Origin of the sequence: Candidatus Nitrotoga sp. 1052 (assembly GCF_927312905.1) — a bacterium.
Classification (GTDB): Bacteria; Pseudomonadota; Gammaproteobacteria; order Burkholderiales; family Gallionellaceae; genus Nitrotoga.
The window spans coordinates 1-57,671 of the sequence record NZ_CAKMHQ010000006.1; the positions used below are offsets into that span (position 1 = coordinate 1).

52 protein-coding genes and 2 pseudogenes (1 of these 54 running past the window's edge) are annotated in these 57,671 nt (G+C 52.1%); 46 read left to right on the forward strand and 8 right to left on the reverse strand.

What is annotated here, in order from left to right:
* The 4 genes from MJ768_RS00575 to fur all read left to right on the forward strand — a co-directional run.
* Nucleotides 1–314: energy transducer TonB (locus MJ768_RS00575; RefSeq protein ID WP_239287282.1), on the forward strand; the 314-nt coding region annotated here is incomplete at its 5' end.
* Between the two features lie 13 nt (nucleotides 315–327).
* A complete protein-coding gene (locus MJ768_RS00580) occupies nucleotides 328–1,056 on the forward strand; it encodes a MotA/TolQ/ExbB proton channel family protein (RefSeq protein WP_239287284.1) in 729 nt (242 codons plus the stop codon).
* The gene (locus tag MJ768_RS00585) at nucleotides 1,056–1,472 is read left to right on the forward strand and encodes an ExbD/TolR family protein (RefSeq protein ID WP_239287286.1); all 417 of its coding nucleotides are present in this window, start codon (nucleotides 1,056–1,058) and stop codon (nucleotides 1,470–1,472) included. The genes MJ768_RS00580 and MJ768_RS00585 overlap by 1 nt, the downstream gene beginning before the upstream one ends.
* Before the next feature lie 302 nt (nucleotides 1,473–1,774).
* Entirely contained in the window at nucleotides 1,775–2,200 is a 426-nt protein-coding gene (gene fur, locus MJ768_RS00590; RefSeq protein ID WP_239287288.1) for a ferric iron uptake transcriptional regulator, read from the forward strand.
* Nucleotides 2,201–2,278: 78 nt separating this feature from the next.
* Here the strand turns inward: fur and MJ768_RS00595 are convergent, their stop codons facing one another.
* From MJ768_RS00595 to MJ768_RS00610, 4 genes are all read right to left on the reverse strand, one after another.
* Nucleotides 2,279–3,361, reverse strand: a complete 1,083-nt coding sequence (locus MJ768_RS00595) for an ABC transporter ATP-binding protein (protein ID WP_239287290.1) — start codon at nucleotides 3,359–3,361, stop codon at nucleotides 2,279–2,281.
* Between the two features lie 161 nt (nucleotides 3,362–3,522).
* A complete protein-coding gene (locus tag MJ768_RS00600) occupies nucleotides 3,523–5,169 on the reverse strand; it encodes an ABC transporter permease (protein ID WP_445082948.1) in 1,647 nt (548 codons plus the stop codon).
* A gap of 8 nt (nucleotides 5,170–5,177) precedes the next feature.
* Nucleotides 5,178–6,206 (reverse strand): Fe(3+) ABC transporter substrate-binding protein, encoded by a 1,029-nt coding sequence (locus MJ768_RS00605; protein ID WP_445082949.1) that lies wholly within the window; start codon nucleotides 6,204–6,206, stop codon nucleotides 5,178–5,180.
* Nucleotides 6,207–6,340: 134 nt separating this feature from the next.
* Entirely contained in the window at nucleotides 6,341–6,820 is a 480-nt protein-coding gene (locus MJ768_RS00610; protein ID WP_239287292.1) for a C40 family peptidase, read from the reverse strand.
* A 231-nt stretch (nucleotides 6,821–7,051) separates the two neighbouring features.
* Here MJ768_RS00610 and MJ768_RS00615 point away from each other — a divergent pair, with 231 nt between their 5' ends.
* From MJ768_RS00615 to sucD, 8 genes are all read left to right on the forward strand, one after another.
* Nucleotides 7,052–7,819, forward strand: a complete 768-nt coding sequence (locus MJ768_RS00615; RefSeq protein ID WP_239287294.1) for a class I SAM-dependent methyltransferase — start codon at nucleotides 7,052–7,054, stop codon at nucleotides 7,817–7,819.
* A 147-nt stretch (nucleotides 7,820–7,966) separates the two neighbouring features.
* The gene (locus MJ768_RS00620) at nucleotides 7,967–8,749 is read left to right on the forward strand and encodes a class I SAM-dependent methyltransferase (protein ID WP_239287296.1); all 783 of its coding nucleotides are present in this window, start codon (nucleotides 7,967–7,969) and stop codon (nucleotides 8,747–8,749) included.
* Between the two features lie 396 nt (nucleotides 8,750–9,145).
* The gene (locus MJ768_RS00625; RefSeq protein WP_239287298.1) at nucleotides 9,146–9,832 is read left to right on the forward strand and encodes a hypothetical protein; all 687 of its coding nucleotides are present in this window, start codon (nucleotides 9,146–9,148) and stop codon (nucleotides 9,830–9,832) included.
* Between the two features lie 152 nt (nucleotides 9,833–9,984).
* The gene (locus MJ768_RS00630; protein WP_239287300.1) at nucleotides 9,985–10,689 is read left to right on the forward strand and encodes a DsbA family protein; all 705 of its coding nucleotides are present in this window, start codon (nucleotides 9,985–9,987) and stop codon (nucleotides 10,687–10,689) included.
* Nucleotides 10,690–11,222: 533 nt separating this feature from the next.
* Nucleotides 11,223–11,924 (forward strand): glycine-rich domain-containing protein, encoded by a 702-nt coding sequence (locus MJ768_RS15100; protein ID WP_256449808.1) that lies wholly within the window; start codon nucleotides 11,223–11,225, stop codon nucleotides 11,922–11,924.
* A gap of 373 nt (nucleotides 11,925–12,297) precedes the next feature.
* On the forward strand, nucleotides 12,298–13,272 hold the full coding sequence (locus MJ768_RS00640; RefSeq protein ID WP_239287302.1) for an HpcH/HpaI aldolase/citrate lyase family protein: 975 nt from the start codon (nucleotides 12,298–12,300) through the stop codon (nucleotides 13,270–13,272).
* A gap of 10 nt (nucleotides 13,273–13,282) precedes the next feature.
* Nucleotides 13,283–14,485: an ADP-forming succinate--CoA ligase subunit beta gene (sucC, locus tag MJ768_RS00645; RefSeq protein WP_239287304.1), complete on the forward strand. Its 1,203-nt coding sequence runs from the start codon at nucleotides 13,283–13,285 to the stop codon at nucleotides 14,483–14,485.
* Nucleotides 14,482–15,354 (forward strand): succinate--CoA ligase subunit alpha, encoded by an 873-nt coding sequence (gene sucD / locus MJ768_RS00650; RefSeq protein ID WP_239287306.1) that lies wholly within the window; start codon nucleotides 14,482–14,484, stop codon nucleotides 15,352–15,354. Before sucC ends, sucD begins: the two co-directional genes overlap by 4 nt.
* On the opposite strand, the gene MJ768_RS00655 is transcribed toward sucD, so the two are convergent.
* The gene (locus MJ768_RS00655) at nucleotides 15,355–15,600 is read right to left on the reverse strand and encodes a hypothetical protein (RefSeq protein ID WP_239287308.1); all 246 of its coding nucleotides are present in this window, start codon (nucleotides 15,598–15,600) and stop codon (nucleotides 15,355–15,357) included.
* A gap of 21 nt (nucleotides 15,601–15,621) precedes the next feature.
* On the opposite strand from MJ768_RS00655, the gene glyQ reads away from it, so the two are divergent.
* The 7 genes from glyQ to MJ768_RS15280 all read left to right on the forward strand — a co-directional run bounded on the left by glyQ (nucleotide 15,622) and on the right by MJ768_RS15280 (nucleotide 22,164).
* On the forward strand, nucleotides 15,622–16,518 hold the full coding sequence (gene glyQ / locus MJ768_RS00660; protein ID WP_239287310.1) for a glycine--tRNA ligase subunit alpha: 897 nt from the start codon (nucleotides 15,622–15,624) through the stop codon (nucleotides 16,516–16,518).
* Nucleotides 16,518–18,590 carry a glycine--tRNA ligase subunit beta gene (gene glyS / locus MJ768_RS00665; RefSeq protein WP_239287312.1) on the forward strand — a complete coding sequence of 691 codons (2,073 nt, stop codon included), beginning with the start codon at nucleotides 16,518–16,520 and terminating at the stop codon, nucleotides 18,588–18,590. Before glyQ ends, glyS begins: the two co-directional genes overlap by 1 nt.
* Nucleotides 18,591–18,604: 14 nt before the next feature.
* Nucleotides 18,605–19,135, forward strand: coding sequence for a D-glycero-beta-D-manno-heptose 1,7-bisphosphate 7-phosphatase (gene gmhB, locus MJ768_RS00670; protein ID WP_239287314.1), 531 nt, complete (start codon nucleotides 18,605–18,607; stop codon nucleotides 19,133–19,135).
* 74 nt (nucleotides 19,136–19,209) lie between these two features.
* Nucleotides 19,210–19,914, forward strand: a complete 705-nt coding sequence (locus MJ768_RS00675) for a lysophospholipid acyltransferase family protein (RefSeq protein WP_239287316.1) — start codon at nucleotides 19,210–19,212, stop codon at nucleotides 19,912–19,914.
* Entirely contained in the window at nucleotides 19,914–20,672 is a 759-nt protein-coding gene (locus MJ768_RS00680) for a M48 family metallopeptidase (protein WP_239287318.1), read from the forward strand. The genes MJ768_RS00675 and MJ768_RS00680 overlap by 1 nt, the downstream gene beginning before the upstream one ends.
* Before the next feature lie 395 nt (nucleotides 20,673–21,067).
* The gene (locus MJ768_RS00685) at nucleotides 21,068–21,706 is read left to right on the forward strand and encodes a PEP-CTERM sorting domain-containing protein (protein WP_239287320.1); all 639 of its coding nucleotides are present in this window, start codon (nucleotides 21,068–21,070) and stop codon (nucleotides 21,704–21,706) included.
* Nucleotides 21,707–21,828: 122 nt separating this feature from the next.
* Nucleotides 21,829–22,164, forward strand: a complete 336-nt coding sequence (locus MJ768_RS15280) for an REP-associated tyrosine transposase (RefSeq protein WP_445082950.1) — start codon at nucleotides 21,829–21,831, stop codon at nucleotides 22,162–22,164.
* Between the two features lie 79 nt (nucleotides 22,165–22,243).
* Here the strand turns inward: MJ768_RS15280 and MJ768_RS15285 are convergent, their stop codons facing one another.
* On the reverse strand, nucleotides 22,244–22,474 hold the full coding sequence (locus tag MJ768_RS15285) for a hypothetical protein (protein WP_445082951.1): 231 nt from the start codon (nucleotides 22,472–22,474) through the stop codon (nucleotides 22,244–22,246).
* A 60-nt stretch (nucleotides 22,475–22,534) separates the two neighbouring features.
* Between MJ768_RS15285 and lptM the strand changes: the two genes are divergently transcribed.
* The 4 genes from lptM (at nucleotide 22,535) to MJ768_RS00710 (ending at nucleotide 28,831) form a co-directional block, all read left to right on the forward strand.
* Nucleotides 22,535–22,651, forward strand: coding sequence for an LPS translocon maturation chaperone LptM (lptM, locus tag MJ768_RS00695; RefSeq protein ID WP_445082954.1), 117 nt, complete (start codon nucleotides 22,535–22,537; stop codon nucleotides 22,649–22,651).
* A gap of 2 nt (nucleotides 22,652–22,653) precedes the next feature.
* On the forward strand, nucleotides 22,654–23,901 hold the full coding sequence (gene lysA, locus MJ768_RS00700) for a diaminopimelate decarboxylase (protein WP_239287322.1): 1,248 nt from the start codon (nucleotides 22,654–22,656) through the stop codon (nucleotides 23,899–23,901).
* 1,001 nt (nucleotides 23,902–24,902) lie between these two features.
* Nucleotides 24,903–26,942, forward strand: coding sequence for a C1 family peptidase (locus MJ768_RS00705; protein WP_239287324.1), 2,040 nt, complete (start codon nucleotides 24,903–24,905; stop codon nucleotides 26,940–26,942).
* Between the two features lie 632 nt (nucleotides 26,943–27,574).
* Nucleotides 27,575–28,831, forward strand: a complete 1,257-nt coding sequence (locus MJ768_RS00710) for a putative Na+/H+ antiporter (RefSeq protein ID WP_239287326.1) — start codon at nucleotides 27,575–27,577, stop codon at nucleotides 28,829–28,831.
* Between the two features lie 85 nt (nucleotides 28,832–28,916).
* Here the strand turns inward: MJ768_RS00710 and MJ768_RS00715 are convergent, their stop codons facing one another.
* Nucleotides 28,917–29,261 carry a hypothetical protein gene (locus MJ768_RS00715; RefSeq protein WP_239287328.1) on the reverse strand — a complete coding sequence of 115 codons (345 nt, stop codon included), beginning with the start codon at nucleotides 29,259–29,261 and terminating at the stop codon, nucleotides 28,917–28,919.
* 246 nt (nucleotides 29,262–29,507) lie between these two features.
* On the opposite strand from MJ768_RS00715, the gene MJ768_RS00720 reads away from it, so the two are divergent.
* From MJ768_RS00720 to MJ768_RS00755, 8 genes and pseudogenes are all read left to right on the forward strand, one after another.
* Nucleotides 29,508–29,756 (forward strand): hypothetical protein, encoded by a 249-nt coding sequence (locus MJ768_RS00720; protein WP_239287330.1) that lies wholly within the window; start codon nucleotides 29,508–29,510, stop codon nucleotides 29,754–29,756.
* A gap of 257 nt (nucleotides 29,757–30,013) precedes the next feature.
* Nucleotides 30,014–30,511 carry an LEA type 2 family protein gene (locus MJ768_RS00725; protein WP_239287332.1) on the forward strand — a complete coding sequence of 166 codons (498 nt, stop codon included), beginning with the start codon at nucleotides 30,014–30,016 and terminating at the stop codon, nucleotides 30,509–30,511.
* Between the two features lie 281 nt (nucleotides 30,512–30,792).
* Nucleotides 30,793–31,797 (forward strand): sodium:calcium antiporter, encoded by a 1,005-nt coding sequence (locus tag MJ768_RS00730; RefSeq protein ID WP_239287334.1) that lies wholly within the window; start codon nucleotides 30,793–30,795, stop codon nucleotides 31,795–31,797.
* Nucleotides 31,787–34,447, forward strand: coding sequence for a cation-translocating P-type ATPase (locus MJ768_RS00735; protein ID WP_239287336.1), 2,661 nt, complete (start codon nucleotides 31,787–31,789; stop codon nucleotides 34,445–34,447). The genes MJ768_RS00730 and MJ768_RS00735 overlap by 11 nt, the downstream gene beginning before the upstream one ends.
* Before the next feature lie 89 nt (nucleotides 34,448–34,536).
* Nucleotides 34,537–34,794: pseudogene (locus tag MJ768_RS00740) on the forward strand (transposase); the annotation flags it as partial.
* A gap of 67 nt (nucleotides 34,795–34,861) precedes the next feature.
* Nucleotides 34,862–35,314: a CBS domain-containing protein gene (locus MJ768_RS00745; protein ID WP_239287338.1), complete on the forward strand. Its 453-nt coding sequence runs from the start codon at nucleotides 34,862–34,864 to the stop codon at nucleotides 35,312–35,314.
* 10 nt (nucleotides 35,315–35,324) lie between these two features.
* On the forward strand, nucleotides 35,325–37,811 hold the full coding sequence (locus tag MJ768_RS00750) for an NAD-dependent epimerase/dehydratase family protein (RefSeq protein WP_239287340.1): 2,487 nt from the start codon (nucleotides 35,325–35,327) through the stop codon (nucleotides 37,809–37,811).
* 256 nt (nucleotides 37,812–38,067) lie between these two features.
* Nucleotides 38,068–38,277, forward strand: coding sequence for a cation transporting ATPase C-terminal domain-containing protein (locus tag MJ768_RS00755; protein ID WP_239287342.1), 210 nt, complete (start codon nucleotides 38,068–38,070; stop codon nucleotides 38,275–38,277).
* A 104-nt stretch (nucleotides 38,278–38,381) separates the two neighbouring features.
* Here MJ768_RS00755 and MJ768_RS00760 read toward each other — a convergent pair.
* Nucleotides 38,382–39,269 (reverse strand): annotated as a pseudogene (locus MJ768_RS00760) (transposase).
* A gap of 157 nt (nucleotides 39,270–39,426) precedes the next feature.
* Here MJ768_RS00760 and MJ768_RS00765 point away from each other — a divergent pair.
* The 15 genes from MJ768_RS00765 to accD all read left to right on the forward strand — a co-directional run.
* Nucleotides 39,427–40,575, forward strand: coding sequence for a sodium:calcium antiporter (locus MJ768_RS00765; RefSeq protein ID WP_239287344.1), 1,149 nt, complete (start codon nucleotides 39,427–39,429; stop codon nucleotides 40,573–40,575).
* Nucleotides 40,565–43,204: a calcium-translocating P-type ATPase, PMCA-type gene (locus MJ768_RS00770; protein ID WP_239287346.1), complete on the forward strand. Its 2,640-nt coding sequence runs from the start codon at nucleotides 40,565–40,567 to the stop codon at nucleotides 43,202–43,204. Before MJ768_RS00765 ends, MJ768_RS00770 begins: the two co-directional genes overlap by 11 nt.
* Before the next feature lie 229 nt (nucleotides 43,205–43,433).
* A complete protein-coding gene (locus MJ768_RS00775) occupies nucleotides 43,434–45,212 on the forward strand; it encodes an ABCB family ABC transporter ATP-binding protein/permease (protein WP_239287458.1) in 1,779 nt (592 codons plus the stop codon).
* 308 nt (nucleotides 45,213–45,520) lie between these two features.
* Nucleotides 45,521–46,924, forward strand: coding sequence for a 3-isopropylmalate dehydratase large subunit (gene leuC, locus MJ768_RS00780; RefSeq protein ID WP_239287348.1), 1,404 nt, complete (start codon nucleotides 45,521–45,523; stop codon nucleotides 46,922–46,924).
* Nucleotides 46,925–46,947: 23 nt separating this feature from the next.
* A complete protein-coding gene (locus tag MJ768_RS00785) occupies nucleotides 46,948–47,082 on the forward strand; it encodes an entericidin A/B family lipoprotein (protein WP_239287350.1) in 135 nt (44 codons plus the stop codon).
* Nucleotides 47,083–47,084: 2 nt separating this feature from the next.
* Entirely contained in the window at nucleotides 47,085–47,723 is a 639-nt protein-coding gene (gene leuD / locus MJ768_RS00790) for a 3-isopropylmalate dehydratase small subunit (protein WP_239287352.1), read from the forward strand.
* Between the two features lie 34 nt (nucleotides 47,724–47,757).
* On the forward strand, nucleotides 47,758–48,843 hold the full coding sequence (gene leuB / locus MJ768_RS00795) for a 3-isopropylmalate dehydrogenase (RefSeq protein WP_239287354.1): 1,086 nt from the start codon (nucleotides 47,758–47,760) through the stop codon (nucleotides 48,841–48,843).
* Between the two features lie 221 nt (nucleotides 48,844–49,064).
* A complete protein-coding gene (locus MJ768_RS00800; protein ID WP_239287356.1) occupies nucleotides 49,065–50,087 on the forward strand; it encodes an aspartate-semialdehyde dehydrogenase in 1,023 nt (340 codons plus the stop codon).
* A gap of 74 nt (nucleotides 50,088–50,161) precedes the next feature.
* Nucleotides 50,162–52,828 carry a FimV/HubP family polar landmark protein gene (locus MJ768_RS00805; RefSeq protein WP_239287358.1) on the forward strand — a complete coding sequence of 889 codons (2,667 nt, stop codon included), beginning with the start codon at nucleotides 50,162–50,164 and terminating at the stop codon, nucleotides 52,826–52,828.
* A 245-nt stretch (nucleotides 52,829–53,073) separates the two neighbouring features.
* Nucleotides 53,074–53,685, forward strand: coding sequence for an energy-coupling factor transporter transmembrane protein EcfT (locus MJ768_RS00810; RefSeq protein WP_239287360.1), 612 nt, complete (start codon nucleotides 53,074–53,076; stop codon nucleotides 53,683–53,685).
* Entirely contained in the window at nucleotides 53,682–54,443 is a 762-nt protein-coding gene (gene truA, locus MJ768_RS00815) for a tRNA pseudouridine(38-40) synthase TruA (RefSeq protein WP_239287362.1), read from the forward strand. Before MJ768_RS00810 ends, truA begins: the two co-directional genes overlap by 4 nt.
* Nucleotides 54,444–54,595: 152 nt before the next feature.
* Nucleotides 54,596–55,216: a phosphoribosylanthranilate isomerase gene (locus MJ768_RS00820; protein WP_239287364.1), complete on the forward strand. Its 621-nt coding sequence runs from the start codon at nucleotides 54,596–54,598 to the stop codon at nucleotides 55,214–55,216.
* Entirely contained in the window at nucleotides 55,191–56,402 is a 1,212-nt protein-coding gene (gene trpB / locus MJ768_RS00825; protein WP_239287366.1) for a tryptophan synthase subunit beta, read from the forward strand. Before MJ768_RS00820 ends, trpB begins: the two co-directional genes overlap by 26 nt.
* 30 nt (nucleotides 56,403–56,432) lie before the next feature.
* Nucleotides 56,433–57,233, forward strand: coding sequence for a tryptophan synthase subunit alpha (gene trpA / locus MJ768_RS00830; RefSeq protein WP_239287368.1), 801 nt, complete (start codon nucleotides 56,433–56,435; stop codon nucleotides 57,231–57,233).
* 225 nt (nucleotides 57,234–57,458) lie between these two features.
* Nucleotides 57,459–57,671, forward strand: partial view of an acetyl-CoA carboxylase, carboxyltransferase subunit beta gene (gene accD / locus MJ768_RS00835; protein ID WP_239287370.1) — the beginning only. Its footprint extends 696 nt past the window's final position; the window shows 213 of its 909 coding nt (coding positions 1–213); it begins with the start codon at nucleotides 57,459–57,461; the stop codon falls past the right edge of the window.

Below are 57,671 nucleotides of genomic sequence, written 5' to 3' on the forward strand. Positions count from 1 at the left end.
CGTCTGCGCCCCTGCCCCCGCCCTCTCAACCCAAGACTGTTTCAACCGGTGTGGAGTATCTCCACGCACCTGAACCGGAATATCCACCCCTCGCCAGACGCATGGGTGAAGAAGGGCGTGTTACCCTTCGCGTATTAGTGAATGAAAATGGCCACCCGACCCGGGTCGATGTACAAAAAACATCGGGCTCGCCTCGACTTGACGAAGCAGCACGGCAAGCAGTCCTGCGTGCAATGTTCAAGCCGCATATCGAAGATGGCAGAGCAACCACCGTTTATGCCATCGTGCCTATTACTTTTCATTTGGACAATTAAAGAAGGAATCACCATGCAAGCAACTCCTTATGGACTAGATAGTTTATGGATTCAAGGCGATTTAATCACCAAAGGCGTCACTGTGCTACTTGTCGTTATGTCGATCGCATCCTGGTACGTGATTGTCACTAAAGCGCTGCAACTATTGAGCTATCGTCGTGCGTCACATGCTGCCGGTCACGCATTCTGGGATACCACTAACTTGGCTGAAGGTGTTGCCACGCTTGGCACCAACAATCCATTTTCCGATATCGCACAGGCAGGTGTGATTGCAATGCGCCATCATGCTGCGCACAAAGGTCATTTGCACGATCAGCTATTAGTCAGCGATTGGGTTACGCTGTCATTGCGGCAAGCGATAGATGATACTTCCGGCAAGCTGCAAACCGGTATGGCTGTATTGGCGTCGGTCGGTTCGACCGCGCCATTTGTCGGCCTGCTCGGCACGGTGTGGGGTATTTATCATGCTCTGGTGTCGATCGGCACTTCGGGACAAGCTAGTATCGACAAGGTCGCTGGACCAGTAGGCGAAGCATTGATCATGACAGCGCTAGGCTTAGCGGTAGCGATTCCGGCCACATTTGGCTATAACGCTTTAGTCAGAAGCAATAAATCAATTATTGCAAAACTGAATAAATTCGGGTTCGATTTACACGCGCTGTTCATCACCGGCGCCCGTTCCAGCAGTACCGAAATTGTCGGCGATAATGGCGCCAAAATTGCCGCCGTCAGGAGTGCATAATGGCAATGGGCTCCCTGTCCGAAACGGACGACGACTTTAACCCTGAAATTAATACCACGCCGTTAGTCGATGTAATGCTGGTACTGTTAATCATCTTTATAATCACAATTCCGGTGATAAACCATAGCGTAAAAATTGATTTGCCGCGCGCAACCAATCAGCGCGATGAAATAAAACCGGAGAACATTAACCTGTCGATTGATGCGCAAGGCCTTATGTATTGGAATAACGAAATAATCGATGCGGCGCAAATGAATACCCGTATCGCTGAGGCTTCGAAAAAGACACCGCAGCCTGAACTGCATATACGCGCCGAACGTACTACTCAATACGAAAAAATTGTAGAGATAATGGCTGCCGCACAGTCTGGCGGTTTAAGTAAAATCGGATTCATAACTGATCCGAAAAACAAGTAACCGGGCGATAATAATCCATGTGGGAGCGCACGTACCGAGCTAATAGCAGTCTCGCATCGTTTTAACCTCATCAAGGCTGAGCATGGAGTTCAGTACAAATCCCTAAAAATGATATTGAGCGCCAAACAGGTACTCTTTGTGCGAGAAAAGCTCGATACCGCTGGGGAGGCATGGGTCAATGGTCGCGTGAAGCCAGGGTAGGCAGCCATTTCTGGCATGATGCGGCTATTAATGGCAAAATATTTATACAATGGCGGTTTTAAAGAACGAAGCTCAATCAAAAAAATTTAAAGGATAACCTAATGATTACGCCAAACCACCTCAAGACTGTCGGCCTCAAGACTACGCTGCCGCGCCTAAAAATCCTCAACCTTTTCGAAAATGCCGAGGTACGGCACTTAAGCGCCGAAGATGTTTATAAAATGCTTATCGGAGAGGGGCTCGATGTCGGCCTGGCAACGGTATATCGTGTACTTACACAATTCGAGCAAGCAGGACTACTTGTCCGTCATCACTTTGAAACTGGCAAAGCGGTGTTCGAGCTTAATAAAGGTGGGCACCATGACCATTTAATATGTCTGCAATGTGGTCGGGTTGAAGAATTCCACGACTCCGCAATCGAAAAACGCCAAATAAAAATTGCCGATGAACTTGGTTTCACGATCCGTGACCATGCGCTTTACCTTTACGCTGACTGTACTAAAGTCAATTGTCCATACAAGACATAAACACAACTCGAGGGCGAAAAGTATATTTTTGGCTGATAAAAGCCGGTGCCCACCTAAATACAAGAACAAGCCTGTGCTTCATGACGCGGCATTTTTAATTTTTGGAAAAGCCACCACATGATCCACCTCCAAACGAATCCCGATCCACTCACCGATGGCATGGTTATGGTGGCTCGGCACCAAGGAAAGCACGCGGTTGCCGCCAGGCAGGCGTAAGGTATAAAGAATATCCGCACCGCGAAACGCCTTGTGCTCAACTTGGGCGAGCAGGGGACTCGCGTCGTCATGGATAATATCATCCGGACGTAGCAACACCTCCACCTCGCTCCCCTTATTGCTGCCCTCATTACAGCCTACCGGAGAGCAAGCACCAGGAGTTTTGCTATATAGCGTACCCAGCTCGATTTCAACCTGGTTAGCGTCAAGTACCTTCCCCGGCAGCAAAACGCCTTGACCAACAAAATCCGCAACGAAGCGGTTCTTGGGCAGATGGTACAAATTGTAGGCTTTGTCCCACTGCTGAATCTCGCCATCATGCATTACCCCTATCATGTCGCCCATGGCGAATGCTTCATGCTGATCGTGAGTGACGATAATAGCGGTAGCGCCCTGCTGCTTGAGTATATCGCGCACCTCTAGCGAAAGCCGTTCGCGCAGCTCAACATCCAGATTGGAAAACGGCTCGTCCATCAACAATAGGTTCGGGCAAGGCGCTAGCGCGCGAGCCAGTGCCACGCGCTGCTGCTGGCCACCAGAAAGTTCATGCGGATAAGCTTGGCCACTCCCTCCCAGGCCTACTGTTTGCAACAACTCTTCCACACGCTTATTGCGTTCGGTGCGGGATTGCCCATGCAAGCCAAAGCCCACGTTGGCGGCTACATTCAGATGCGGAAACAGAGCATAGTCTTGAAATACCATGCCGATTCGACGTTTCTCTGCAGGAACAATAAAACCGGGTGCGCTCACTCGCTCACCGTTAAGCACAATTTCACCACCAGTAATGGGCTCGAATCCGGCGATAGCGCGGAGCACGGTGGTCTTGCCGCACCCTGAGGGGCCAAGCAGGCAGCCGATGTCGCCAGTATTAAGCACAAAGGAGAGGTCGCGCAGCACTCTGCGTGCAGCGTATGACTGGCTGACGTGTTTAAGTTCAAGTAGCATGATTAGCAGGCTTCAGTTTTCTCTTATTATTTATTCAACCACATAGCCGTAAATTCAGAATCCTCTCCAACGGATCCCGAATGTTAAAACTTCCTCTAACTTTTTTTATGAGAAACAAGGTTGTCCTGCCTTGGTTCAAACCAGAACCCGGCACACCGGAGCTATTTTGAGCGATATCTGGTCAGCACAACCACTGGTGCCAGCCCAGCCAGTACCAGCGCCACAGCGGGTAATGCAGCGCGGTTCCACTCGCCTCCCGAAGTCATCTCGAACACCCTCACTGCCAGAGTATCCCATCCAAACGGTCGAGTCATCAAAGTAATCGGCATTTCCTTCATCACGTCCACAAATACCAGCGCCGCCGCCGTTAAAAGGCCGCCACGCAACATCGGCAAATGCACCCGGGCGATTAAGCTGACACCAGACACGCCTAGGCTACGCGCAGCCTCATCCACGCTACGGGTAATGCGATGCATTTGACTTTCTATCGGACTGTGGGCCACCGCCAGAAAGCGGACTAGATATGCCAGAAGCATTACCATCAAAGAACCTTGCAACAGCGGCGACTGTACCCAGCCCGCAGCCACGAATTGATTATCCAGCCACGCCACCGGAATAAAAACCCCCACCGCCAGCACCGCCCCCGGTAGCGCGTAACCAATTGTGGCGATGCGTGCCGTCATGCGTAACAGCAAACCGGGATGCTGGCGCGCGCTATAGCTCAATAATAAGGCAACTGCTCCTGCCAATAGCGCAGCAAAAGAGGCCAACGCCAACGAATGCCAGAAAAAATCCAGGTAGCGTGCATCTAAATCTTGCTCCACTACTTCTGACGCCCACAGCAGTAACTGAGTGACAGGTATGATAAATCCAAGTGCCAGCACTGCCAGGCAAAAACCGGCAGCCAGCCAAGCCCGAGCGCCCGTAAGCAGGATGCGAGCCTGAACGCTGTGTTTGCCAGTCTGAGTATAGTGCATGCGTGTGCGGGTCTGCTGCTCTGCCAACAACACCACCAACACGAACACAATCAGCAGTGAAGCTAGTTGCGAAGCAGCTTGAAGCGAAAACAGCGAGAACCACGCTTTATAGATAGCAGTGGTGAACGTATCGTAATTGAATACCGCCACGGTACCAAAATCCGCCAAAGTTTCCATCAGGGCCAACATCACACCGCCCACGATCCAAGGCCGCGCCATCGGCAGGGCCACCCGAAAAAACCCGACGGTGGGCGACAATCCAAGGGACTGCGCTACCTCCAGCGCGTGCTTACCTTGAGTGAGGAAGGCATTTCTAGCAATCAGATAAACATAGGGATAGAGCGCCAATGTCATCACCGCGATGACGCCGCCGCTCGATCGAATCGGCGGGAACTCAATTGGCCCCCACCATTCTCGCGCCAAGGTTTGTACCGGCCCGGTAAAATCAAGCAACCCGATAGCGACAAATGCCGTCACATAGGCGGGAATCGCCAGCGGCAATAATAGTGCCCAAGAAAACTGCCTGCGTCCTGGAAACTCACATACAGCCGTGAGCCACGCTAGGGAAACCCCAATTATCGCCACACCCAATCCCACCCCCAATACCAGCCAGAAAGTATTGGTTAGCAATTGCGGCAGTTGGTATTCAACCAGATGCGTCCAGATTTCCCGTTCGGGCGTTATCAATGAACTAAGCACCACAGCAACTGGAACCAAGGTGAGCATAGCAATCAGCAGTGCCGCTAGAACCCAACCGCTGGGTAAGCGGAACTTAAAAATAAAAGCGCCCGCTGTGGGCGCTTTTGAAATAGCTGTAGGTAATCGCTGCATTTAGCTACTTATTTATAATTAGCACGATCCATTAATTTTACTGCAGCGGCTTGCAATTCGCCTGCTTTAACCACGTTAATGGGGTTTTGCTTGAATTCGCCCCAGGCCGCAACCGTGGCGTCAGGCTTCACCTTGGGATTGACCGGATATTCCATGTTTACATCAGCAAACAGATTCTGCGCTTTTTCTGAGGACAGCCACTCAAGGAACTTGACCGCCTCCGCTTGATGTTTAGCATGGCGAGTGATGCCTGCGCCGGAAATATTCACATGCACCCCACTACCTTTCATATCCTGATTAGGCCAGAAAATCGCAAGGGGGAGGTTAGGTTTTTTCTTCATCAGGCCGCCGAAATAATAAGTGTTGACCACCGTTACATCGCACTGCCCGGCAGCCACTGCGTCCATCGCCCGGGTATCGTCGGATATAGGAGGGGTGGCGAGGTTAGCCACCCAGGATTTCATGATCTGTTCAGTTTTAGGCTCACCATATTCCTGAATCATCATCGCCACCAACGATTGGTTATACACCGTCTTCGAAGTGCGCAAACATAAGCGCCCTTTCCACTTTGGATTACCCAAATCTTCGTAGGTAGAAAGAGCAACTGGTTTCACTTTATCCTTGTTGTAAATGATGGTGCGGGCACGCGCCGACAAACCGAACCACTGGTTAGCCGGGTCACGCAAATGGGCGGGAACATTATCTAACAGCGTCTTGGATTGCACTGGCTGCAACAGCCCCAGATTGGTTGCTTGCCACAGATTACCGGCGTCTACCGTAATCAGCATGTCGGCGGGAGTATTGGCTCCCTCCGCTTTTAGCTTTTGTAGCAATGGCCCTGCCTTGTCAGTGAGGAACTTGATGGTGGTGCCGGTTTCCTTGGTATAGGCGTCGAATAGCGGCTTGATGAGCTGTTCGTTACGCTCCGAATAAACCACAATTTCATTGGCGGCGTAAGCAGTCATTGCCACCGTTAGCATGGAAGTGGCGGCAAGAATGCCGGAAAGGCGATGTAAAAACGACAGGCGTTTGTCCATTTTTATAAACTCCAAAGTATCAGTTAGACGAATTAAAAAAAGAAAACCGAGTAAGCGCTAGTTAACCATAAATGATAATAATTATCAAACGCGATAAAAACATACTCCTTGTTACTTGTTATTCTTGAAAAGCCTCAACTGCCATCTCGAGCTACAGACTGAAGGACGCGACGCGCGCCATTAAAGCGTTTCGCCCAATATCGCTCACCCATGTCGGAGACCATCACACTATCGGATTTGCTGCTGGATGCGTGGACAAACCGGTTGTCGCCCAGATAGATGCCGACGTGGGAAAATGTGCGCTTCATGGTGTTAAAAAAAACCAGATCGCCAAGCTGAAGTTCAGCCCGATGAATTTTCATACTAGCCCGACTAATGGCTAGTGCATTATGGGGTAGCAGTATTCCAGTAGCTATGCTGTAGACGTGGCGTACGAAGCCGCTGCAATCCATGCCGGTATCGAAAGACTGCCCGCCTAATTTATAACCCGTTCCAATCAAACTCATGGCGTAGAGCAGTAATTCAGCACGCAAGCCATCGTCAGCTGTAGCAAGGATAGGCGCATCGTTCTTGACAACGTCATCCGCCCAAGCGGTATGGCACGTGACAAGCAACAAATTAACCAATAGTATTATTATTAAGCGCATGCAAACGAAAGAGAAATATAGGTAATAATTCGAAATTGACTTAAAGCAACGCATTTTAACTTGAAACGGTTAGCCAGTGTCACCGTATAATAAATTACACTTTTACTAAGTTTGGGTTTGCATATTAAATGAAAAATTAGACGGAAAAGTTAAGTACGGTACCGTCACAACTTAACAACACTCTTGAAAGGAATTTTTATGTTAACAACAAAATACTATGTAACTGGACGATGGCTTCCGACGTTAATTGCCAGCTTTGGTTTGGCATGGGGAGTTAACGGGCATACCGCGCCTCAATGGGATAATTTGCAAGCTGTAAACGAGGTTTACCAACAGGCGGTTAGCAGCCCAATACGGACCGATGAAGACAGGCGTGCTGATGCAACGCGCAAACCACTAGAGTTCCTGCAGTTCGCCCAAGTGCGACCGGGTATGCAGGTACTGGATATTGCAGCTGGCGGGGGAAACACCTCGCAGCTACTCGCGCTGGTTGTTGGAAGCAAGGGGACCGTATGGGCGCAAGGTGACCAACAACGGCCAGCACTCGTCAAACGATTGGCTGATCATCCCCAGTCGAACATCGTTCCGGTAATAAGCTCTTTCGAAGACCCTATACCCAGTGATATACCCAAGCTGGACTTGATTACCATCATCCTGAGCTACCATGATATCGCCTATAAACCCGTTGACCGTGCCAAACTAAACAAACGACTGTTTGATGCATTGAAATCTGGTGGACATCTCGTTGTAATTGATCACTCAGCAAAGCCGGGCAGCGGGGTTTCAGCTGCAAAGTCGCTTCACCGTATTGACGAAAAGGTCGTTGGTGAAGAATTTCTGAAAGCAGGTTTCCAGCTCGAAGAAGAAAGCAGCTTCCTGCACAACTCGTCCGACCCTCGTGACCAAGCTTTCTTCAAGATGAAAATTCCGACAGACAGATTTGCCTTGCGTTTCATCAAGCCTTGATGGAGAGGCATCCATTGCCATGGACGCTTACCTAATACATTTTGGACGTTAGCACTCCTTTGTGTCTGTAGGCAAGCTCCAAATAAATGAGCTGACTGTCCTGCTAAAAAATATCCTACGCCTTGATATTTTTGAAAAGATTTTTTTGTGATTACACAATACTGCTTGGGTGGCCGATGGGTACTGATGCTGATCGCTATCTTTGGCTTTATATTCGGAGAATTGGCATGGGGGATAAACGGATACGCCGCGCCTGAATTAAACAACTCGCAAACACTATCCAACTTTTACCAACAGGCTATTAGCAGCCCCATTCGAACTAATGAAGATAAGCGTGCTGATGCTACACGCAAACCGGTTGAGTTCCTGCAGTTCGCCCAAGTACGGCCAGGTATGCGGGTTTTGGATCTCGCAACTGGCAATGGATACACGACACAACTGCTTGCGCTGATTGTTGGAAGCACCGGAACGGTATGGGCGCAAGGAGACAATCAACGGCCAGCATTCATCAAACGATTGGCCGATCACCCCCAGTCGAACATTGTGCCGGTGATACGCCCTTTCGAAGACCCCATACCCGATGCTGCGCCCAAACTAGATTTGATTACCAACATCATGAATTATCACAATAGCACCTACATGTCGGTTGCCCGTCGCGCCAGGTTGAACCAACGATTATTCAAAGCATTGAAGTCTGGCGGACACCTCATCGTGATCGACCACTCCGCCAAGACGGGCACTGATATTACAACGGCAAAGACGCTCCATCGCATGGACCAGGCTATCGTTTTGGATGAGATTCAAAAAGCCGGTTTCCGACTTGAACAAGAAAGCAACTTTCTTCGCAACCCGTCCGACCCTCGCAATCAAGCTTATTTCGATATGGAAATACCGACAGACAAATTCGCATTTCGCTTCGTCAAACCTTGATGGATAGGCAAACGTCCATTGCCTTGGATGGTGCGACAGATAGCGCGATGGTGCACCCCACAATCTCAGTAGAGTCGAGAACAGGCTCTCGCCGGATGACAGCTGCGATGTCAAGACTTGATCCCTTTATTTTTCTCGTGATACAAAATAAATCGCCGCGCCCAATCCACATACGTTTCTTCAGTGCGAATACTGTAACTCTGTAATTGCGCACCCTAATTTCGGCACGTAACCAATCGAGTTATTTGAGAGAGCCCTGAGAATCAGCTTGAGCTTCCATCCACAGAATGTCAGGCTGACCTAAAATTAATATCCAGCCAAACAAGCGGCTAATAAGGTAATGAAAGATAGTGGGGAGTTAGTGATGCTTGACAATGCTTGCCGATATGGGGAGCATTGTTTGCTTATGAAAATGTTTTCTATATTACTTTAGCGATTATTATGGTCATGTTGAGCGAAATCATGGATATGTATTTTCATGGCGAAGAGGGAAAAACAATCTTCTCGCATCCATTCAACAGGAGTTTACTTGAGGAAGACGATGCATCGAAATTGTTGAAAAAGGTTCACGATGCTGGCGATGATCGCTCTATGGTCTTGGTGTCCGCAATGGTGTGCGAGACGTATATTGATCTCCTTCTTGCGATTCTTCTTCCAAAGTACAGTCGCCTTCTCGACGGTGCAGGCAACTTTACGTTTTCGACAAAAATTAAACTTCTTGATTCGTTCGAAATTATCCCATCGCATCTAACCCGTGCGGCTGATCTAGTTCGCCAAGTTCGGAATGAATTCGCTCATAACCTTGAAGTCTCATCACTATCGGATGTTGATCCAAAGATTTTCAGGAAACTTCGTGGCTTGTATGACGAACGGAAAATTCGGACTGACATAGGCCCTGATGATCTTTCTAATCTGTTTTCGACAGTTTCATACTTGGCCACTTCGGTGCTCTATGCTTACCGTGAAAGTTTGCACCGTTTTGCTGCTGCTGTTCGTCAACCAGAGTTTGCGAATGGCCTTGCGGCTCAGCATTTATCAGAACATAAAGTCGTTATCAAGGCTCTAACCGAACATGATCGCTAACGAGTCAGGTTAGATTGTGATCGCGAAGCGAGCCACAATCGGAACCGTTTGTTGTATAAGCCCGATGAGAGCTTGCTCTCTTCACTACCTATTGAACCTGGTAAACTTATTTTTGTCAGCGCATATCAAGCCGCAAGGCTTCTACTCAAGCAATGGGTAAAATTATCCAATCAGGTAGCACCGCTTCCCACATAACCCGTCTTATTTATATTCACGACCCGATGTGTAGTTGGTGCTATGCATTTAGTCGGAGCTGGGCCGCACTTCAAGCCGAATTGCCTGGGGATATTGCGATTGTTTATTTAGCAGGTGGACTGGCGCCCGATACGACTGAACCCATGCCGCTAAGTATGCGGCATACAATTCAGCATATCTGGCAGCGGATTGAGCAGGTAGTGCCCGGCGTATCGTTTAATTATGATTTCTGGTCACATAATACGCCCATCCGCTCAACCTATCCGGCTTGCCGCGCCGTTCTGGCAGCCAGAAAGCAACATGCGGAACCGGAAATGGTGCAAGCCATTCATAGGGCCTATTATCAAAAAGCATTGAATCCATCCTTGCCGGAAACGCTGAAAGGATGTGCGCAAGAGATTGGACTGGATGTGGCAGTATTTGGCAGGGATTTGATCAGTCCGGAAATAGATGATGGTCTGCAACATGAGATTCGCCAATCCCGGCAGCTCGATGCTTATTCCTATCCATCTCTGCGGTTTGAGCACAATAATGCCATCTTTCCCATTCCCATCGACTATCTGAATCACCGGACAATGGGGGATGAAATAAACCGCATTATCCGGGAAGCAACGTTGACCAAATCTGCGCCCGGACAGGGTTTATTTAATACTTGGGCGTAATAAAACTTCAGCCCGTACAGGTCATGTTTGAGCGAGTTCCAGGATAGCAAATTGACGATATGTACGAAATAATCGGTCAACTATAGCCTGGTCAAACCATCAATCCGATAATCAAAATATTCCCAAGTTCGACGTACGCCGTGTGAATATAGTGCGATGGTTTTTGGCTACATCCCATGCAACTTAAAACGATTGAGCAGATATTGATAATTGCACGCAAAATGCGCTGGAAATTCTGATGTCATTACGATTCATCCTCATGGTAAAGTACAAAAAAAATCCTTTTCGGGGTGAGGATGAATTAAGTTATTTATGCTGGCTGCTGAGGGGCATTTCTCCGCAATAGCGGTTTCGTTCAACCCTTCCATCGAGGGGATGCCCAAAAGGCTGCACCCTTTGTGCCCCCCTCATGTCAAACGTTGACGCTGTAGAAAAACTCAAAATTTAGAAAATCGCCTTATGAAAAATCAACAAGTTACGATATCTGTTTTCGTTGAAAACAGGGTTTTTTTCAGTCTCGTTAGGCCTCGCAAATGCATCCTCTTCTGGCCGTAGCCGCATTAGTTTTAGTGGGCGTGACTGTGGCGCTTTGGGTAAGACACATCGTGTTGCGTCGCGAGGCCTTCATTCGGTACGCGGAGCTTCCCAGGGGCCTGTTCGAGAAACTGAGGGAGCGGCACCCTCATCTGAGCGTCAAGGACTGCCAACTCGTTGCGCACGGACTTAGACAGTTTTTCATCGCGCATCTTAAGAGCGGTCGAAAGTTCGTGTCCATGCCCTCACAGGTCGTGGATGACCTATGGCACGAGTTCATTCTCTACACAAAGAACTATGAGAGATTCTGTGGGAAGGCATTCGGCTGTTTTCTACATCACACGCCTGCGGTAGTGCTAAGTAACAACCGATTGAAGAACCAAGGATTGCGCCGATGCTGGTGGTTTGCCTGTCGAGAGGAGAACATTAATCCTCGCGCGCCTACCAGGCTTCCGCTTCTATTCGCGTTGGATGCAAAGCTCGGCATTGCAGGTGGCTTCTCGTACGTGCCAGATTGCACCGGGGTACGGCGCGAAAGAGTGACAAGCGATGGTTCCTCCCCATACTGCGGAGGAGACTTCTCAAGTAGTTCCTACGACGGCGGAACGGACGGCTTTGCCGATGGCGGGCACGACGGAAGCGCGGCAGACGGAGGTGGAAGTGACGGCTGCGGAGGAGGTGGGTGCGGCGGTGGAGATTAGGCGTCACCGCCCGAACGCAAGGCCTAACGAATAAGGTTAGATCATACGAGCGAAGCGAAGCCACAATCTGAACCGTTTGTTGGATGAGCCCGGCCCCTGATTGCAAGTCGGGCCTAATAGAAAATATATCTTTTTGAATTACCCTCGATTGAAGTCCTGCCAGGAGGAAGAGTGCTTGAAAGCCCGTTTAGCGTTCAATCTTCTGGCCAGATGGATTGCGTTGATATGGCAGAGGTTATCTTGACGTACATGAATGGTCAATATATGAAGATGAGCTAACATCGTGATATAGTTTGCATCCAAAAAAACCATACCGATTACATGGTGTTGCATCACCTCAATAAATAAATATACAAATCAAGGGGAAAATATAGTGGCAGTTAAAACTCGACTTCATCGTAGCGAATTGGCCGTTCCGGGCAGTAATCTACGTATGCTTGAAAAAGCGCCAACAGCAGGTGCTGATGTGGTCTTTCTGGATTTGGAAGACGCGGTTGCTCCTGATGATAAAGAACAGGCGCGCAAAAACGTCATAGCGGCATTAAATGATATGGACTGGTCTGCATGTTCTGTTTCTGTGCGAATCAACGGGCTCGATACGCATTGGTGCTACCGCGATATCGTAGATGTAATGGAAGCTGCCGGAGATAAGCTCGATACCATTCTGATCCCCAAAGTTAATAGGCCGGACGATGTCTATTTTGTCGCAACTTTGATGGAACAAATCGAGGCGGCGAAGAAGTTCAAGCCGGTCAATATCCATGTGCTTATTGAGACAGCACTCGGCATGGCGAATATCGAACAAATCGCTCAAGCATGTCCGTCCCGTATGGAGGCGATGGTATTTGGTGTGGCCGATTACGCAGCGTCTACACAGGCACGCACGACCAATATGGGCGGCGCTAATCCTAATTACGCCATGCTTACCGACCCCGATGAAGCTGGAAAGCGGACGCGTCATTGGGGCGATCAATGGCATTACGCGCTATCAAGATTGGTAGTTGCTTGTCGCGCTTATGGTCTGAGACCGATTGACGGACCATTTGGCGACTTTAACGATCCGGAAGGTTTTATGGCGGTTGCGAGCGGTGTGGCCGCACTGGGAGTTGAAGGAAAATGGGCCATCCATCCGTCACAAATTGCGTTAGCCAACGAAGTTTTCACACCCAGCGAGGCAGAAGTTAGCCGTGCCAGAAGTATTCTGGAAAACATGGAACAAGCCGCGCGCGAAGGCAAGGGGGCGGTTTCGCTTAATGGTCGCCTTATCGATGCGGCATCCATCAGACAGGCGCAGGTTTTGGTTGCCAAGGCAGATCAGATACAGGCGGCCAAGCCTGGACTTAAGTGAGTAATATGCTATGAATATTCATGAATATCAAACTAAAGATTTGCTCAAACACTATGGCGTTCCCGTACCACCGGGGCGCGTTGTTCACAACGACGCACAAGCGGCCACTGTTGCGGAAGAAATAGGCGGATCGCGTTGGGTTGTCAAGGCCCAGATTCACTCCGGGGGCCGTGGCAAAGCGGGTGGTGTCCGGATAGGCAATAGCATTGATGAAGTAAGAGTAATCGCCGATGAAATAATTGGCAGCCTTCTGGTTACACATCAAACTGGGGCTGAAGGCAGGCTTGTCCGTCGTGTACTTGTTGAACAAGCGAGCACTATTGTGCGCGAGTATTACGTTGGACTGATTATTGATCGTGCTACGCGGCGAATCACGTTGGTTGCCTCCGCTGAAGGGGGTGTGGAAATAGAGGTGGTTGCAAAGCAAACACCGGAAAGAATCATCCGGGAAATCATTGATCCAGCAGTGGGCCTGCTCGATTTTCAATGCCGTAAGGTTGCCTATAAGGTCGGCCTGAAAGGAGCATTACTGCCGCAAGCAGTAAAGGTCATGAAGGGCCTTTATCGCTGTATGCGGGACAATGATGCCATCATGGCTGAAATCAATCCGCTGGCTATTGTGGACAATGGCCAGCTGTTGGCACTGGATGCAAAAATGTCTTTTGATGACAATGCACTGTACCGCAGACCGACAATTTCCGAACTTCGGGATTTTGACGAAGAGGATCCAAAGGAGGTTGAAGCTACCGGACATGGCTTGAATTACATTGCACTGGACGGTGATGTTGGTTGCATCGTCAATGGTGCAGGCCTGGCAATGGCAACCATGGATGCGATTACTCTGCATGGCGGAAGGCCGGCTAATTTCCTGGATGTAGGGGGCGGCGCCACACCGGAAAAAGTTGCCAATGCTTTTCACATCGTGTTGCAGGACCCCGCCGTTAAAATTATCCTCATTAATATTTTTGCCGGGATCAATCGCTGTGACTGGATCGCCACCGGAATTATTCAAGCCATGCGTGACCAGAATATACAAATACCGATCATCGTGCGGCTGGCGGGTACAAATGTTGAAGAAGGACGGGCTATTCTCAGCGCTTCCAAATTCCCGTTTATTATCGCCAGCAATCTCAATGATGCTGCCGCAAAAGCGGTAACTGAAGTAAACAATATTGTAAATAAAGTGGTACCGCTAAAAAAGGAACACTCATGAGTGTGTTATTAAATAAAGATTCGTGTGTGATCTTTCAGGGGTTTACCGGGCAACACGCCACCTTTCACGCCGAAGAAGCGATGAAAATTGGTACTAGAGTGACCGGTGGCGTGACTCCAGGCAAGGGCGGAACGCAACACTTGGGTTTGCCTGTATTTGATACCGTTGAGGAAGCAGTGCGGGAAACAGGCGCAGACGTTTCCGGTATTTTCGCTCCGCCTCCCTTTGCCGCCGATGCGATCATGGAAGCGATCGATGCGGGGATCAAAACGATTGTGGTCATCGCGGATGGCATACCTGTTCAGGATATGGTGCGTGTGGAGCGCTACCGGTTGGGAACCGACTCAATTATCATCGGCCCGAATACACCCGGCATTATTACGCCAGGCGTGGGCAAGGTTGGCATCATGCCTTCACATATCTATACCCCGGGAAGAATCGGAATTGTTTCACGCTCCGGCACACTAAACTATGAAGCTGTTGCCCAGATGAGCGAGCTCGGCCTCGGCCAATCATCATCTATCGGTATCGGAGGTGACCCAGTAAATGGAACTGACTTCGCGACTGTATTAAAGGCATTTGAAGATGATCCAGATACCGATGCGGTACTCATGATCGGCGAGATCGGAGGTCCGCAGGAAGTCGATGCGGCCCGCTGGGCAAAGAAAAACATGCGCAAACCGCTAATCTGCTATGTCGCAGGCTTATCGGCCCCTCCTGGGCGCCGCATGGGGCATGCCGGCGCGATTATCAGCAGTGAGTCCGATACCGCAACCGCTAAAATTGACACGATAGAAGCGCTGGGTATGTTCGTTGTACGTAATCCAGCCGACATAGGGGCTACGGTATTACGGGCTATAAAATCGTAATCAAAGCACTTCAAAAATTGTCGTTATTCCCGCCTTTCGATGAGCTGAAGTCAGGCTTAGGTTTGGACAGGCGGGAATCCAGTGGATCGAAGCCGACTCATTTTTGAATGGCTGGATTTCGACACGGGCATCACTTAGCCAGTCGTTATTGATCTTCCTTAAACAAACAATGTTTTCCACATTGTTCGCTCGTTCCCGCCTTGTTCCACTATCGAATTGAAATTGGAATAAAATAGCGCCTTTCACAAATCACGCCGGTTTTGTCACATGCTCACATTTCAGCAAATCATCCTGACGCTACAGCAATTCTGGGACAAACAGGGTTGCGCTCTGTTGCAACCCTACGATATCGAAATGGGCGCAGGCACTTTTCACACCGCCACCTTTTTACGTGCGATCGGACCGGAGCCTTGGCGCGCCGCTTATGTGCAGCCTTCACGTCGCCCCAAAGACGGGCGCTACGGCGAAAACCCGAACCGCTTACAGCATTACTACCAGTATCAGGTCGTGCTCAAGCCTTCGCCCGACAACATCCAGGAACTCTATCTCGATAGTCTGCGCGCGCTGGGCATTAATACCGGCGAGCACGATATCCGCTTTGTGGAAGACGATTGGGAATCGCCCACGCTGGGCGCATGGGGTTTGGGCTGGGAAGTGTGGCTGGATGGCATGGAGGTGACGCAGTTCACCTATTTTCAGGAAGTTGGCTCGCTGCCCTGCCGCCCGGTACTGGGCGAAATCACTTATGGACTGGAGCGTCTGGCGATGTATTTGCAGGACGTGGAGAACGTATATGACCTGGTTTGGGCCAAAAACGGCGACAGCGTAGTGACGTACGGCGACATATACCACCAGAACGAGGTGGAACAATCCAAATACAACTTCGAGCACTCCAACGTCGAGATGCTGTTCCGGCACTTTAATGAATATGAAGCCGAAGCCAAGCGCTTGATCGCCGCCGAGCTGGTATTGCCCGGATTCGAGATGGTGATGAAGTGCTCGCATAGTTTCAATATGCTGGATGCGCGCGGTGCTATTTCGGTGACCGAACGCGCTGCTTACATAGGTCGCGTGCGAACCTTGTCCAGACTGGTGGCGCAGGCTTATTACGACTCGCGCGAGGCACTTGGCTTCCCGATGTGCAAGGCCGGGGGGACAAAATAATGAAACAGACTTTATTGATTGAGCTGCTTACCGAAGAGCTGCCGCCCAAGGCGCTGGAGCGTCTTTCCACTGTTTTCGCCAACGAAGTATTTACTGAACTGCGCGGGCAGGAACTGGCGGGCGAAGATAGCATTTGCACGCCTTTCGCTACTCCGCGTCGGCTGGCCCTGACAATTACAAATGTAGAATCACAGCAGGCTGATCGTGTGATAGAACGCAAAGGCCCCGCAGTAGCTGCCGGGGTGGATGCCGAAGGAAAACCCAGCAAAGCGCTGGAAGGTTTCATGCGCGGTGCAGGCGTGACGTTTGAACAATTGCAACGTAATAATGACGACAAGACGGAATATTTCGTCGCACGGTTAGAGAAAAAAGGTCAGCTCCTGGATGTCTATTTGGCCGACATCATAACTCAAGCTTTGAAGAAACTGCCCGTCCCCAAACTGATGCGTTGGGGCGACTCCGACCACCAGTTTGTGCGTCCCGTGCATGGTTTGATTATGCTGCATGGGGATCGCATAGTGCCCGGCGAGATATTGGGACTACAGAGTGGACGGTTAACAAGCGGACATCGCTTCCTGCACACAGGTGAAATCTCAGTCGTATGCGCAAATAGCTATGAAGAAGCATTGTTGACGCACGGCAAGGTTATCGCCTCTTTTGAAAAGCGCCGCACCAGAATTGATGAACATCTCAAAGCCAAGGCGCACGCACTCAATGCGCGCATTAATCCATCCGATGGCCTGCTGGATGAAGTCACGGCGCTGGTGGAATGGCCGGTAGTTTATGTTGGCGAGTTCGAGAAAGAATACCTTGAAGTGCCGCAGGAATGCCTGATACTCACCATGCAGCAGAACCAGAAATATTTTCCATTACTGGATAACAACGGCAAGCTGCTCAATAAATTTCTGATTGTTTCCAACATGCAGGTGGACAATCCCAAGCACATTATCGATGGCAATCAACGAGTGGTGCGCCCTCGCCTGGCCGATGCGCGCTTCTTCTTCAACCAGGATCGCAAACAGACGCTGGAATCGCGAGTCGCCCGGCTGGGCAACGTGGTCTATCACAACAAGCTGGGCACACAGTTGCAGCGCGTCGAGCGCATAACCATCCTGGCCGGCGCCATCGCGCACCAGCTTAACGCTGAAAAATCGGTGGCTGAACTGGCGGCACGTCTAGCCAAGGCAGATTTGACCACCGATATGGTCGGCGAGTTTCCGGAACTGCAAGGCATTATGGGACGCTATTATGCGCTGCATGACGGCGAGAATCAGGTAGTGGCAAATGCTATTGCGGCGCACTATCACCCGCGCTTTGCCGGTGACACATTGCCGCAGGGCGCGGTGGCGTGTGCGGTGGCTCTGGCTGATAAACTGGATACGCTGGTTGGCATATACGGCATCGGTCTGGTTCCCACTGGCGACAAGGATCCATTTGGATTACGCCGCCACGCGCTGGGAGTGTTGCGCATTCTAATCGAGACCCAGCTGGCGTTGCCGCTAGATACACTATTGCAATTGAGCAAGGATAGTTTCACCCCTGGAAAATTGAGCAACAGTGTCGTGGCTGATGTGCATGGCTTTATGCTTGAGCGACTGCGCGGTTATTTGCGCGAGCGCGACTTTTCTCCCGATGAAATTGAAGCGGTTGTGTGTCAAAACCCGACGCGTATCGATCTCGTGATACCGCGTCTGGATGCAGTATGTGCCTTTCGCAAACTGCCGGAAGCAGCGGCATTGGCGGCCGCCAACAAACGCATTCAAAATATTCTGAAGAAAACCGCCACGGTAGAAGCCGAAATTCAGGTTGGGCTATTGCAGGAAAATGCGGAGCGCAGCCTGTACGAAGTCGTGCAACGCCTTGCACCGCAGGTGGAAGCCGGAATGCAGAAACAGGATTACACCGCTGTGCTCACTTTGCTGGCCTCGGCGCGCACAGTAGTAGATGAATTTTTCGACAAGGTGATGGTGATGGCAGAAGATCCTGCTGTGCGGAATAATCGTCTGGCCTTGCTGAAGCGACTGGGTGACCTGATGAATCAGGTCGCTGACATCTCCAGACTGGCAGCCTGAAAATGGGGGCACTAATGAAGCTCATCATCCTGGACCGCGACGGCGTTATCAATTACGGCTCCCCTCAGTTCATCAAGCACCCGAATGAATGGAAGCCTCTACCCGGCAGTCTCGAAGCGATTGCTCGCCTGGTGCAGGCGGACTATCGCGTGGTGGTGGCGACCAATCAATCAGGTATCGGACGCGATCTGTTCGATATGCTCACACTGAATGCCATTCACGATAAGATGCACAAGACGGTGGCGCAGGCAGCCGGGCGCATTGATGCAATATTTTATTGTCCCCATGCGGCGGAAGCCAACTGCTCTTGCCGCAAACCTAAAACCGGCATGCTGGAAACAATCGCCATGCGCTATAACGTGAGCTTGAAGGGCGTGCCTATGGTAGGCGATGCGTTACGCGATCTGGAAGCCGCAGCCAAGATGGGCGCACAGCCGATATTGGTGCTTACCGGCAAGGGCGCGAAGACCCAGGCCAAGGGTGGTTTGCCGGAAGGCACTCTGATTTATCGTGATCTGGCAGCAGTCGTTTCCACCCTGATTTAATGGCATCTCTAAATAATCTGAATTTTCCATTCTCGCCTGCGCGGGAACGACGATATTTTTAAAATTTCTCTGATATGGTATTCATACGCTCGCTGATTTTTCTGCTGCTGCAAATCGTCATTACGCCGCTGTTTACGCTAATTGCAATACTCACCTTTCCGTTTCATCCAATTACACGCTATCGCATCATCTCTGGCTGGGCGCTTATTATGCTATGTCTGTTGCGCGTGGTATGCGGCATCCGCATGGAAGTGCGCGGTGCCGATAACATCCCGAATAAACCGTGTCTTGTGCTGTGCAAGCATCAATCTGCATGGGAAACCATCGCGCTACAAAAAGTATTTCCGCCGCAAGTATGGGTGATAAAACGTGAACTATTGTGGCTTCCTTTTTTCGGTTGGGGCCTCGCGATGACCAGCCCCGTTGCCATTAAACGTAGCGAAGGCCGCGAGGCAATCAAGCAGTTGCTGCGCCAAGGCAAAGAACGGCTGGCGCTAGGCTTCTGCGTGGTTATTTTTCCTGAAGGAACACGCATTCCTTTTGGTCAGCGCGGCAAATACAAGATCGGCGGCGCACTTCTAGGTGCATCCAGCGGCGTGCCAATAGTTCCGGTGGCGCACAATGCGGGCAAACTGTGGGGACGCAAATCCTTCCTCAAGCATCCGGGCGTTATCACCATGAGCGTAGGCACACCTATTGATCCCGCCGGTCTCAAGGCCGAGGAGATCAATCGGCGCGTGGAAGAGTGGATCGAAACCGAAGTCACGCGGCTGCCCTGATGCTTGAAAAATTTCGCCGACTAATTACCCCCCTGGCCGTCGAACAACGCACAGTGAACCTGGATGGCACCCAGGTTACCTATACCCTCAAACGTACTAGTCGACGCCGCAGCATAGGCCTGCGCATCGACAATCATGGGCTGACGGTAAACATGCCACTGCGCGCCTCGGAGAAATGGCTGCACGATGTATTGCAGGACAAAGCGCATTGGGTGGTAAAAAAACTTGAGAATTGGCAAGCGAGGAAGCCCATAGCGCCACAATGGCAGGATGGACAGTCCATCTTTTTCATGGGCGAGGCGCTTACCCTGCGTGTGGTTGTCAGCTTGTTTGCTGCACCACCGCTACTGCACGGTACGCAATTGTTTGTGCATGTCACAGATGATGCTAACGAAGCATTGATAGAGCAGGTTGTCACACAATGGTATCAACGCGAGGCGAAAAGCCTGTACAAAGAATGCGTAGCACACTATGCACCCCTGATGGACGTAGCGCCGCGCATGGTGAAGCTTTCCTCCGCGCGCACGCAATGGGGCAGTTGCACCACACGAGGCGATGTGCGCCTCAACTGGCAACTCATCAAAATGCCGCTGCACTTGATTGATTACGTCGTAGTACATGAACTCGCACACCTTGTTGAGATGAACCACTCTAAGGCATTTTGGCAGGTGGTTGAAAATGCCTGCCCCGATTATGCCAAGCGACGCCGTGAATTAAAGCAGTGGCAGATTTCACCGTCTTGGCAGGCTGAGAACTAGTGGTGCGTTCCAGCAAAACCATTACCGTTCGCGGTGAGCTTGTCGAACCGCCAGCCCGGCAGATACCGAGCTGGTAAATACTGACGGTCGTCATCTGCAAATTCGATGGTAGACCCCAATTTCCCTGTCAATTAAACATATAATCTTAAACTGCTATGTGCGTTACCGCACATACTTGGAATAAATGTAATGTTTTTATTATCTAAAATTGGTGTTTTTGTCGGTAAATTTTACAGTACCGGGGCAAAAAAAATTGACGTGTTTTAAATTCCATTGATTTAAATAATAATTTAAATGTGGCATGGTTGTTGCTTATTGAAACGATGCACTCTACTTTTCTGTGCACCATTAAATATACAACTTTCTTGTTCAACTTTAATTATTTAGGGGATAAAATGAAAAAAATTTTTTTTAAAATGGCCATCGCTCTAGTGGCTATGGTGTCAATATCAGCAAGCGCTGCTGTTATCACTACTGCAGGCTCTGGTTCCGCAGTTACCAATGTATTTCGTCAAGCCTTGTTTACTGGGATTTCCGGTTCTTTGTTGAACTATACTGAAGGCGGCCTTATCGTTTCAACTAATAACAGCCAATGCTGTTTTTCAGATACATATTATGGCGCCGGCGGTGGTAATAATTTCGTTACTATTACGACTCCAGAAAGCTTTAACTTTGCTGGGCTGGAACTTGATCTTGGTTCAGGTTTTTTTAATGTCGGTCCTCATAACGTAGTTTGGCAGACTTATAGAGACAGTGGCCTTACTGACTCCGGTGTTATTACAGGTGTGAACGCCGGGTACCCAAGTACATTCAGTGTCTTGGGTTGGTCAGATGTTAACCTGTTTGATACGCTTCTCATTGGTGCTGCACCAACTAGCACTGGCTACAATACATTTGGACAATTTCAAGCAGTTGCTTTGGACAATGTAAAGCTGGATATGAACGGTCGTCAATCAGTTCCTGAACCTGCATCAATCGCTTTGTTCGGTTTAGGCATGTTAGGTTTCGCAGCAGCACGTCGCCGCAAGCAATAATTAATTTGTTTTGCTGACATAACCCTGCTACGGCGGGGTTTGTCATTTGTGGGCACGAAAAGTCATGTAGGGTGGGCACGTTTTTGTGCCCACGCGGATTCGTCATTTTGGAGTAGACAGCTATGTCACGTTATCGCCGCGCAATGGCTGCAGGTTCAAGCTATTTCTTTACGATGGTCGCTTACCGGCGGCAGTCAATTCTATGTGACGAAGCGATTCGTAACGCATTGCGCGCCTCGATCGAAACGGTACGTGTGGCGCGTCCTTTCGTCATCGATGCATGGGTATTGTTGCCTGACCATTTACATTGCGTGTGGACATTACCTGATGGTGATGCCGATTTTTCCACCCGTTGGATGATGATCAAGCGAGCGGTTTCTTTGGCCTGCAGAGAAGATTATCGTCGTGCCGACTGGGTGACTGCATCAAAACTCAAACATCGCGAATCGACTATCTAGCAACGGCGATTCTGGGAACACCAAATTCGTGATGAAAATGATTTTGCCCGCCATGTCGATTACATTCATTTCAATCCGGTTAAACACGGGCATGTACAACGTGCGGTTGATTGGCCTTATTCGACATTTCACCGCTATGTGCGTGATGGGGTATATGCGCATGACTGGGCTGTTGCAATGGAAAGTGCGGTGCTGGGGTATGATTAACGCTGCCCGCGTGGGCACAAAAACGTGCCCACCCTACCACTGATAAAAACTGCGACATTGCGACAACTTCCTTGGCGTGTTGATGAAATTCAGTTTCAATCACTTCCGGTCTTGCCTTTATAATCTCGCCCTGTTCCATTTTAATGAGAGTACAACCATGCGTATGATCGGTATTATGGTGCTGTTAGCGCTCCTGCTTCAGAGCTGCGGGCACAAGGGGCCGCTATTTTTGCCACCGGCGCAACCCTCAATCCAGCCACTTCCTGATCAAAATAAATAGCCATGACCGATTATTTCAAATACCAGAGTAACCAGCTTTGTGCCGAACAAGTACCCCTGGCTGATATAGCAAAGCGGTTTGGTACGCCATGCTATGTGTACTCACATGGCGCGTTAACCGATAGCTATCGCCAGTTTGCTGAGGCATTCAAAGAGCGCGAGCATCTGATCTGCTACGCGGTAAAGGCCAACCCTAATATCGCCATCCTGAATCTGTTCGCCAAGTTAGGTGCCGGCTTTGATATCGTTTCCGGTGGCGAATTACAGCGTGTGCTGGCGGCCGGGGGCGCGGCGAATAAAGTGGTGTTTTCCGGTGTGGGCAAAACAGTGGCGGAAATGCAGCTGGCCTTGGAAGCCGGGATTCTGTGTTTTAACGTGGAATCGGAAGCGGAACTCACACGCCTGAATGAAGTAGCCGGACAAATCAACAGGGTGGCATCGGTAAGCTTGCGCGTGAATCCAGATGTGGATGCCAAGACTCATCCCTATATTTCCACCGGCTTGAAACAAAACAAGTTTGGCGTCGCCTATACGGAAGCACTGGCGTTATACCGCAAAGCGAGCGGGCTACCGCATCTACGCGTAGTTGGCATGGATTGCCACATCGGTTCACAGTTGACCGAACTCAGCCCCTTTATCGCAGCGACAGAAAAAATGCTGGTGCTGGTAAACGCGCTGGAAAGTGAGGGGATTCGTCTTGAGCATCTCGATCTGGGCGGTGGGCTAGGCATCCGCTATCTGGACGAAACCCCGCCTGCCATTGCCGATTATGCCGGTGCGCTACTTTGTGCCCTGCGGGGACGCAGCGAAAAGATCATTATTGAGCCGGGACGGGTTCTGGTTGGCAATGCTGGAGTGCTGCTAACCAAGGTTGAATATCTCAAACATGGCGAAGAAAAACACTTCGCCATCGTCGATGCGGCAATGAACGATCTGATGCGTCCAGCCTTGTACGATGCCTATCATCACATCCAACCAGTACTGCTAAGTGATACACCAGTGCAACAATATGAAGTGGTGGGACCGGTATGCGAAACCGGCGATTTCCTTGGGAATGCCCGTAAATTGGCTATCTCGCAGGGTGATCTGGTTGCGGTGATGTCGGCTGGCGCCTATGGCATGAGCATGAGTTCAAACTACAACACGCGCCCACGCGCAGCCGAAGTGATGGTGGCTGGTGACGTCATGCAACTTATCCGTGAACGCGAAACAGTTCAGCAGTTATTCGCAGGCGAAAAAAATTTTGGTTAACCATACAAAAACTGTTGTGCACCATCTTTTAGGGCAGTGCTACTTATTGAGACTCTCTGCAAGCAATTTTACAAAACAAAAATAAAGAAATTGCTTATTCTCTTTTCTATAACTGTCAATTTATTATGCTAACCGGTCCAATACATTTAAAGTCTATGAAATGTATATGAAATCGTACGGAGATGAGGTTAGATAATTTATTGATCACTCATATAACCGACGGATGAGATCGCTCCAACGAGCATTCCCAGTGTCCGGTGACACTTAATATTAAGCAGAAACTGCAAAGGAGATTACGATGAGACAACTTTTTTCAATACCAGTTTTTCGGGCATGCATAGTGACACTAGGTCTTACAAGCTTCACTATGTCAGCTTATGCAATGAAGGTAGTGGAGACTTTGACAGATCGATGTTCAGTTCAGGTAGTTATCAAGGTTCCATACCCAGATCCAGACGAAGCATCTGAACATCGAGAAATTAGACCCGCTGATGTCATCCTGGATCGAACCGGGGTCATGAAGCATTTAATTCAGCCGCAGGGTCCCAACAAAGGTGTAGTTGCTAATCCATCCACTGGAAAAAGCTCTTGGACGCCAATGATCTCTCCCGTTCCTAAAAATGCGGATCGCTATTTTCGCTGGATCTGTGGCACCACTGCTGAGCGCTCACGCTGTCCCTCCGGAACCAAGGGAATAACCGCTCGGCTTGGCCCAGATCGCCTATTTCAAACGAGATGCTGGAAATAATAATAGCTTCACTTTGCCAACAGAGTAATGCAGCTAATTGCTGAATCATTGTTAAGAAGATTCTCAAGCGGCTAAATTATTCCAGAGTTTTTTGTTAGATTTTGGCTAAAAGCGAAATAGGAAACCATCCCAGCTACACGCTATCACTTACGGTCAACAAACAAGCGCTGCAAGCTGATTTTATCTTCTTAACAACTTGAGGATTGGGATTACCCTTAAGTGAGAGTGTGACTCTATAAACAGGAGAATACCCATGGTAAAGAAACGTGTCGCCACCAAAACGCCCCAATCTGTAGCATCAGTGGCCAAGGAATCTGTCCCAAAAACCACGCGGCCGGAATCTGAATCTAGACGTGAAGAGCCGGATGAAAGAAGTGTAGAGCAAAAAATTAGCAGAACGCTGGATGCTTTTCCTGACAAGATTGATCTTAAAGACTGGGAATATCTGCCTACGCTGCAGGCCTTGCCCGACGAGATTGTTAACATCCCCGCTGTTCCCGCCATTCTTGATCAGGGCACGGAAGGCGCGTGTACGGGTTTTGCCCTCGCGGCAGTTATCAATTTCTTACTCCATCAACGCAAGCTAAAGCGTCGCATCAGTCCGCGCATGATTTATGAACTTGCCCGCCGCTATGATGAATGGCCGGGAGAAAACTATTCCGGATCCTCGGCGAGGGGCGCGATGAAGGGCTGGGAGCGCCACGGCGTATGTACGCAAACACTCTGGCCTGACCATCTGCATGGTGCGAACAATTTTGATCAACAGCGTGCCGATGAAGCAACCCTGACACCAGGCGGGGCTTATTATCGAGTCGATTTCAGGCAGGTTCGCCATGTGCATGCGGCAATTCATGAAGTCGGTATCGTGTATGCCACATTAATGGTGCATGCCGGATGGGGGCAGCCCGGCCCATCCACAGTTTCACTCAAAGCAGGTGCCAGCAGCAAATCCCCAAAAATTAAAATTCCCGTGATCCAGCGTAAGGGAAACGCAGATGGTGGACATGCGATAGCCCTTGTCGGCTATACCTCTCAAGGTTTCATAATCCAGAATTCATGGGGGAAGGACTGGGGCAAAGATGGGTTTGCCTTGTTGCCATACGAAGACTTCATGATTCATGCCACCGACGTTTGGGTCGCGCAACTCGGCGTGCCCGTCATGGCGGATCTCTGGGCTCAGGGCGCGGCAGACGTCACGAGCGGAACCTTCCGCGCGGGACAAGTTATCCCTCTAAACGAGATTCGGCCATATGTCATCGATGTTGGAAACAACGGCAAACTCTCTGACCGAGGTGATTACTGGACCACGGAAGAAGACTTGAAAAGATTGTTTTTCGAAACCATTCCGGCCAAAACCAAGGATTGGGCGAAACGACGAGTGATGTTATATATTCATGGGGGTCTGAATGGTGAAGAGGATGTAGCCAAAAGGATTGTCGCATTTCGTGACGTTTGTCTTGCTAACGAAATTTACCCTCTACACATCATGTGGGAAAGCGATTGGTTCAATACCACCAAGAATATCCTCAAGGATCAGTTCGCTGCAGCTGATGAGCGGGCGGGCGGCGCATTTCTGGACCACCTGCGCGAGGCGAAGGATCGTGTACTTGAGCTAACCTTAGCCACCCCGGGCGGAAAACTATGGGGAGAAATGGTGGAAAACGCAGCGCTCGCCTCCAAACATGAGACAGGAGCAGTGCAGCTCCTGACAAAATATGCGAAAGAAGCGAAAGAAAGTCTTGGCAAGAAAGCGGAAGGCAATTGGGAGCTTCATGTGGTTGGCCACAGCGCCGGCTCCATATTCGCCGCACATGCCATTACGCAACTGGCCAGTCTGGGCATATCCTGGAAAACGCTTCAATTCATGGCGCCAGCAATCCGGATAGATCTGTTCAAACAGATAGTGCTGCCAAAAATAATGGATAAGACCTGTCCCAAGCCCAGCTTGTATATCCTGAGCAAGGTGGGAGAGCTCGACGATGATGTCGGTCCTTATGGAAAATCCCTTCTTTATTTGGTCAGCAATGCCTTCGAAGGGTCTCGGGAAGTACCCTTGCTCGGCATGCAAAAATTTCTGGAAGAAGATCAAAAGGTGCTGAATCTTTTAAATAGTGCAGTCGATGGCCTGCCTGGCATCGTTATATCCGGGACAGGAGACAAACCCGGAACAATGTCTAAAAGCGATACCCACGGTGGCTTTGACAACGATCCCAACACCATGAACTCGGTTCTTGTCCGGATTCTTGGTGAATTGCCAAAGGTTCCTTTCACCGCTCGAGATCTGCATTTCTAGTACCGGTATTGATAACAGGGTTGATGAGATGTTTCCTCTAATAATATGAAATCGAGATTTGCCACTCTAGTTATTTATTCATTTTGTTGTGTTTCAGCTTTTGCTGCTCCAGCTTCATGGTACCAATGGAAAAGCAAATTAAATGATGAACGATACTGCGCGCAAACTTCTCCGGGCTATGGATGGGAACAGGATAATGGTCCCTACAAAGATGCTCGTTGTGAGATTCGCGCGGTCGCCAGAAATGAAGTTGCTACTACCAAGCCCGGCAGCAAGTCACATCCTATGCAATCTTCCGACACTTCACATTTCCCATCATCGTCTCCGCCCTGACTTTCGCGTGGAAACAGGTAAAGGGCGCCTCTAAAAATTCAAGTTTCTAGACAAAACAAGGCACGAGTAAAAAATTTGAGCGCAGCATATAGTTGATATGTAAGCGATAATTTTTTTCGAGTAACGCCGTATTGTGACGAAAATTGGATTTTTAGAGGTGCCCTTAAGCGCACTCGAAACCATTAATGCGTTGGTTGAACACGATAAACAGACTGGAAGATCCTCGCTTCATATTGCCGATAACAAGCCCGGGTGCTTTATGATGCACGCACAATCGACAATGAACGAAGGGTATCGACATGGAAGTAAACACCATGCAAGCAATTGGGGCAGGACTATTTGCCTTCGCGTTGCTGCATACATTTGCCGCAAAATCATTGGAAGGTCTCGCCCACCGTTACCCTCGACATGCAGGCCTGTTCCATCTATTGGGCGAGGTTGAAGTGATTTTCGGATTCTGGGCATTCGTTCTGATTGTTGTGATGGCGCTGGTGTCGGGTGGAGCGAAAGCAATTGCTTACGCTGAGTCACGCCAGTATACGGAGCCCCTGTTCGTGTTTGTCGTAATGGTGGTAGCCGCCTCACGGCCAGTACTGGAGATCGTCAGACACTTTCTAATGTTAGTGGCGCGCCTGACACCGATACGCACTAGCCTTGCATTAGCTTGGCTGGGCTTGGCTGCGGTACCGTTGATGGGTTCGCTGATTACCGAGCCCGCTGCCATGACGCTTGCCGCATTGATGCTGGCACCCCAGATTTTCCGGCAAGGAATACCGGAATGGCTTAAATATGGAGCACTGGGCGTGCTGTTTGTTAATGTTTCAATTGGTGGCACGCTGACGCCTTACGCCGCACCACCGGTACTCATGGTTGCTTCGGCATGGAATTGGGATACTGCGTTCATGGCGTCAACTTTTGGCTGGAAATCAGGCATTTCCGTGCTGATCAATGCAACGGGAATCACATTCTTGCTGCGCTCGCATATTCACGAAGAGGATGCATCCGTAATTGATGATCCCGCGCCCCAAGTTCCCTTGCTGGTCAGCGTAATCCATTTGGCGTTTTTGGCCGCTGTAGTCATCTTGGCTCATCACCCTGTGCTGTTTTTGGGATTATTCCTGTTATTTCTCGGCTATACGCAAGCATATGAGCGATATCAAAGCCCGCTGATTCTCAAGGAGGGATTGCTGGTCGGGTTTTTTCTGGCCGGATTGGTCGTATTGGGCGGTATGCAGCAATGGTGGCTGCAACCCATCGTTTCCAGTCTCGGCCCGACAGCCTTATTCTTTGGTGCCCTCGGGCTGACCGCAATTACAGACAATGCGGCGCTCACTTATCTAGGCTCGTTGATTGTCGGCATGTCAGATCAGGCAAAGTACATGCTGGTTGCAGGTGCAGTGGCCGGGGGTGGCCTGACCGTGATTGCCAATGCGCCTAATCCGGCCGGCGTGGCACTGCTCAGGCGTGGCTTTAACGACGAATCGATTGGGGCTGTCGGTTTGCTGTTGGGTGCGCTACCGCCGACTGCTGTTGCAGCGTTATTTTTTCTGTTGTAAAAATTAGAGTAGTTTGTAAAGCTCTGGTACAAACTTTGCGATGGTCGAAACTGACGATTTTTCCTAGAAAGTGGATGCTCCCCTTTTATTTACGATCGCTGCTGCAATTTGCAGCGGCGCTTGACCAGTGATAACTCTCGGCGCGACGTTCTATCCCCGCACTAACCGCATTAAGTTCCACATAACGCACCGCCGCCCATAGGTAAGTTTTCATCCGAGGGATTAGAAAACCCGCCCTTGCCAAGGGTGACTTTTCCAGCCTCGCACCCAGATGATGCGCTGGACATAGCTCCTGTGTAGCGGTTTCAGCATCCAATCGCAACCCGTCTTGGGTTGCCAGGACGACAGCAAGGTGAATGTGGTTGATCGTGAGGCAGTGAGCAAGTACTTCAACTTGGTGTTCGTCGCTGCACGCTTTGGGCCACGACAATTTCTGACAGAACCAAAATAAGTACCGATACCTTCAAGACACAACACGCAAAAACATGAGTACCAATTGTGCTCCACCGCACAGACAATACACCCCCCCTCAACTATTCTGTAATTGCTCCCGCTTCTTGCTATTGAGTGCAGATAGTCTGAGAAGCCTATTTGCAGTCGAAGTCTCCCCTGACAGCATTAAGCGGAGGGCTCTCCATTACCTACCTATTACTTTAATTGTTAAGGAGGTTACCCCATGAACAAGTACATCGCACTAATAATCGCTTGTTGTTTTACTATTGCACTTACCGGGTGTGCAAATTCAATCCCACCGTTAAGCTGTGGTGGAATCACTGGGAAAATGTGCCCAACAAATCAAGTTTGCGTTGATGACCCAACCGACACCTGCGATCCCAAACAAGGCGGTGCCGATTGCATAGGTATCTGCCAATCCAAAGGTATCGTAATATCCAATCAACAACCGAAAGACATGGGCCAGTATTGAAAAGGCAACTTGCAAATACGTGTTGCGTGCTGAAGGGGATGTTTTGTGATTAGTGGGGCAGTATTTGACGGTATCCCTCCTACAATCGGAGTGCGGTAGGTTGAGCTTGACGTTAAAGACGGTATCTACCGGACTAGTATAAATAGATGTAGAAAGTGGTAATTATTGGACGCTGCTTAACAATATGGTCTGGCTTGCGGCGGTCGAAGCTACTTTAGCTCGTGCAGTTGACCTACCTATCCTTAATGATGAATAGCATGAAACAACTTTGTGCAAAATCGCTGACATATGCCCACAGCAAGAATTCCGGACCATTCCTGATCCTGTTCTGTCTCTGGGTTTGCCTTGGTGCAGGTTGCACGTCGCTGCGCCAAGACTTTGAGACACCTTCGGTCGTCATCACTTCTTTCAAGCCACTGACTTCTCAGAGCCTCACACCAAGGTTTGAGATTGGCATGCGCGTAGTGAATCCCAATGCAACAAAGCTGAGTCTGCGTGGCATGAGCTACAAAGTCTTCTTAAATGATTACGAGGTAGTAGCAGGTGCGGCCAATGAGTTGCCTGTCGTGCCAGCATATGGTGAGTCAGAGATTAAGGTAGTTGCGACTGCCGGCCTGATCGAGGGTATCCGATTCGTTGATGAACTGCTGCGGAATACATCAGGTCAAGTCGCTTACCGGATTCAGACCAAGCTTGATATCGGGGCGATGGATCCGGCAATTCGGATTGAGAAAACTGGTAGCTTTTCTCCCTAGTCGAATTGCTGTCAGCAGAAACTAGCTGCTTGGCCATCACTCATCGGGCGCGATGGAGCGCTCAGAACCTTCATCTTGCCCGTAACGGCCGCCCATCTCTACCTCATTCGGGTGTTAATTCTGCTCAAGCGGGGAGTTTTGCAAGAAGCTCTGTTAGATAATGCCGCTGGATTCCCACCTACACGGGAATGATGAAGTTAGAATTTATAGCGGCTCCCTTAAAAAGAGCTTGCAGGGTCGTTGTACTATCCAGCCGTCCACCCTGCAAGGAGATGCCCGACATGCTACTCTGGTTGCAACTTCTGATTTGCCTTGCCGTCATCGGCTATGCGGGCTACTTTCTTTCCCGCTATGGAGACATCATCGCCGAAAAAACCGGCATGTCTGCCTCTTGGGTCGGTCTCATCCTGCTGTCTACTGCCACCTCGCTGCCTGAGTTGGTGACCGGCATTTCCGCCGTCACGTTCGCCAACGCGCCTAACATCGCCGTCGGCGATGTGCTGGGCAGCACGGTGTTTAACCTCTTTATTCTGGTAATAGTGGATGCGCTGTACCGGCGCGAGACCCTGTATAGCCGCGCCGCTCAGGGGCATATCCTGTCGGCTTCACTGGGCACGATCCTAATCGCTTTCGCAGGCTTCAGCCTGCTGCTGGATCAGGCGGGTATGAGCCCGGCATGGGGACATGTGGGGCTTTACTCACCGTTCATCGTGCTGGTCTACTTCGTTGCGATGCGCGCCGTTTACAGCTACGAACGCCGCACCCTGTCTGAATACACCGAGGTGTCCGCCGAGCGTTATCCGGATGTGATGCTGGGTAGCGCAGTTAAAGGTTACGCGCTGGCAGCTACAGCAGTGGTGATAGCGGGTTCCTGGCTACCGTTTATCGCCAAGGATATTTCCGACTTGATGGGTTGGGGGCAAAGTTTTGTCGGAACCTTGCTGGTGGCGGCGGTAACCTCCGCCCCCGAAGCGGCAGTCACCATCTCGGCACTGCGTATCGGAGCGCTGGACATGGCCATCGCCAACCTGCTGGGCAGCAACTTGTTCGACATCGTCATTCTGTCGGTGGATGATGTGCTTTACACCAAGGGCCCTCTGCTTGCGCACGTCGATACCAGCCACGCGCTGACCGCATTTACCGCGGTGATGATGAGCGCCTTGGTAACTGCGGGTTTTATATTCCGTCCGCAAAGGCGCTCCGTGCTGGGACTTACCTGGGTGAGCCTGGGGTTGTTCCTGCTGTATATACTCAACACTTGGATTCTCATTCATCATGGACAATAGCAAGCACCTCTGGTACACGCTGCCGCCAGAAATCGCTGCTGCAACGCTGGAAGTTGATCCTGGGCGCGGGTTGGAAGAAGGCGAGGTTGTTGCTCGCCTTACCCGCTTCGGCGAAAACAGGCTGATCGAGGCCACGCCTCGTCCTGTCTGGCTGAAATTCCTCGACCAATTCAGAAATTTGCTGGTGATTGTACTGTTATTCGCCGCCGCTCTGGCCTGGGCGATCAGCGACATCAAGGACGCAGTGGTGATTCTGGTCGTGGTGTTGTTCAACGCCAGCCTGGGATTTTATCAGGAGTACCGGGCGGAACAAACGCTGGCAGCGCTAAAGGGCATGCTGGCGGCGCGTGCACGAGTGCGCCGCAACGCACGCATTGAGGAAATAGATGCCATACAGTTAGTGCCCGGCGATATCGTACTGCTCGAAGCGGGCGATCGTATCCCCGCCGATGGTCGCCTGTTGGCCGCGCATAGTCTTGAAATCGAGGAAGCGGCGCTGACCGGCGAATCCCATGCTGTCGGCAAGTCGGTGGCGGCATTGGATAAGGCCGAACTACCTTTGGGCGACCGCGTCAACCTGCTCTACATGAACACGGTGGTAACGCGCGGCCGCGCCGAAATGCTGGTGACCGCCACCGGCATGGCCACTGAAATGGGCAAGCTCGCCGGCATGATCGCCAGCGCCGGGGAATCGGAAACCCCGCTTCAAAAACAGCTCGACACGCTGGGGAAAAAACTGGCGGCGATTGCGAGCGTCGTGGTGACTGTCATCTTTGCGTTCGATTATGCGCGCGGCCTGCCCTGGACCGAGGCCGCGATGACTGCGGTGGCGTTGGCCGTCGCTGCCATTCCCGAAGGTCTGCCGGCGGTGGTGACGGTGACGTTGTCCATCGGCATGTGGCGCATGGCGCAGAACCAGGCCATCCTCAAGAAACTATCTGCCGTGGAAACGCTGGGCTCCACCACGGTAATCTGCTCGGACAAGACCGGTACCCTCACCCTGAACCAGATGACCGCGCGCGCCGGCTGGTTTGCCGGGCGGCGCTTTGCGGTCAGCGGCGAGGGCTATGCGCCGGACGGCAGGATTGCCTTTGAGAGTGATAGCGATCTTCGTCCCTTCCTGCTGCCGATGACGCTCTGCACCGATTCGCGCGTCCGCGATGGGAAATTAATCGGCGACCCCACCGAGGGCGCGTTGTGGGTGCTGGCGCAGAAAGGCGGGCTCGACCCGGAGGCGGAGCAGGAAGAGCAACCGCGCATCGCCGAGATTCCTTTCGACTCTGCCCACAAGTTCATGGCGACTTTTCACCATGCCGGCGCAACGGTGGAGATGTTCATTAAGGGCGCGCCCGATGTCTTGCTGGCGCGCTCTACCCATAGTTTGGCGGAGGATGACGAACATCACTTGGACGCGGCGGCGCGCGCTGCCATCGAGGCCGAGAACGAGCATTTCGCTGCTCAGGCGCTGCGTGTGCTGGCAGTGGCACGCAAGGTCATCCCCAGCGCCGCTTTCGACCCGGCGGGCGATCTGTGGGCATGGGCAGAGGATTGGACTTTCCTTGGCTTGGCTGGGCTCATGGATCCGCCACGGCCCGAGGCGAAGGCCGCCATTGCCCGCTGCGCCGGGGCCGGCATCCAGGTCAAGATGATCACCGGCGACCACAAAGTGACAGCCGCCGCCATCGCCCGCGAGTTGGGGCTGGCTGGCGAGGTGATCGAAGGCCGTGAGCTCGACGCCATGAGCGAAGCGGAACTGTCCCGCCGCATTGACGGCATTTGTGTGTTTGCCCGCGTCGGCCCCGAGCACAAGGTGAAAATCGTCAGGGCACTGAAAGATGACGGTCACGTCGTTGCCATGACCGGCGACGGCGTGAACGATGCGCCTGCACTGAAGGCTGCCGACATTGGTGTGGCAATGGGCATCACCGGCACGGCGGTTACCAAGGAGGCGGCCGTCATGGTGCTGCTCGACGACAACTTCGCCACTATAGTCAAAGCTGTGGAAGAAGGCCGCGTGATCTATGAAAACATCGTCAAATTTGTGCGCTTCCAGCTCTCCACCAACATCGGCGCCATCTTCACCGTGCTCGCCGCCACCCTGCTGGGATTGCCGGCGCCTTTTACCGCGATCCAGCTGCTTTGGATCAACATTATCATGGACGGCCCGCCCGCGATGACGCTGGGGGTGGAACCGGGTCGCGCCGGCATCATGAGCGAGCGTCCGCGCCGCCAGGCAGCGCAGATACTCACCGGCCCGCGTCTCGCCAGACTGACGCTGTACGGGGCGATCATGATGATTGGAACGCTTTACCTGTTCCGGCACGGTCTGGAAATGCATGGGCAAACTTATGCCCTGACCCTGGCCTTTACCACTTTCGTGTTGTTCCAGTTCTTCAACGTGTTCAATGCGCGCGCCGAAGACGGCAGTGCCTTCAACGCTCATTTCTTCCGTAATGGCAAGCTGTGGCTGGCGCTCACGTGCGTTCTGGCACTACAAGTCCTTGTAGTACATTGGCTGCCGGCACAAGGCGTGTTCGGTACGACGGCACTTGAGCCGGTCGATTGGCTCAAAGCCGTTGCCGTGGCTTCCAGCATGCTGCTGCTGGACGAATTGAAAAAATATATGGTTTCGTTGGCACGTAATTTTTGAGAGGGCAAAAGATTATGGAACCCAGTTCCGAAAATGAAGAAGCACTTGTACTTTGGCTGCGCCGGGGTATCCGGATGGCAGTAAGGGTGCGCATTATTCCGTTCTTTGATTATCCACCTGAAATACGCAAAATCATCTACACCACCAATGCTATTGAGTCGGTGAACATGAGTTTACGTAAAGTCACAAAAAGCCGTGTTGCATTTCCTAATGATTAAGCGGTGCTGAAATTGTTCTACTTAGCACTGTTAAATATCAGCAAAAAATGGAGGATACCACTGCGTGTCTGGAAGCCAGCTTTAAATTGGTTTAGTATTCAATTTGAAGAGCGGATGCCGCAAGTTTGATTAACCGACGTTTACACAAAATTCAGGACACGCTCAACGCGAGTCCACCACTGCAAGGAGTTACAAAATGCATCCGATACTTGTCAAGAAAATAGAAGCTTTGGCCCGTTCCCGGCTGGTGACGGTCAGCGCCGATGCGTTGCTCGTGGACGTAGCGAACCTGCTCTCGGACACACATATCAGCCTTGTCGTCGTCTGTAATTCTCATGGGGCGATGGTGGGTGTCATCACAAAGACGGACATCGTCCAGCAGATTGGTCGTTCCTGCGAAAGCATTGGCACGACCGTGGCTTCTGACGTGATGACTCGGAATGTCACCTCCTGCTGCCCGACCGACTCCCTGCTCGACGCCTTGTCGATGATGGAGAAGAGCAGCTTCGTACACATCCCCGTCATTGACGAGAAGTCCAAACCGTCTGGCGTCGTCAATGCGGGCGATGCGCTGCGGGCGCTGATGGCGGAAGGAAAGTATGAAGCGGCGCAGCTTCGTGACTACGTGATGGGTATCGGCTACCGGTGAGGATTTGACGATGACAGACTCCGACACCAGGCCGATCGTTCTCATCACCGGCGCGACCGGCAACCTCGGCCGTTCGCTTGGCAAAGCGCTTGGTCGCGACTACCGGATCGCCGGTCTGGACCTGAAAGCTCAGGGTGCCGAGTTGCCGGTGTTCGAGGCGGATTTCACCTCCGGACCTTCGGTCGAGCTGGCGTTGCGAAAGTTCCGCGACGCGTTTGGCTCGCGTATCGCCAGCGTTATTCACCTCGTCGCTTATTTCGACTTTACCGGCGAGGAAAAGCCGCTCTACGAAACCGTCAATGTCGATGGCACCCGTCGTCTTCTGCGTGCGCTGCAAGACTTCGAAGTCGAGCAGTTCATTTATGCAAGCACGATGCTCGTTCACGCCCCATGTCGCCCCGGCGAGCACATCGACGAGCAGCAGCCGATTGAGCCGCGCTGGGCCTATCCAAAATCAAAGGCCGCCGCTGAAGCGATGGTTAGGGCGGAGCACAAAGCAATCCCTTACGTCATTTTGCGGCTGGCAGGGGTTTACGACGAGCACGCGATGGTGCCAACGCTGGCCAGGCAAATAGCGCGGATTTACGACCGCGACTTTCAGAGTTATTTTTATTCGGGCAGCACACTCGTTGGTCAGGCAATGCTGCACCGCGACGACATGCTCGAAGCATTTCATCGCACCGTCGACCGTCGCGCTGTGTTGCCGCGAGAGACCGAGATTCTGATTGGCGAGGCCGACGCGATTGGCTACGACGCGCTGCAAGACGAGATCGGCTATCTCATTCACGGTGTCGATGATTGGCCGACGGTGCGCGTGCCCAAGCCCGTTGCCACCGTTGGCGCGTGGGCGCACGGCAAGCTCGAACCAGTCATCCCCGACGTGATCGACGGGGGCGAGGTCCCGTTCATCAAACCCTTCATGGTCGCCATGGCCGACGATCACTACGCGCTCGACATCCGGCGCGCGCGCGAGCTGCTCGGCTGGGAGCCGCGGCATCGATTGAAGGACGAGTTGCCGAAGCTCGTCGCGGCCTTGAAGAACAACCCGACCGCTTGGTACAAAACCAACGGTATCACGCCGCCGGCATGGCTCAGCGATGCAGCCGACCTCGGCAAGAATCCGGAGAACCTGCGCGCCCGCCATGAGGCGCAGATCAGGACCGAGCACCTCGCCAACCGCTGGGCGCATTTCGTCAACATGGGCCTGGGCACTTGGCTAATAACGCAGCCGCTGCTGATCAACATCACCGAGCCGCTGCTGCGTTGGAGCGAAATTGTTCTTGGTGCGTTGCTTATCGTCTGCGCTGGCGTAGCGCTTTCGTGGCGTGCGCCCTCAGCGCGCTGGCTGTGCGCAGGCATCGGCGCACTGGTCATGGGAGTGCCCTTCTTGTTTGCCACCGGGAACGCCGCGGCTTATCTTTCCGACACGCTGGTAGGTGCGCTGATCTTCGGCTTCGCCGTGTGTACCAAGCCCGAGCCCGGTGTCTCGGCCATCGCCGCGTTGACCGGCCCCGAAGTGCCGCCGGGCTGGAGCTACAACCCGTCAACCTGGTCGCAGCGCATTCCGATCATCGTGCTGGCGATCCTGGGTCTTTACGTCTCGCGCTATCTCGCCGCCTACCAGCTTGGCTACATACCCGGTGTATGGGATCCGTTCTTCGCCGCCTCCTCGCCCCTGGATCCCCGCAACGGGACCGAGGACATCATCACCTCGTGGGTCTCGAAAGCCTGGCCAGTATCCGATGCGGCCGTCGGGGGCTATACCTACCTGCTGGAGATCCTCACCGGCATCGTCGGCTCGCGGATGCGCTGGCGCACCATGCCCTGGTTGGTGATTCTGTTCGGCCTGATGATCGCGCCGCTCGGCATCACGTCGATCTTCTTCATCGTCATCCAGCCAGTCGTCATCGGCACCTGGAGCATCATTGCGCTGATCGGCGCGGCTGCGGTCCTGATCCAGATCCCGTATTCACTCGACGAACTAATTGCGACGCTGCAGTTTTTGCGCCGTCGCGCACAGGCCGGCCAGAATTGGCTGCGGATTTTCTTTGTGGGCGACACTGATGAAGTACCAAAGACACAAAGTGTTGAGGCCAACACCGACGAGTTCGACCAGTCACCCCGCATCGTAATCAAGAACATGATTGGCGGCGGCGTCAGCCTGCCGTGGAACCTGGCTCTGGCGGCACTCATCGGCCTGTCGCTACTGTTCACGCGTATTACGCTTGAAGTCGATGGCAATATGGCCCATGCCCACCACGTGATCGGCTCGCTGGTTCTGACGGTCATCTCGATCGCTGCCGCTGAAGTTGCCCGGCCGGTGCGCTACCTGAATATCTTGCTGGGGGCCGCCTTGATGGCCGCACCGTTCATGTTTGCGGCAGGCATCACGGCGACCATCGCCAGTGTGGTCTTGGGCCTTGGCCTAGTAGCGCTCAGCATGCGCCGCGGCTTGATCCGGGAGCGCTACGGCAACTGGGGCCGCTGGATCATTTAGGAAAGCTTGTGCTAACCGTTTTGGTCTGGACGCTTCTGTGTGGCCTTGCCCGCACATAAGAATGCGGTTTGCGTGCAGTAATCAGGTTGTGTCATGCACTGACTGTCGCCCGCGCGCCATGTTGATGGGCATCATCAGCCACAAGCCACCGACAAAGAACAGCGACGTCGACAGGATGGCCACGCGGTGATTGCCGCCCGGACCTCAGCGAAGCAAATCAATAGCACAACAATAGGGGTTAGACTGACCCCTATTGTTGTGCTTCCGCAATGGCAAGCTGTGGCTGGCGCTCGTGGGTATGCTGGCGCTGCAAGTCCTGGTGGTGCAGTGGCCGCCGGCACAAGGCGTGTTCGGCACAACGGCACTGGAGTTTGACGATTGGCTCAAGGCTGTTGCCGTGGCTTCCTGCGTGCTGTTGTTGGACGAATTGAAAAAATATATGGTTTCGTTGGCACGTAAATTTTGAGAGAAATAAAAATTAGGGGCATGACTAGAACAGGAGGTTAAGAGATATGCTCTCTTAAGAAACACATCCCAACCAACTGATTTTAAAAAGCGGAATTAAGCGGGCTATTCATTGACGACGAGTTTCATCCCCATTTTTTCAGCGCGCTGAGCTAGTTGTCGCAACACTCTTTCGCGATAGCGTTCTTCGTAATAGTCCTGCCCCTGATCGGTATACTCTTCACCTTTGGTAAGCATGGTGTAGATCAGGCGCGCCAACTGTGCGCGGCGGCGGTTACGGCTTTAGGTTTGTCCATGCGCCCGCACATCCTGCGGAAATATGCGCCCAGCGCCGACTGGCTGCTGCGCAATGCTGCTGCGGCCAATCTCAAGGCTTGGGCCGCCCGGTTGGCTACGCGCTTGGTCTTGCCGCTCATCACTTTGCCTCCGGTAATCTTGGTGCCGGGGCATAGCCCCAGCCAACTCGCGAAGTGCCCTGCCGTGGGGAAGCGCGACATGTCCGCCCCGGTCTCGGAGATCACCGCAAGCGCGGTGGTGACGTCGATGCCGTCGATACGCGTAAGATCAACTCCGCACATCCTGAACAATTGCGTGCGCAGATCAAACTTCGGCGCGTTGCGGGCGCGACCACGCTTCTTTCCCTTCGCCGATTCGCCGTCGTGAACTTGCAGGCTTTGCAATTGCTGCTCGATCTCCCGGTCGCACTCGGCTAGCTGTGTGCCGATGAAATCGAAACAAAGGGATCCAGTACACGCCCGTGGATTCCATCGCGACCGTGTCCACGCCGCAAGCGTCGAGCCAGTCGGCCAAGGCGTTGAAGTCAACAGTAAAGCTCGAAAACTCCCGGACAGGCTCGTCGTCCCTGTCCGGCGGTACGGCTACAAAGTGGGAGGCGCTGCCGATGTCGATACCGGCCGCGTTGGGGTGGGTGATCGTCAGGGCGGCTCTGGACTTGGCAGGTCTAAAGTTAAGGCTGCGATTGCGTTGTGCCATGATTTACTCCATCATTCAAATTGGAATGTGGCGCCGCATCGGGTACGTCGTCTTGCTCACTCTCTTAAAAGGGATATCGTGCCAGCGGCTAGATACCGCCAGTGCGATTCACCAATGTCGATGATGTCACCAAGTAACACGCTAACCCGCGAGCAATATGCCCCATTGCTATTCCGGTCTTACACAGCGCTGCATTCCACTGTGCCACAACGCAGCCATCATGTGTTTCTTCGGCGCGATTTACGGTTGCGGGCCGATTACTTCGTTGTCCAGCCGTCCACCCGGCAAGGAGATGCCCCGACATGTTGCTCTGGTTGCAACTTTTGATTTGCCTCGCCGTCATCGGCTACGCGGGCTACTTTCTTTCCCGCTATGGCGACATCATCGCCTAAAAAACTGGCATGTCTGCCTCTTGGGTCGGTCTCATCCGCTATCTACTGCCACCTCGCTGTCCGAGTTAGTGACCGGCATTTCCGCCGTCACATTCGCCAACGCGCCTAACATCGCCGTCGGTAATGTGCTGGGCAGCACGGTGTTCAACCTACTTATTCTGGTAATGCTGGATGCGTTGTACCGGCGCGAAACCCTGTATAGCCGCGCTGCTCAAGGGCATATCCTGTCGGCTTCACTGGGTATGACCCTGATCGCTTTCGCAGGTTTCAGCCTGCTGCTAGATCAGGCGGGGATGAGTCCGGCATGGGGACATGTGGGGCTTTACTCGCCGTTCATCGTGCTCGTCTACTTCGTTGCGATGCGCATCGTTTACAGCTACGAACGCCGCATCCTGTCTGAATACACCGAGGTATCCGCCGAGCGTTATCCGGATGTGACGCTGGGTAGCGCAGTTAAAGGTTACGCGCTGGCAGCTACAGCAGTGGTGATAGCGGGTTCCTGGCTACCGTTTATCGCCAAGGATATTTCCGACTTGATGGGTTGGGGGCAAAGTTTTGTCGGAACCTTGCTGGTGACAGTGGTAACCTCCGCCCCCGAAGTGGCAGTCACTATTTCGGCACTGCGCATTGGAGCGCTGGACATGGCCATTGCCAATCTGCTGGGCAGCAACTTGTTCAATATCATCATTCTGTCGGTGGATGATGTGCTCTACACTAAGGGCCCGCTGCTTGCGCATGTCGATGCCAGCCACGCACTGACCGCATTCACCTCAGTGATGATGAACGCCCTGGTGATTGCGGGCTTTATTTACCGGCCGCAAGGGCGCACCGTGCTGGGACTTACCTGGGTGAGCCTGGGATTGTTCATGCTGTATGTACTCAACTCATGGATCATTTTCGGACATGCACAATAACGATAATAATTGGCACACGCTCAGCACCGATGAAGCCGCGCAACGTTTGGAGACCAACCCGCAATCCGGCTTAAGTTCGGCCGATGCGGCCAAACGGCTGGCTCAATACGGCGCCAATGAATTAAAGGAAAAGCGCGCTCGTTCTCTCTGGCGCATGCTGCTCGACCAGTTCGCCGATTTCATGATCATCGTGCTGATCGGCGCGGCAGTCGTTTCCGGTATCGTGGGTGATGTCGAAGACACTATTGCCATCATCGTCATCGTGATTCTTAATGCGGTGATCGGATTCGTCCAGGAATACCGCGCGGAGCAGGCGATGGCCGCGCTCAAGCGCATGGCCGAGGCGGGTGCGCATGTGTTGCGCGATGGCCGGACGGAAATCGTCAACGCATCGAGGCTGGTGCCAGGCGATGTGGTGCTGCTCGAGGCAGGCAATGTGGTGCCCGCCGATTTGCGCATCATCGAGACGGCACGGCTCAAGATCGATGAGTCCGCACTCACCGGCGAATCGGTCGCGGTGGAAAAGCAAACTCAGGCGCTGACTATCGCTGCCGCTCCACTGGGCGACAAAATCTGTCTGGCTTACAAAGGCACCATCGTTACTTACGGGCGCGCGCGCGGTCTGGTAGTGGCGACCGGCATGAACAGTGAACTAGGCAAGATCGCCGCCCTGCTCAGCGAAGACAGCGAAACAAAAACGCCGATGCAAAAGCGGCTGGCGCGCTTCGGCAAGCTACTGGCGCTGGCGGCGCTGGCAGTCTGCGCGCTGGTGTTTATCGTCGGCGTGCTGCGCGGTGAGCCGATACTGCTGATGTTCATGACTGCAGTCAGCCTAGCGGTGGCGGCCATTCCCGAAGCACTGCCCGCAGTGGTGACGGTCTCGCTGGCTTTGGGCGCGCGCAAGATGGTCAAGCAGCACGCCCTGATCCGTCGACTGCCCGCCGTTGAAACACTGGGGTCGGTCACGTTTATCTGTTCCGACAAAACCGGCACGCTCACCCAGAACAAAATGCGCGCGACAGCGATTTACGCCGACGGTGCGTTACGCGACACATGGCAGGACGAGAACAAGTCGGAACCCTGGTCGACACTGTTCCATGCATTGGCGTTAAGCAACGACGCGCATCTGGATCGCCACAACAAGGCGCGCGGCGAACCGACCGAAGCGGCCCTGCTGCACGCCGCGCAAGCAGCAGGCTGGGACAAGACGGCGCTGGAGAGCGAGACGCCGCGCCTCAAAGAGCTGCCGTTCGATTCCGAACGCAAGCGCATGACCACCTTTCACGGCACCGCTGAAAATGTCATCGCCTACACCAAGGGTTCGCCGGAAGCGGTGCTGCCTTGCTGCGAGCGGGTGCTAATGGCTGACGGCGAACAAAACATCGACCGGGCAGCCTTGTTACAGCAAACCGAATCCATGGCTGCCGACGGCTTGCGCGTATTGGCGATAGCCTATCGTCATTGGCCGGCGTTACCTGCAAGCGAGCGGCCTGACGAACTGGAGAGCGAACTAATATTTCTCGGTTTCGTCGGCCTGATCGATCCGCCGCGTAGCGAAGCCAAAGGGGCTGTTTCCCTGTGCAAGTCGGCCGGCATTACGCCCGTGATGATCACCGGCGACCATCCCGCCACCGCGCGCGCGATTGCCCGTGAGCTCGGCATTCTCGTTAACGACGATGGCAGAGTGATGACGGGTGTCGAGCTGGAGCAACTGGATCAAACGGCTTTCGAAGCGGAAGTCGAACATGTGCGGGTTTATGCGCGTGTCGATCCCGCCCAGAAAATAAAAATCGTCCAAGCGCTGCAAGACAAAGGCGAAGTGGTGGCGATGACCGGCGATGGGGTCAACGACGCGCCCGCGCTTAAAGCTGCGGATATCGGCATCGCCATGGGCAAGGGTGGCACCGACGTGGCACGCGAGGCGGCTCACATGGTGCTGCTCGACGACAACTTCGCCACCATCGTACATGCGGTGCGCGAGGGACGACGCATTTTCGACAACATCCGCAAATTCATCAAATACACCATGACCAGCAATGCCGGGGAGATATGGACGATCTTCCTCGCGCCATTTCTCGGCCTGCCGATTCCGCTGCTGCCGATCCACATCCTGTGGATCAATCTGGTCACCGATGGACTGCCTGGCTTGGCGCTGACAGCGGAACCCGCCGAACGCGGCATCATGCGCCGCCCTCCTCGCCCGCTCCAGGAAAGCATATTCGCGCACGGCATGTGGCAACACATGATCTGGGTCGGGTTACTGATGGGCGGGCTATGCCTGCTGACACAGGCCTGGGCATTACATAGCGGATCAGCACACTGGCAGACCATGGTGTTTACTGTCCTGACCCTCTCCCAAATGGGACACGTGCTCGCCATTCGCACCGAAAAAGAGTCGCTGTTCAGCGTCGGCGTGTTTTCCAATCCGTTGCTGGTTTTCGCCGTGCTACTGACTTTCGCGCTGCAAATGGCAACGATCTACGTGCCCGCGCTCAACCCGATATTCAAAACACAAGCCCTGAGCATGGGCGAACTTGGGCTCTGCCTCGCTTTATCCAGCGTGGTGTTCTTTGCCGTAGAAATCGAGAAATGGCTGGTGCGGAGGGGATTGATCTATCGCACGAGCTAAGTGTTGTTACACGTGAGCTGCAATCAGCCCAAGGCGAGTTAGCAAAACGACCAGCTATTTCCCGCATATTTTGCCGTCATGCCGAGATACATGCTCGCATGCAGGCGAGACAACTGCGCTTCCGCATGAAATAGATACCGCTACGCTCTAGCCACCTGCACATTTATTGTAGAAACGTGCATTACGTGGCGCGGCTATAATGCTGCCTATCCATTTTTCTCACACCATAATGCGCCCTCGTCCTGCTTCCTCTACCCCTGCGCCTCGTGGCGATTGGAATATCATTCGCACCCTTCTGCCTTACCTGATGGAATTCAAGGGTCGTGTTGTGCTGGCGTTACTGCTGCTGGTGCTGGCCAAACTGGCTAACGTGACGGTACCACTGTTGCTCAAGGAAATCGTGGATACTCTGGGTAAGCCAAAGGCAATGTTGTTGGTGCCGGTGTCGCTCGTGATTGGCTATGGCTTGTTGCGGCTCTTCAGCACACTGTTTGGCGAGTTGCGCGACGCAGTATTTGCCAAAGTAACCCAGCGTGCCATACGGCGCGTAGCACTCAAACTATTCGTTCATCTGCATAGCTTAAGTCTGCGCTTCCATCTGGAGCGGCAGACTGGTGGCGTATCGCGTGATATTGAGCGTGGTACGAAAGGTATCAGCTTCTTACTCAATTTTATGCTGTTCAGCATTCTGCCGACGCTGCTGGAAATTGGCCTGGTTGCAGGAATTTTGCTTTATAAATACAACGCGTGGTTTGCGGTTATTACTTTCATCACGCTGATTGTGTATATCGTCTTTACCTTATTCATTACAGAGTGGCGCATGATATTTCGCCGTACCATGAATGATATGGATTCAAAGGCAAACACCCGCGCCATAGACAGCCTGCTTAACTATGAGACGGTAAAATATTTTGGTAACGAGGACTATGAAGCACGACGCTACGATGAACACATGAGCAAGTGGGAAACATCGGCGGTGCAGAATCAAACTTCGCTGGCAGCGTTGAATTCCGGGCAGAGCGCTATTATTGCCATCGGCATGACCGCTTTGATGCTGCTGGCATCGAACGGCGTGGTAAAAGGAGAGCTGACCATAGGCGACTTGGTTCTAATCAACGTTTTCATGTTGCAGCTTTATATGCCACTGCATTTCCTTGGCTTTGTCTATCGCGAGATCAAACACTCTCTGGTGGACATGGAAAAAATGTTCCGCCTGCTCGATGAAAACCGTGAGATACAAGATGCGCCAGATGCGGTTGCGCTGAAGGTTGATCAAGCAGCAGTACATTTTGAGCAGGTGTGTTTTTCTTACGAACCAAAGCGACAGATTTTATTCGATATCAGTTTTGATATTCCGTCTGGACATACGGTCGCGGTGGTGGGTTCAAGCGGAGCGGGTAAATCTACCTTGTCACGGTTGCTGTTCCGTTTTTATGATGTAAATTCAGGACGCATCCTGATAGACAACCAGGACATTCGCAAGGTGACACAGGCCAGTTTGCGCGCCGCGATTGGCATCGTGCCGCAAGACACCGTGCTGTTTAACGATAGCATTTATTACAATATAGCGTATGGCCGCCCCGAAGCCTCGCGTGAAGAAATATTGCATGCAGCGCAATCGGCCCATATTCACGATTTTATAACATCGTTACCGGATGGCTACGACACCATGGTGGGCGAGCGTGGGTTGAAGTTGTCTGGGGGAGAGAAGCAGCGTGTGGCGATTGCGCGCGCTATCCTCAAAAATCCTGCCATCCTGATTTTTGACGAGGCGACTTCGGCGCTGGATTCAAAATCCGAGAAGGTGATTCAGCATGAATTGCGCAGCGTTGCACATGATCGAACCACACTGGTTATCGCTCATCGCCTGTCCACCATTGTGGACGCAAACAAGATATTGGTAATGGACGGTGGGCGTATTATTGAGCGTGGTACGCACCGTGAGTTGCTGGCGAAACAGGGCACATATGCGCAAATGTGGGCTCTACAGCAGCAAGAGGAAGAGTGACCCAAAGCTTATTGACATTTGATTCATTTTTGCCCAGTTTTTTCAAAAGTGAATTAGCCTGAGCGTCTTTATTTCAGGCCATCGTTGCTGCGTCTGACGTGGGGTTTAGCCTGTTCAATTAACAGCTTGTTCAATATAGCCTCAATGGTGTACAGCTGTGGCTGTGATGTCGTGCTATTCCCCACCGCTCAGGACCACTTCTCATTGGTAATACAGCTCCCTCTCCAGGTTCTTGTGTTGAAGAGTCTGTCCGTGGCGGACAGCCCACATGCTGTGGCATAATCACGAGCTCTAAAACGAAAGCGAGCATGGGTACACAAACTCTTTACGACAAACTTTGGAACAGCCATGTGGTGCACGAAGAACCCGATGGCACCACGTTGATTTATATCGATCGCCATTTGGTGCATGAAGTGACCAGTCCACAGGCATTTGAGGGCTTGCGGCTGGCTGGACGCAAGCCTTGGCGCATAGCTTCCATGCTCGCCGTGGCAGATCACAATGTGCCAACTACGGATCGCACGCAGGGCATTGCCGATCCGATTTCGCGACTGCAAGTGGAGACTCTGGACAGCAATTGCGATGAGCTTGGTATTACCGAGTTCAGGATGGCTGATGTGCGCCAGGGAATCGTTCATGTCATTGGGCCGGAGCAGGGCGCGACCTTGCCTGGCATGACCGTGGTATGTGGTGATTCGCACACCAGTACGCATGGCGCGTTTGCTGCGCTGGCTTTTGGCATTGGCACATCGGAGGTTGAGCATGTGATGGCGACACAATGCTTGTTGATGAAAAAAGCCCATGCCATGCAGATGTTGGTGGAAGGCGCGCTCGGCAAGGGTGTCACTGCCAAGGACTTGGTGCTGGCGGTGATCGGCAAAATTGGTACGGCGGGCGGAACTGGATATGCGATCGAATTTGCCGGTAGCGCGATCCGAGCGCTGTCTATGGAAGGGCGAATGACAGTATGCAACATGGCCATCGAAGCGGGCGCCCGCGCCGGCATGATAGCGGCGGATGACACCACGATCAGCTACCTCAAGGGTCGGCCTTTTGCGCCGCAAGGTGAATTATGGGACAAAGCGGTAGACTACTGGCGTACTTTGCATAGCGACAAGGGTGCGCAGTTCGACAAGGTGGTGCGACTGGATGCTGCGGAAATAAAACCGCAAGTAACTTGGGGTACCTCGCCGGAAATGGTGGTGGCGGTGGATGGCAACGTGCCTGATCCGGCGCGAGAGAGCGACCCCGTGAAACGCAGCAGTATTGATCTTTCTTTAAAGTATATGGGATTGCAGCCGAATACGCCGATTACCGAAATTCAGATTGACAAAGTATTTATCGGCTCATGCACCAATGCTCGCATTGAGGATTTGCGCGCTGCGGCAGAGGTAGTGCGCGGCAAGCATGTTGCTGCCAATGTGAAGCTGGCGATGGCGGTGCCTGGCTCTGGACTAGTCAAGCAGCAGGCTGAGCGCGAAGGCTTGGACAAAATATTTGTCGAGGCTGGTTTCGAATGGCGCGAGCCAGGATGTTCTATGTGCCTTGCGATGAATGCGGACAAATTGGAGCCAGGTGAACGATGCGCTTCAACTTCCAACCGCAATTTCGAAGGACGGCAGGGGCCGGGCGGCAGGACACATTTGGTAAGCCCTGAAATGGCAGCAGCAGCAGCTATTGCCGGCCATTTTGTAGATGTCAGAAACTTTTAGCATTACTTTTCGTACAGGAAGAAATGAAAATGTTGAAAATGGTGTTGGTATTGGTGTTGCCCTTGGTTATGGTGACAGGATGTAATACCGTAGGAGGATTTGGCAAGGACTTGTCCAAAGTCGGCAGCACGATTGAGAAAACAGCGAATGGAAAATAACAATGGATAAGTTTATCCGTATTGATGGCTTGGTTGTACCGCTTGACCGTGCCAACGTGGATACAGACGCGATCATCCCCAAGCAATTTCTGAAATCGATCAAGCGCACCGGTTTTGGTCCCAACTTGTTTGACGAGTGGCGCTATCTTGACCACGGCGAGCCGGGTATGGACAATTCCAAGCGGCCACTCAACCCGGATTTTGTGCTGAACCAGCCGCGTTATCATGGCGCGCAGATTTTGCTGGCACGTGAGAATTTCGGCTGCGGCTCATCGCGTGAGCATGCGCCGTGGGCACTGGGCGATTACGGCTTCCGCGCCATCATCGCACCTAGCTTTGCCGACATTTTTTGCAATAACTGTTTCAAGAATGGTTTATTGCCGATTGTGCTGGATACTGCGAGTGTAGATGACTTGTTTCAGGCGGTGATCGCGACGCCGGGCTATCACCTGAAGATTGACCTGGAGCAGCAAAGCATCACTGCACCGAATGGGATGGTGTATCGCTTCGAGGTGGATGCTTTTCGCAAAAATTGCTTGTTGAATGGACTGGATGACATTGGACTGACCCTGCAGCATGTGCGAGAGATCAAGGAATATGAAGCACGGCGTAAGACTGAAGCACCGTGGTTGTTTACCTGATTCAATTGTATAGGCCAAGAAGAAAGTTGACTTTATGAAAATCGCTGTATTGCCGGGTGACGGCATTGGGCCAGAAATTGTTGCACAAGCTGCTAAGGTGCTAGAAGCCTTGCGACGCGAGGGACTGCCGATGGAGCTGGAATACGCACCTATCGGAGGTGCGGGATATGATGCGTCAGGTGATCCGCTACCGGATGCTACGCTAAAGTTGGCACAGCAGTCAGATGCCGTATTGCTCGGAGCAGTGGGGGGCTATCAATATGACGCACTGCCGCGCTCGCTACGCCCGGAACAAGGCCTGTTGCGCATTCGTAAAGGACTTAATCTGTTTGCCAACCTGCGCCCGGCGCAGCTGTATCCGGAGTTGGCAAATGCGTCTCCGCTGCGTCCGGAAATAGTGTCCGGGCTAGACATCATGATTCTGCGGGAATTGACTGGTGATATTTATTTCGGCCAGCCGCGCGGCATTCGGACGCTCGACAATGGAGAACGGCAAGGTTTTGATACCATGGTATACAGTGAATCCGAGATATCCCGCGTGGCGCATGTTGGCTTCCAGATTGCCATGAAACGCGCCGGTGAAAATGGTATGGGAAAAATGTGTTCAGTGGATAAGGCTAATGTACTGGATACGAGCATGTTGTGGCGTGAAATTGTGACTGCGGTAGCAAAGGAATATCCAACAGTCGAGCTGTCGCATATGTATGTGGACAACGCAGCGATGCAACTGGTGCGGGCGCCCAAGCAGTTCGATGTCATTCTCACCGGTAACATCTTCGGTGACATCCTGTCGGATGAAGCCTCCATGTTGACTGGCTCCATCGGCATGTTGCCTTCCGCTTCGCTGGATGCGAACAACAAGGGTTTGTATGAACCTTGTCACGGCTCTGCGCCGGACATTGCAGGCAAAAATATTGCCAATCCATTGGCGACAATTTTGTCATTGGCAATGATGATGCGCTACACATTTGCACGCGCAGATATCGCACAACGCATCGAGGCTGCAGTGCGCAAGACCCTGCAGCGGGGTTTGCGCACTGCGGATATTGCCGAGGCGGGTATGGAAAAAATTGGTACGGATGCGATGGGCGATGCCGTGGTTGCGACGTTGTCAAATTAATTTAATGAGGTAAACCACTGGCTTTGCCAAGAGATTCCTCAAGGTTAGACCTACAGTCTTTGAGTCAGATGAGATGGGACTGTAAATATCATGTGATTTTTTATTCCCAAGAGGCAGGAACGAGCGATATTTGGGCAGCACATGGGTTGCCAGCGCCTTTAATATGATCCAGCAATAGTCCTCCGGCTCCGCCGGGGGTAATTAATAAAGAGGATGGAAGCATGAACAAGAAATACGATGTCGCGATACTGGGTGCGACGGGTGCTGTTGGCGAGGCAATGTTGTCAATTCTGGAACAGCGCAACTTTCCGGTCGGTAAGCTTTTCCCCTTGGCTTCCAGCCGTTCTGCCGGTTCTACAGTGACATTCCGCAACCAGGAAGTCACTGTTCAGGACGTGGAAGATTTCGATTTTTCGCAGGTGCAGATCGGTTTGTTTTCCGCGGGTAGCAGTGTGTCGGAAAAATATGCGCCTATTGCTGCGGCAGCTGGTTGCGTGGTGATCGATAATACTGCGCAATTTCGCTACGAGGACGACATTCCGCTTGTGGTGCCGGAAGTGAATCCGCATGCAATTGCGCAATACAAGAACCGGGGCATTATTGCCAACCCGAACTGTTCCACCATCCAAATGTTGGTGGCGTTGAAACCTATCCATGACGCAGTAGGCATAGAGCGCATTAATGTTGCCACGTATCAGGCTGTGTCTGGCACTGGCAAGGAAGCCATTGAGGAATTAGCGGAGCAGACACGTGCTTTGTTTAACCATCAGGAAGTGAAGACCGAGGTTTATTCTAAACGCATCGCATTCAACGTGCTGCCGCACATTGACGTGTTCATGGATAACGGCTACACCAAAGAAGAGATGAAGATGGTGTGGGAGACTCGCAAGATCATGGAAGACGAGAACATCATGGTTAATGCTACTGCCGTGCGGGTGCCGGTGTTCTATGGCCACTCAGAGGCGGTGCATATTGAAACACACAAGAAAATCACAGCAGACGAAGCGCGTGCTTTGTTGGAAAAGGCGCCAGGCGTGCAGGTAATGGACAGACGCGAGCCTGGTGGCTATCCCACTGCAATCGAAGCAGCAGGACAAGATGCGACTCTTGTAGGGCGAATCCGTGAGGATATATCACATCCGCGTGGTCTTAATCTGTGGGTGGTGAGCGATAATGTACGCAAGGGTGCAGCGCTTAACAGCGTGCAAATTGCCGAGATTTTGATTGAAACGTACTTAGCCTGAGCTTTTAGCTTGCGCTGATAACTCCATGATGTTATGTTGTTCGTGTTAAATAAAATCTTTATAAAGGTGGCAGTGTGCTGAAATCACTCGTCAAAGCATTGGGGCTAGTTATCGGTTTAGTTTTGTCTGGTTTTTCTTATGCGATTAGCATGGGCGATATTAATGTGGCCAACACCTTGGGTGAGCCCATGAATGTGTTGATAGAACTTGGGACGGCCAGTAAAGATGAAATGAGTAGTCTGTCTGCACGCTTGGCTCCGCCCGAAGTATTCAAAGATGCGGGCCTGGATTATCCATCCGGGTTGCCTCCTTTGAAATTCAAGATTGAAACGAATGCTAATGGCGAACCTTATATTAAGATAACTTCAGTGCAACCGATTAACGAGCCATTCGTTAATCTGTTGGTGGAATTGACTTGGTCATCCGGCAAGCTGTTGCGAGAATACACTTTCCTGCTTGATCCGCCAGGTTATGTTCCCGCACAACCCCCGCCAGCAGAAGTGAAACCAGTAGAGCCGAGCATTGTTGATGTGTCCGAGCTTGAACCCAAAGCCAAAGAAGTGAAGCCATTAGAGCCGAGCATTGTTGATGTGTCCGAGCTTGAACCCAAAGCCAAAGAAGAGATAATCGAATCCCCGTTGCCAAGCACTACATTAATGGTGGATGAAAAGAAAGCTGTTGACGAAATACCTACCGCCGTTATCAAACCCAGTGAAAGTAGCAACGTTGCTTCCGGCGCTATTAAGGTGAAACGCGGCGATACCCTGAGCAAGCTTGCACTTCAAACAAAGCCTTCCGATGTTAGTCTGGAGCGCGCGCTGGTCGCTTTGTATCACGCCAATGCCGACGCATTCGATGGCAAAAATATGAACCGTTTGAAAACAGGCAAAATCCTGCAAATGCCGGAGCAATCCGAGCTGGATAATCAGTCGCAGGTGAAAGCTGTGAAAGAAATCCGCGCACAAGCCGATGATTGGCACGCCTATCGCCAAAAGCTTGCGGCAGCCAGTGGACTTGCTACAGGGGAAGAATCCAAGCAGGAAGCCTCCGGTAAAATTAGTACTACTGTGGCTGATAATGCACCCGCAGCCAAAGAATCCGCGAAGGAGGTAGTGAGATTGTCCAAGGGTGAAGCGCCCGGTGACAAAGCCTCTGCAGGCGGCAATACAAAAACTTTGCAGAACAAGATTCATGCACTGGAAGAAGAAGCGATCTCCAAGAGCAAGGCGCTCCAGGAAAGCAATGAGCGCGTTGTAGCGTTAGAAAAAAACGTCCAAGACTTGCAGCGCCTGATCGATTTGAAGAGTCAGCCACCTGCAGCGCAGGTGAAGCCTGTCCAGAATCCAGTCGAAGGTCAGACCCAACCGGGAGCTATGCCACAAGTCCCTGGTGCTGCTTCACAAGTTGCTATTGTTGCTTCTGAGGTTGCAGCCGTCAGCGCAGTTGCGACCGTCAGCCCGGTGAAACCAGTCAAGCCTATAACCAAACCCAAATTGGTCGCTACGCAACCTTCCTTGCTGGAAGTGATACTTGGTCAACCGCTTTATATGGCGGGCGGAGCGGCTGCGCTGCTGGGACTGATCGGGCTTGGCTATTTGCTGACCCGGCGCGGTAAGGACAGCAGGGGGAAAAATAAACTTGGTGATAAGCCGATTGAGCATATGATAGGTTCTTCTAATCAAACACTTACTCCGGCATCCTCTCCACCGAAAACTGACGATTTTACTAATGCCGTTAGCACGACCAGCGGTGCTAGCCAAGCGCAGACCGATGATTTTGATCCGATCAGCGGGGCAGACTTGTTCCTGAATTTTGGTCGTGATGAGCAAGCGGAAAAAATTCTAAAAGAAGCGCTGATCAAGAATCCGGCTAATCATCAGATTCATCTCAAGCTACTGTCCATTTATGCGAACCGTAAGGACACGCGTTCATTCGCTACCATTGCGCGTCAGTTGCGGGATTCAGGCGATGCGGATGCTTGGGAACAAGCAGCCCTAATGGGCATCAAGCTTGAACCGAACAACCCAATGTACGGGGGCAATGTAAATGCGGCAGTAGGGGAATCATTCGTTGCTCCTCACTCACCCGATGTCATGCTGAATGAGGGCAAGGCAACAAAACCGCCATCTTCTTTGGATTTTGACCTCGATCTCGACTTTAGTGCACCGAAAGCATCAACAGATAGCGCTGAGACGAGTCAGTCGAGCTCTGTCTCAAAGAGTACAGCGATGGATTTTGATGTGACTGCCAGCCATGCAAAATTGCCTGCGTCGAGTACTGGTAAAGTCGAAACGACTCCAATGAATTTAGATGATTTTATTGTAGATGTAACAGCTAATCATGCTCCCTCCCCTGCGATGACTCAAGAAAAAGCGGCAGTGGCTGCTCCTGCGAATGTCAATGAACATATGGATTTCGCGCTGGATTTCCCTATTGCAGATAAGAGTGAGGGTAAGCTTGAGGTTCCCCCTGTAAAAGCTGTGCCCAAGGAAATAATGGATATCGGTCTAGGCGATATCAGTTTGAATCTTGATAAACCTATTGTTCCTGCTCCTGCTCTGTCAGCGGAGGAAAGGGATGCACAATGGCACGACGCCGCTACCAAGCTTGATCTCGCCAAGGCCTATCAGGAAATGGGTGATGTCGCAGGCGCACGTGAAATATTGGAAGAAGTTGTGCGCGATGGGGATGAGCAGCATCGAACGGTTGCTGAAGAATTGCTGCAGCAACTACCTGTTTAATTAAAATATATGCACATCGAACGGCAGCCTGCAATTCGCGGTTGCCGTTTTTTTTGAGTCGACATCCTTCAGCGGGATAGCGGTCATCAGTGTTGCAAATCGTCTGCTTATTTGCATCCGCAATTTAATCTAGTTGAAATAAAGTAATTTCTGCTGACAATCTGCGCAATCGATTTTTTAAAGTCCGGATTTTTAGAAGTGCTCATTACTATTCTTACCGCTAAATGTATTTAAAGGCTCCCCTGATGACGCACCCTTCAGTGCTTATCCTCCTTTGGGTCTGTCTCGTTATTTCAATTCAATCATTGCAAACTACAGGATTGCTGCTTGCAGGTTTTCCGCTGCTAGTATTGGCATACGCTTTGTCCGGTACCCGCTTGATTACACTATTGCGCCGCACGCGCTGGATTATGCTATCACTGCTCTTCATCTATGCCTATGCGACGCCAGGTGTAGCAGTTTGGGCATCGCTTGCACAATTCAGTCCAACACATGAAGGTTTGACCAATGGCCTGCTGCAATTGTGCCGCCTGACATTTACCCTGGCAAGCTTGGCTATTCTGTTAAACCTGTTGCCCCGACAGCAGCTCATTAGCGGTCTATACGTTTTGACTTATCCATTACGATATGTCGGACTGTCTCGCGAGCGCCTGGCAGTTCGCCTGGCGCTAACCTTGCAGTATGCCGAATCCGTTATATGGGATACCACTGGTAATTGGCGCACCAACATCAAACAGATGCTGGCCCCAGCGGAGGTTAATCTGCACAACATCGAACTGTACACCACCCCATTTACAAAGCATGATTGCATGATACTGACTATAGGCTGCGCCCTGCTTGTATTGGTGCTGCTGTGAGAATTGCACTCGGTGTGGAATACGACGGTAGCCAGTATTTCGGCTGGCAAAGTCAAGCCGGTGGCCATACTGTGCAAGATGCACTGCAAGCTGCTTTGAGCGGGATTGCCAACGAACTCATTTCAGTCGTCGCAGCTGGTCGTACCGATACCGGTGTACACGCGCAGGAACAAGTAGTGCACTTTAATACCAACGTAGCAAGGCCGCTGACTGCTTGGGTACGCGGCGTCAATGCCTTGTTGCCGAACAGCATCGCTGTATTGTGGGCACATACTGTGCCGGAGGAATTTCATGCGCGTTTTTCTGCCCAGGCACGTAGTTACCGCTATCTACTTATCAACCGCTCCGTGCGAAATGCCATGCAGCATGGCAAAGCAGGCTGGTTTCATGCGCCACTGAATGTGGAAAAGATGTGTGAAGCCGCACAGTATTTATTGGGAGAGCATGATTTCAGTGCCCTGCGCGCCGCGGAATGCCAAGCCAAATCACCCATAAAAAACTTGGCGCAACTCGACATTCAAAAGCAAGGCGATACGATAATTTTCGATCTCAGCGCCAATGCCTTCCTGCACCATATGGTGCGCAACATCGTTGGTTGTCTGGTATATATAGGAAAGGGCAAGCACCCACCACAGTGGATGCGCGAAGTGCTGGAAGGTCAAGAGCGTAGTCTTGCTGCGCCAACCTTTGCGCCAGATGGCTTGTATCTGCGCCGGATTACTTACGATGCAAAATGGGACTTGCCACAACTTAAGTAGGGTGTGCTGGCGTGCTACATGCGACTGATACCATGTTCATGACGTCATAATTTCCTTGGCTTCTTATGTAAAAATATTCAGGTTGAAATTTTGTCTGTCTCTTACATGCATTACAATGCCGCCTCAATTTTTTATCAGCGCGTTTAATAACTATGGCCCGAATCAAGATTTGCGGCATCACGCGTGTGGAAGATGCGCTGGCCGCCGCATACAGCGGTGCGGATGCGCTCGGACTGGTGTTCTATGATAAAAGTCCGCGTTATGTGACGCCGAAGCAGGCTGCTCAACTGGCGGCTGCGATTCCGCCGTTCGTGACGCTGGTGGGGCTGTTCGTGAATCCCAGCGCAGAAGCGGTGCAAGAGGTATTGCAGCAGGTACCGTTGGATGTGTTGCAGTTTCACGGGGAGGAAGAACCAAAATTCTGCGCGCAGTTCAAACGCCCTTATTTAAAGGCGGTGCGAGTCAAATATGGAGTGGATTTGGTACAATGCGCGGCGCGTTATAAAGATGCACAGGGTTTGCTGCTTGATGCCTTCATCGAAGGTACGCATGGTGGCACGGGAGTATCGTTTGACTGGACACTGATTCCGCACAATTTGCCCCTGCCTGTAGTTTTGTCCGGGGGCTTGCACGTAAATAATGTGGCGGATGCAATCAAGCAGGTGCGGCCTTGGGCAGTGGATGTTTCCAGCGGTGTGGAAGCTGCGAAAGGAATTAAGGATGCAGCGAAAATCGCCGCATTCATCAATGAGGTTAAGAAAATTGGCTTATAACTATCCTGACAGCACGGGTCATTTCGGCCCTTATGGCGGTATTTACGTTGCCGAAACTTTAATGGGCGCGCTGGATGAATTGCGTGCTGCTTATGAGCATTATTCTGCTGACCCTGAGTTCAAGGCTGAGTTTGCCTATGAGCTGAAGCATTATGTCGGGCGGCCCAGCCCGATTTACCACGCACAGCACTGGTCGAAACGGTTAGGTGGTGCGCAGATATATCTGAAGCGTGAGGATCTTAATCATACCGGCGCGCATAAGGTGAATAACACCGTAGGACAGGCGCTGCTGGCTAAGCGCATGGGCAAGCCGCGTGTGATCGCCGAGACCGGCGCGGGCCAGCACGGCGTAGCGACGGCTACCGTGGCGGCACGTTACGGCATGGAATGCGTGGTGTACATGGGCGCGGAGGACATTAAACGTCAGGCCACTAATGTCTATCGCATGAAACTTCTGGGCGCTACTGTAGTGCCAGTTGAGAGCGGTTCCAAAACACTCAAGGATGCACTCAACGAGGCGATGCGCGATTGGGTCACCAACATCGAAAATACTTTCTACATCATCGGCACTGTGGCTGGGCCGCATCCGTATCCGATGATGGTGCGCGATTTTAATTCAGTGGTAAGCAAGGAATGCGTGGTTCAGATGCCGGAATTGGCAGGGCGTCAGCCGGACGCTGTGATCGCCTGCGTGGGCGGGGGCTCGAACGCCATGGGAATTTTTCATTCTTACATCGAAGTGCCTGGTGTGCAGCTTATCGGTGTGGAAGCGGCGGGCAGCGGCATTGCCAGCGGCCATCACGCAGCCGCACTGACTGCGGGCAAGCCGGGCGTGCTACACGGTAATCGTACTTATTTGTTGCAGGATGAGAACGGCCAAATCATTGAAACGCACTCTATTTCCGCCGGGCTGGATTATCCCGGTGTCGGCCCGGAACACGCATGGCTTAAAGACAGTGGGCGCGCGCAATATGTAGCCATTGAGGATAGTGAGGCGTTACAAGCTTTTCATGATCTATGTCATTACGAAGGTATTATTCCGGCGCTGGAATCCAGTCATGCTTTGGCCTATGCGGCCAAGATCGCACCGACGATGGGCCATGATAAAATTCTGTTGGTCAATTTATCCGGACGCGGCGACAAGGACATGGCGACCGTAGCGCGGGTTTCTGGTATTGAACTGTAACCTTTTCTGGAATTACTTTGCAGGTACCTCATGTCACGTATTCAGACCACTTTTGAAAAACTTAAGCAACGCGGCAGTAAGGCACTGATTCCCTTTATTACGGCAGGTGATCCCAATCCGCAAATTACTGTTTCGCTGATGCATGCGCTGGCAGAGGTGGGTGCAGACATCATTGAAATTGGTGTGCCATTTTCCGACCCGATGGCGGATGGCCCAACTATACAGCGCTCTTCAGAGCGAGCACTCAAGCATGGCGTGGCGTTGCATGACGTACTCGATATGGTGGAGAAATTTCGCGCCACGGATGCGAGCACGCCCGTAGTGCTGATGGGTTATGGCAATCCTATCGAGGCTATGGGCTGGGAACGCTTCGCTACGCGCTGCGCGGAAGTGGGAGTAGACGGCGTGCTGACGGTGGATTTTCCGCCGGAAGAAAGCCATGAGGCGTTTGGTCACCTGCATCGCCACGGCGTGGACCCCATCTTTTTGCTTGCACCCACTACATCCGATGCGCGCATCGCGCAGGTAGCCAAACTGGCGCGCGGTTATGTGTATTACGTGTCGCTTAAGGGCGTGACTGGGGCGGGGCATCTGGACTTGTCAGCGATAGAACAGAAAATTCCGCACATTCGACAGTATATCGGCCTACCGATAGGCGTAGGTTTTGGCATCCGTGATGCAGATACAGCGCGAGCAGTCTCAAAATTGTGCGACGGCGTGGTGGTTGGCAGCCGCATCGTGCAGGAAATTGAGGATTCGAACGAAGAGTCTGTCATCCCAAATGTCGCAAGGCTGGTTAAGGAATTGCGCTTGGCAATCAATCAGGCCTAAGGCGTCTCCTGATACTCAAAGTTCCAAGAACCGCTGCGTGAAGTGATTAATGCAGGTAGACGGAAAAGCTGCTTGCAAAGGAATTTCAGGACGCATTTTTCCTCATGGATGCTTATCAAACAAGTGAGGATCGTAAGGTTGGCCGCCTTTTTCACCTCGCGGAAATTCTGCGCAATCATCACGCGACAAATGCAACGTTCGGATTAAGGATTTAAGGAGGATTGCATGAGTTGGTTTCAGAAATTATTGCCCCCAAAAATCAAGCGTAGGGAGTTGGGGGAGGAGAGCAAGAAGAATGTGCCAGAAGGACTGTGGCACAAATGTCCATCATGCCAAGGGGTACTGTACTACTCTGATTTGGAGAAAAACAAAAGTGTTTGCCCCAAGTGCAATCATCACCACCGTGTTACCGCGCGCACTCGGCTGAACTGGCTATTG

Coding starts and splice junctions, on each gene's coding strand:
- MJ768_RS00710 (WP_239287326.1), top strand. CDS start 27,575: ATGGAAGTAAACACCATGCAAGCAATTGGGGCAGGACTATTTGCCTTC.
- trpB (WP_239287366.1), top strand. CDS start 55,191: ATGAGGTTAAGAAAATTGGCTTATAACTATCCTGACAGCACGGGTCAT.
- MJ768_RS15100 (WP_256449808.1), top strand. CDS start 11,223: ATGCATCCTCTTCTGGCCGTAGCCGCATTAGTTTTAGTGGGCGTGACT.
- lysA (WP_239287322.1), top strand. CDS start 22,654: ATGACCGATTATTTCAAATACCAGAGTAACCAGCTTTGTGCCGAACAA.
- MJ768_RS00820 (WP_239287364.1), top strand. CDS start 54,596: ATGGCCCGAATCAAGATTTGCGGCATCACGCGTGTGGAAGATGCGCTG.
- leuB (WP_239287354.1), top strand. CDS start 47,758: ATGAAAATCGCTGTATTGCCGGGTGACGGCATTGGGCCAGAAATTGTT.
- fur (WP_239287288.1), top strand. CDS start 1,775: ATGATTACGCCAAACCACCTCAAGACTGTCGGCCTCAAGACTACGCTG.
- MJ768_RS00675 (WP_239287316.1), top strand. CDS start 19,210: ATGGTATTCATACGCTCGCTGATTTTTCTGCTGCTGCAAATCGTCATT.
- MJ768_RS00765 (WP_239287344.1), top strand. CDS start 39,427: ATGCCCCATTGCTATTCCGGTCTTACACAGCGCTGCATTCCACTGTGC.
- MJ768_RS00750 (WP_239287340.1), top strand. CDS start 35,325: ATGACAGACTCCGACACCAGGCCGATCGTTCTCATCACCGGCGCGACC.
- lptM (WP_445082954.1), top strand. CDS start 22,535: ATGATCGGTATTATGGTGCTGTTAGCGCTCCTGCTTCAGAGCTGCGGG.
- MJ768_RS00630 (WP_239287300.1), top strand. CDS start 9,985: ATGGGTAAAATTATCCAATCAGGTAGCACCGCTTCCCACATAACCCGT.
- gmhB (WP_239287314.1), top strand. CDS start 18,605: ATGAAGCTCATCATCCTGGACCGCGACGGCGTTATCAATTACGGCTCC.
- MJ768_RS00775 (WP_239287458.1), top strand. CDS start 43,434: ATGCGCCCTCGTCCTGCTTCCTCTACCCCTGCGCCTCGTGGCGATTGG.
- leuD (WP_239287352.1), top strand. CDS start 47,085: ATGGATAAGTTTATCCGTATTGATGGCTTGGTTGTACCGCTTGACCGT.
- MJ768_RS00785 (WP_239287350.1), top strand. CDS start 46,948: ATGAAAATGTTGAAAATGGTGTTGGTATTGGTGTTGCCCTTGGTTATG.
- MJ768_RS00585 (WP_239287286.1), top strand. CDS start 1,056: ATGGCAATGGGCTCCCTGTCCGAAACGGACGACGACTTTAACCCTGAA.
- MJ768_RS00770 (WP_239287346.1), top strand. CDS start 40,565: ATGCACAATAACGATAATAATTGGCACACGCTCAGCACCGATGAAGCC.
- MJ768_RS00745 (WP_239287338.1), top strand. CDS start 34,862: ATGCATCCGATACTTGTCAAGAAAATAGAAGCTTTGGCCCGTTCCCGG.
- MJ768_RS00800 (WP_239287356.1), top strand. CDS start 49,065: ATGAACAAGAAATACGATGTCGCGATACTGGGTGCGACGGGTGCTGTT.
- MJ768_RS00735 (WP_239287336.1), top strand. CDS start 31,787: ATGGACAATAGCAAGCACCTCTGGTACACGCTGCCGCCAGAAATCGCT.
- MJ768_RS00595 (WP_239287290.1), bottom strand. CDS start 3,361: ATGCTACTTGAACTTAAACACGTCAGCCAGTCATACGCTGCACGCAGA.
- MJ768_RS00685 (WP_239287320.1), top strand. CDS start 21,068: ATGAAAAAAATTTTTTTTAAAATGGCCATCGCTCTAGTGGCTATGGTG.
- MJ768_RS15280 (WP_445082950.1), top strand. CDS start 21,829: ATGTCACGTTATCGCCGCGCAATGGCTGCAGGTTCAAGCTATTTCTTT.
- sucC (WP_239287304.1), top strand. CDS start 13,283: ATGAATATTCATGAATATCAAACTAAAGATTTGCTCAAACACTATGGC.
- MJ768_RS00725 (WP_239287332.1), top strand. CDS start 30,014: ATGAAACAACTTTGTGCAAAATCGCTGACATATGCCCACAGCAAGAAT.
- MJ768_RS00600 (WP_445082948.1), bottom strand. CDS start 5,169: ATGCAGCGATTACCTACAGCTATTTCAAAAGCGCCCACAGCGGGCGCT.
- MJ768_RS00680 (WP_239287318.1), top strand. CDS start 19,914: ATGCTTGAAAAATTTCGCCGACTAATTACCCCCCTGGCCGTCGAACAA.
- MJ768_RS00720 (WP_239287330.1), top strand. CDS start 29,508: ATGAACAAGTACATCGCACTAATAATCGCTTGTTGTTTTACTATTGCA.
- leuC (WP_239287348.1), top strand. CDS start 45,521: ATGGGTACACAAACTCTTTACGACAAACTTTGGAACAGCCATGTGGTG.
- glyQ (WP_239287310.1), top strand. CDS start 15,622: ATGCTCACATTTCAGCAAATCATCCTGACGCTACAGCAATTCTGGGAC.
- MJ768_RS00615 (WP_239287294.1), top strand. CDS start 7,052: ATGTTAACAACAAAATACTATGTAACTGGACGATGGCTTCCGACGTTA.
- trpA (WP_239287368.1), top strand. CDS start 56,433: ATGTCACGTATTCAGACCACTTTTGAAAAACTTAAGCAACGCGGCAGT.
- sucD (WP_239287306.1), top strand. CDS start 14,482: ATGAGTGTGTTATTAAATAAAGATTCGTGTGTGATCTTTCAGGGGTTT.
- MJ768_RS00580 (WP_239287284.1), top strand. CDS start 328: ATGCAAGCAACTCCTTATGGACTAGATAGTTTATGGATTCAAGGCGAT.
- MJ768_RS00605 (WP_445082949.1), bottom strand. CDS start 6,206: ATGGACAAACGCCTGTCGTTTTTACATCGCCTTTCCGGCATTCTTGCC.
- MJ768_RS00705 (WP_239287324.1), top strand. CDS start 24,903: ATGGTAAAGAAACGTGTCGCCACCAAAACGCCCCAATCTGTAGCATCA.
- glyS (WP_239287312.1), top strand. CDS start 16,518: ATGAAACAGACTTTATTGATTGAGCTGCTTACCGAAGAGCTGCCGCCC.
- MJ768_RS00810 (WP_239287360.1), top strand. CDS start 53,074: ATGACGCACCCTTCAGTGCTTATCCTCCTTTGGGTCTGTCTCGTTATT.
- MJ768_RS00730 (WP_239287334.1), top strand. CDS start 30,793: ATGCTACTCTGGTTGCAACTTCTGATTTGCCTTGCCGTCATCGGCTAT.